Below are 57,501 nucleotides of genomic sequence, written 5' to 3'. Positions count from 1 at the left end.
CCACCGGGCGCGGATGAAGCTCACTTCGAGCTGCTCCGAGCGGGAGCCGCCCACGATGCTCAGGGCCAGCTCGGCGCGCTCGATCGCCGCGAGCGTCTCCGGCTCGATGATGCCGCCGGAGAGCCGCACCGCGGCCGAGGCCTTGTTGAAGCGGGCCCAGAGCTCGATGTCGTTGGCGGGGGAGAGGAGCTTGGCGGCCCGCTCGTGGTGCTTGACGCCCTCCGCGTAGTCGGCGCGCATGAACGCCACGTTGCCGATCACCCACTCGATCTCGCCGGCGAGCTGGCCCATCGACTCCTCGTCGATGAGGGTCTCGAGGATGCGGCACTGCTCCCAGGCCTCATCCAGCTTCCCGCTCTCCGCGAGCGCGCCGATGAGCGCGCGCAGGGCGCCGATGTAGATCGTGGATCCGGCGGGAAGCTGCGAGGCGAGCCGGACGGCCTCGCGCGCGTGCTCCACCGCGGTGCTGAGCTGGCCGAGCCCGTGGCACACCGCCGCCAGCATCTGGCGCGCGCGCACCGCGAGGCCGGCGGACTCGGCGACGATGGGGTGCTCGAGGAGGTGCTGGACGATCCGCTGGCACTCGGCGAGCTCGCCCTGCTTCATGAGGCACTCGGCCTGCATGTAGGTCATGTTCCACCACGCGCTGTTGTTCTTGCCGTCGAGGGCGAACTGCGCCGCTGTCGCGGCGTGCGTGGCCGCCTGCGCATAGTCGCGGAGGTCCCAGGCCTGCCGCGCGTAGAGCCCGGCGAGCACGTACTCGGCGTCGTTGGCGCTCACGGGCTGGCTCCAGGCCTCGAGGGCCTTCGGGGCGAGCTGGAGCCTGCGCGCGAGCTCCTGGATCACTTCCGCGGTGGGTTCTCGTCGCCCGGTCTCGAGCAGCGAGATGTAGCTGGGCGAGTAGAGGTCCTTGCCGAGTTCGGCCTGAGTGAGTCCGCGCTCCAGTCGCTCGGCACGCAGCTTCTCGCCGAATCCACTCCCCACGATGACCTCCTGGCCCGGCCCGGAACCTCGTGAACCGGAGCACGCTTGTCTTTAATATCCATCATGGGCCGTCAAGAGGGTGACGGTATTCCTTGACAGGCAATGTGGGAGATATTTTACTGGGAATGTCAATCATGACAAAGCACGCTCTGCCCCGTTAGACGCACCCTGTCCCGCCGACCCACGGGACTGAATACAAAGGACAAGCCCATGCTGAAGAAACTGATTGCGGCCCTCGCACTTGGCGGCGCGCTCGCGGTGTCCGGCGTTGCCGGGGCCCCAACCGCGATCGGCAACTGGCCCGATCCCATGAAGTCCACGGCCATCGGCAACTGGCCGGACCCGATGAAGTCCACGGCGATCGGCAACTGGCCCGATCCGATGAAGGCGCCGGTTGCCATCGGCAACTGGCCGGATCCGATGTCCGCCAAGGGCAGCAGCCTCTGACCCGACGCGGCGCAGCCGCCTCACGCTGACCCGGCCCGTCAGCCCAGTACATCTGTGGGGGAGTGCTGACGCCAGCAGGGAAGTGCCCCGGACCCCGGTCCGGGGCACTTCTGCGTCTGCGGGCCAGTTGCGCGGGCCCTCCTTCCCTTCCGCGGCGGCGGCCCGGTTCGGAAGAATGGCTCCGTGAGCGTCACCCCGCGCCTTCCCGCCGGGCCGCGGCGTCCGGGTGCGCCGGGCCCCGCCGCCCCCTCGGGGCTCACGGACGCAGAGGCCGCGGGACTGCGGGCCCGCTACGGCCCCAACAGCCTGCCGCGGGAGAGGGTGCGCCCCTGGTGGGTCCGGCTCGGCGCCGAGCTCGCGCACTTCTTCGCCCTCATGCTGTGGGCTGCCGCGGTGCTCGCCTTCATCGCGGGAATGCCGCAGCTCGGCTCGGCGATCGCCGCGGTGGTGGTCATCAACGGCGTCTTCGCCTTCGTCCAGGAAGCCCGCGCGGAGCGTGCCTCGGCGAAGCTGCGCGAGCTGCTGCCGAGCAACGTCCAGGTCCGGCGCGCCGGCAGGACTACGGTCGTCGGCGCCGTCGACCTCGTCCCCGGGGACATCGTCCTGCTCGCCGCCGGGGACCGGGTTCCCGCGGACCTCGAGATCCTGCACGCGTCCGCACTGTCCCTCGACGAGTCCATGCTCACGGGCGAGAGCATGCCGGTGGTCAGGGACCCGGGCACCGCCGCGACCGGGGGCACCTTCGTCGCGACGGGAGAAGCCGTCGGACGGGTCACCGCGACCGGGGTGTCCACGCGGCTGGCCGAGATCGCGCGCCTGACCACGCGGGCCGAGTCGCCGCCCAGCCCGCTCGACCTCGAGCTCAAGCGCGTCGTGAAGGTCATCGCGATCGTCTCCGTGACCGTCGGCGCGGTGTTCTTCGTGATCTCATTCCTCATCGGCAACCCCCTCGCAAGCGCCTTCCTGTTCGCCATCGGGGTCACCGTGGCCCTGGTCCCCGAGGGACTGCTGCCTACGGTCACGCTCTCCCTCGCCATGGGCGCCCAGCGCATGAGCCGGCGCCACGCGCTCGTGCGCAACCTCCAGGCTGTCGAGACGCTGGGCTCCACGACGTTCATCTGCACCGACAAGACCGGCACCATCACCCAGAACCGCATGAGCGCCGTCGAGGTGTGGACCCCGCTCGGCTCCGTCCGGCTCGAGGGACGCGGGTACGCGCCCGAGGCGGCGGTCACGGGTACCCCGCTCGCCGTCACGGCGGCCGCGCGCCTCGCCGCCGGCGCCCGGGCAGCCTCCCAGGGGGACATCGAGGAGCACGACGGCGAGTGGCGGGCCGTCGGCGATCCGATGGAGGGCGCGCTCGCGGCCCTCGACCGCAGGCTCGGCGGTGCGGCGGAAGGCCCGGAGGCGCTCGCTGGCTTCGCGTTCGACGAGGAGCGCAAGCGGCAGAGCGCGGTGCTCCCCGCCGGCGCCGGCGCGGGGGCGCGGGCGGAGCTGTGGGTCAAGGGGGCGCCCGAGACGCTCCTCGGCCTGTGCGTGGGCGACGGCTCCTCTGGGCCGGGGGCGGGCGGCGGCGAGGGGGCCGCATGGCTGGACGGGGCGCGCCGGATGCTGGGGGAGCTCGCGTCGCGCGGCCTGAGGGTGCTGGCGGTGGCGTCGCGCGAGCTGACCGCCGCCGAGGCCTCCGCCGCGGCGCAAGGGGAGGCGGACGCCGTCGTCCTCGAGCGGGAGCTCGTGCTGCGGGGCCTCGTCGGCCTGCACGACCCGCCCCGGCCCGCCGTTGCGGACGCGATCCGGCAGGCGCGCGAGGCCGGGATCCGGGTTGCGATGGTCACGGGGGACCACCCGGTGACGGCGGCGGCGATCGCCCGCGAGATAGGGCTGATCGGCCGCGGCACGGGGACCGAGGCCGTGCTCGAAGGGGCCGCGCTGCCGGAGGACCTCCAGGTTCTCGGCGCGCTGCTGGACCGGGACGGGGTGGTGATCTCGCGGGTCACCCCCGAGCAGAAGCTCCGCGTCGCGCACGCCCTGCAGGGGCGGGGCCACTGCGTCGCCATGACCGGCGACGGCGTCAACGACGGCCCCGCCCTCGAGGCCGCCGACATCGGGGTGGCCATGGGCCGCAGCGGCACCGATGTGGCGAGGAACGCGGCCGACCTCGTCCTGCTCGACGACGATTTCGCGACCATCATCGTGGCGGTGGAGCAGGGCCGGGCGACCTACGCGAACATCCGGCGGTTCCTGACCTACCACCTGACCGACAACGTGGCCGAGCTGACCCCGTTCGTGGTGTGGGCCCTGGCCGCCAGCCACTTCCCCCTGGCCCTCGGGGTGCTGCAGATCCTCTGCCTCGACATCGGCACCGACCTCCTGCCAGCGCTGGCGCTCGGCGGCGAGAACCCGAGCTCCGGGGTCCTCAAGCGGCCGCCGGAGCGGCGTCACCTCATGGACGCGAGCCTGCTGTTCCGGGTGTTCGCGGTGCTGGGCCCGGCCGAGGTCGTCTTCGAGATGGCTGCCTTCGCCGCCGTGCTCTGGGCTGCGGGCTGGCGGCCAGGCGGCCCGCTCCCCGACCCCGCGACGATCGCCGCGGCTTCCGGCGCGGCCTTCACCGCGGTGGTGCTCGGCCAGCTCGCCAATGCGTACGCGTGCCGCAGCGCGAGCCAGCCAGCCTGGAGGCTCGCGTGGGGGAAGAACCGCATGCTGCTCGGCGCGATCGCCGCCGAACTCGTGCTGCTCGCCGTCTTCCTCTTCGTGGGCCCGGTGGCCGCGCTGCTGGGCCAGGCGCCCCCGCCTCTCGAGGGCCTGGCCATCGCCGCACTTGCGATTCCGGGCGTGGTGGCGGGCGATGCGCTCCATAAGAGGCTCCGGCACCGGTGGGGCGCGGGCAGGACGTACCCGGTGCTGCCGCATCACTGATGTGCGCGCCGCTGCGCCTCGCCGCCCGGGGACGGCGAAGGCCCCACGGCGCATGCCGTGGGGCCTTCCTATGGTCGGGATGACAGGATTTGAACCTGCGACCTCTTCGTCCCGAACGAAGCGCGCTACCAAGCTGCGCTACATCCCGATCCGCTGCCCGGGTCTCCCCGGAGCAACTCATCCAGAGTACCCGATCAGGGGGCGAAGATGAAATCGGGGACGCCCTTCCTTCCCCTGCAGTGCAGCCTAGACGAGGGAGTCCCGCCATGCTCCGTGGAGGGCCGCGAACCGGCCTCCGCCGGCGAGGAGCTCGGCCGGGGAACCGTCCTCGACGATGCGCCCGCCGTCCACCACGAGCACCCGGTCCGCATTCTCCACCGTCGAGAGCCGGTGGGCAATGATCACGGCGGTCCGTCCCCCAGTCTGGCCGGGGCCCGAGCCGAGTAGCTTGGCGAGACCTGACTGCACGAGGCGCTCGGACGGGATGTCGAGAGAGCTCGTCGCCTCGTCCAGGATGAGCACGGAAGGATTCGCCAGCACCGCCCGCGCGAACGAGATGAGCTGGCGCTGCCCGGCGGAGACCCGGCCGCCGCGCTTGGTGACGTCTGTGTCGTAGCCGTCCGGCAGCGCCGCGATGAACTCGTGCGCGCCCACCGCGCGGGCCGCCGCCTCGATCTCCTCCCGGGAGGCGTCCGGGCGCCCGAGCGCGATGTTGTCCGCGACCGAGCCCGAGAACAGGTACGCCTCCTGCGTCACCATGACGACCGCCCGCCGCAGGTCCCGGGTCGAGAGCCGCCGGAGGTCCACGCCGTCGAGCGTCACCGCCCCGGAAGTCGGATCGTAGAACCGGGCCACCAGCTTGGCGATCGTGGACTTCCCCGCGCCGGTCGCGCCGACGAGAGCCACCGTCTGCCCCGCCGGGATCCGCAGGGTGAACTCTGGAAGGATCTCGGGCCCCGAGCCGTAGGAGAAGGAGACCGACTCGAACGCGACCGCCCCGCTGGCCTGCGGCAGCGGCACGGGCTCCCGCGGCGGGCGCACCGTGGGGACCTCCTCGAGCAGGCCGGAGACCTTCTCGAGGGCCGCCTGGGCGCTCTGGAACGAGTTGTAGAACATGGCCATCTGCTCGAGCGGGGAGAAGAACCGCTTGGTCGAGAGCACCACGGCGAGCAGGACGCCCACGGCCAGCCCGCCGTCGAGCACGCGGAACGCGGCCACGAGCAGGATCACGGCCACGGTGACGTTGCCGATGAGCACGAGGCCCGGCTGGAAGACACCGTTGAGCATCACCGAACGCTGGGTGGCGGCGGCGTAGTCGTCCGCGAGCCGGCCGTACTCGGCGCTGTTGGCGCGCTCCTTCCGGAACGCCTTGACCGCGCGGATGCCCGTCATGGTCTCGACGAAGTGCACGATCAGCCGCGCCGAGACCACGCGGGAGGCACGGTAGGCCCGCTGCGAGCGGACCTGGTACCAGCGGGCGAGGAACAGCATGGGGACCGCGGCGGCGAGCATGATGAGCCCCGAGGGCCAGTCGAGCGCGAAGACCGTGATCGCGGTGAAGGCCATGAACAGCAGGCCGGAGGCGAGCGAGCTGATGCCCGAGTCGAGCAGCTCGCGCAGCGCCTCGAGGTCCGAGGTCTGCCGCGAGATGATGCGCCCGGACGTGTAGGTCTCGTGGAAGTCCAGGCTCAGCCGCTGGGTGTGCCGGAAGACCCACACGCGCAGGTCCAGGAGCATGGCCTGGCTCAGCTTCGCGGTCGAGGTGACGTAGCCGGCGGTGAGCATGCCGGTGACGAGGGCCGCCGCGACGTACCCCGCCCCGGCGAGCCACATCTGCCCGGGGTCGCCGGAGACGAGGGCGGGCAGCGCGCGGTCGATCCCGAACGCGATGATCGCCGGGCCCGCCGCGCGGGACGCCTGGGAGACGACGACCATCGCGAGGGTCGCCCACAGCCGCCCGCGGACGGGCCGCACGAGGTCCCGCAGGAGCCTGAGCGAACGACGGCGGACGGCGCGGCTCGCCTCGCGCGTGAGGTCCACCGCGTCCTCGCCGCGGGTGCCCTGCCCGCCCTGCGGCAGCGGGCCGGTGTGGGTGCGGCTCATCGGGCCTCGGCCTCCTCGGAGAGGACGGTGTCCAGGTCGGGTTCCTCGTCCCTGTCCAGATCCCTCGGCCCCTCGGGCAGGCTCGCGATCACCCAGCGGTAGTGGTCGCTGCGGGCGAGGAGCTCGGCGTGGGTGCCCACGTCCTCGACCACACCGTGGCGCAGGAGCGCCACCCGGTCCGCGAGGGCCACGGTCGAGGGGCGGTGGGCCACAATGAGCGTGGTCGTGTGGGCGAGCGCCTCGCGCAGGCCCTCCGACACACGCTCCTCCGTGGCGACATCCAGGGCCGAGAGCGGATCGTCGAGGACCAGCACGGACGGCTGCGCCGCGATGGCGCGGGCCAGGGCGATCCGCTGGCGCTGGCCCCCCGAGAGGCTCAGGCCCTCCTCGCCGATCCGGGTGTCGAGGCCCTCGGGGAGCGAGTACGCGAACTGGGCCTGGGCGACCTCGAGGGCCTCGGCCACCACGGCGTCCGCTTCCGGGCCCGCCTGGGCAGGCGCGCCGAGCAGCACGTTCTCCCGCACCGAGGAGGAGAACAGGATCGTGTCCTCGAACGCGACGGCGACGCGCCGGCGCAGCTCGGCCAGCGGGAGGTCCCGGACGTCCACGCCGTCGACCTCCACCGCGCCGCCGCCCACGTCGTAGAGCCGCGGCACGAGCTGGAGCAGCGTGCTCTTGCCCGAGCCCGTCGCCCCGACGAGGGCCATGGTCTCCCCGGGCCGCACCCGCAGGTCCACTCCGCTGAGGACCTCCGACGGCTGGCCGGCGGCGCGCGGCGGGCGGCCGGCGTCGTGCGCGTCGGGAGCGCCGTAGGAGAAGCGGACGCCGCGGAAGGCCAGCTCCCCGCGCGGGGTGCCGATGTGGCGCGGGTGCTCCGGGTCGGCCACCGTGTTCGTGGCGTCCATGACCTCGAAGTGCCGGTCCACGGCGGTCTTCGCGGTGAGCGCCATGCCCACGAGCATCCCGCTGGCCTCGACCGGCTGCGCGACCGCGGCGGCGGTCGCGAAGAAGGCAGCGAGCGAGCCGATGCTCAGGTGCCCCGTGGCGGCGAGCCAGATGCCGGTGACGAGGCCGGTGCCGAGCGCGAGTTCGGGCAGCAGGGTCACGACGAGGCTGAACAGCGCCTGGTGCCGAGCCTTCGCGACCTCCGTCTCGCGCAGGTGCCGGGCCTGCTCGGCGAAGCCCTCGAGGGCCTCATGGGCGCGGCCGAAGGCCTTGAGGACACGGATACCGTGCACCGATTCCTCGACCGCGGTCGCGAGGTCCCCGGCCTGGTCCTGGCTGCGCCGGGTGGCGAGCGAGAAGCGGCGGCGGAAGATCGCCCCGTACACCATGATCGGCACGGCCGCCGCGAGGAAGATCAGCGCAAGCTGCCACGAGAGCGTGAACAGCAGGACCACGCCCAGGGCGACGGTGCTGATCGAGACCACGAGGAAGATCGCGCCGAAGGCGAGCCACCGCCGCAGGAACCCCAGGTCCGCGACGGAGCGCGAGAGCAGCTGCCCGGAGCCCCACCGGTCGTGGAACGAGACCGGCAGGTCCTGGAGGTGGTCGTACATCGAGGTGCGCATCTGCCGCTCGAGCGTGATGCTCGGCTCGATCACCAGGACGCGCCGGAGGTAGATCATCGTCGCCTCGAGCACGCCGAGGAGGAGCACGACGCCGGCCGCTCCCCACACAGCCGGAGGCTGGGTCCCGCTGCGGAGCAGCTCGTCGATGACGAGCCGCAGCACCTGCGGGACGGCCAGGGCGAGCGCGGACGCGGCCAGGGCCACGACCATGCCCATCACGAGGCGCGGCACGATGGGGCGGACGATCGGTCCGAGGCGCGCGATGGAGGCCCAGTACGGGCTCTGCTGCGGGGTCGGTGCCGGGGGGTCAACTGAGGCGCGCTGTGGCATGCCGGGGCTCACACACCTGGGTAGGAAGTAGTTAGCTGTGGCAACTACCCTACGCCGGGCGGGCGGTGAGCGTGAGCAGGACCGCCTCGGGACGGCACGCGATCCGTACCGGGGCGAAACGCGAGGTGCCGATCCCGCCCGAGACGTTCAGGGGGACCGAACGGCCGTCCTGCTCCCAGAGGGTGAGGCCCTTGGCGCGCCAGGTCGGCAGGTCGCAGTTGGAGACGAGGGCGCCGTAGCCGGGGAGGCAGATCTGGCCGCCGTGCGTGTGGCCGGCCAGGATGAGCTCGGCCCCAGCATCGGTGAAGTGGTCCAGCACCCGCTGGTAGGGGGCGTGGATGACGGCCACCCTGAGCGAGGGGCCTTCCGAAGGACCGGGCACAGGCACTGGCCACCCCGCGTAGCGCTCGCGCCGCAGGTGCGGATCGTCCACGCCGGAGAAGTCGAGCCGGACGCCGGCCACGCTCATGGACTGCGCCCGGTTCGTCAGGTCGAGCCAGCCTGCGGCCCCGAACGCCGTGAAGAGGCTGCGCCAGTCCAGCTCGATGCGGCGGGGGAGCGGCTTCCGGTTCGACGGCCCGAGAAGGTAGGCCGCCGGGTTCTTCGCGACCGGCGCGTAGTAGTCGTTGGACCCGGGCACGAACACCCCGGGGAACCGCAGGAGCGGCTTGAGCGCCGTGACGAGCGGCAGGACCGCGTCGGGGTGGCTCAGGTTGTCACCGGTGTTCACCACGAGGTCGGGCTCGAGGTCGGCCAGCCCCGCGAGCCAGCGGACCTTCGCCGTCTGGCCCGGCACGAAGTGGATGTCGCTCAGGTGGAGGACCCGGAGCGGCCCCGAACCGGGCGGAAGGGCGGCCACGGTCTCCTCACGGAGCGTGAACTGGTCCTTCTCCCACCACCCGTATGCCGCGGCGGCGGCGCCCGCGCTCAGGCCGAGCCCGGCGAGGAGGGCAGCCCGCCGCGCGGCAAGGGCCACGGCGGCGCCCACCCGGCCCCGGGCGTGCGCCGCGGCGGTGTCTGCTGCTGGACCCACGGCTCAGCCGTTCCCGCCCTTGCCCTTGCCGGACGTGGGCTGCGGGGCTGGGGTGGGGGCGGGCTTCTGTGCCGGCGGCTGGACCGGCTGCGGCTTCGGAGCGGGAGCCGGGGCAACGGGCGGGGCCGGCTGCGGATTCTGCTGCTGCTGGAAGCCCTGCTGCTGCGACGTCGACGGGCTCGAGTCCGTGTTCGCGCCGGTGATGAGGTTCTGCGGCGGTGCCTCGAAGGCGCCGTTGTCGTACAGCGGCGCCGCCTTCTGCATGAAGTACGCCCACTGCGGGCCGGCGATGAAGGCGCCGTCCACGGACTTGTAGAAGCGCCCGTTGATCGTGATGTCGCGCCCGATGGTGGACGATGCCGGATCCTTCAGCGCCTCTCCGAAGAAGGAGGCGGTGGCGAGGCCCTTCGTGTACCCGACCACCCAGGTCTGGTTGTTGAAGTTGTTCGTACCGGTCTTGGCCGCGTCGGGGTAGGGCAGCTTGATGGTCTTCCCGCCGGCGTCCTTGATGTTGTAGCCGGAGCCCTTCGTGAGGACGTCCTGGAGCACGTTCGTGGCCGCCCTCGCCACCTCGGGCTTGATCGCGTTCTGCTGGCACGTCGGCGCTTGGCCGCCGATCCGCTTGCCCTGCGCGTCGGTGACGTCGGTGATCGAGATCGGGGTGCAGTACGTGCCGTCGGCCGAGAAGGTGGCGAACGCGCTCGCCATCGTCAGCGGGGCCACGTTCATGCCGCCGAGGAGGTTGCCGAGGTAGTGGAGGTCGAGCTTCTTGCTGTTGCCCTCGCCGTCGTGCATCCCGAGCGCGTCAGCGGCCCGCTGGATGTCGCAGAAGTCGTTCAGGCCGGCGGCGGAGGCGAAGGTCGCGGTGTTGATCGACTGGTAGATTCCCTCGCGCACCGTCATGGGCCGGTACCAGCCCTCTTCGTCGTTCTGGAGGTCGGTGGAGCCCTCCACCGTGTCGTCGTACCAGCCCACCACCGGGTCGCAGGTCGTCTTCCACGGGTAGCCCTTGGGGTAGCGGCGCTGGGACGCGTTGACGACCGCGTTCGTCGACTTGCCCTCGGTCAGCCAGGCCGCCAGGGTCACGGGCTTCATCGTCGAGCCGGGCTGCATGCCTCCGGCGCCGCCGAGCGGGTTGCCGGAGGGATCGCTGCGTTCGACGTTGACGTTGTACGAGGTCACGAAGTTCGACCCCTGGCCGTCCAGCATCCGCGAGTTCTGGGCCATCGAGACGATCTTGCCCGTGCCGGGCTGGACGGTCACGAGGGAGGCCGCCCACTTGAGCGAGTTGGCCCCGGCGGTCGAGTCCACCTGCTGCTGGGCGGGGCCCTGGAGGCGCGGGTCCAGGGTGGTCTTGATAGTCAGGCCGCCGCGCATGATCCGGGCCGTGCGCTCCTTCTCATCGGCGCCGAAAGCCGGGTCGTTGAGGATCTGGTGGAGCACGTAGTCGCAGAAGTACTGCGCCGTCTGGGCGTACGGACAGCCCTGCTTGGGCGGGTTGACCTTGGTCTTCACGGGCGTCGCGACGGCGTCGTCGTGCTGCTTCTGGTTGATCTTGCCGTGCTGCAGCATGGCGTCGAGCACGAGGTCGCGGCGCTTCTTCGACGCCTCGGGGTGCACGGTCGGGTCATACATCGAGGGGCTGTTGACGAGGCCCGCGAGGAGCGCAGCCTGGGGCAGCGTGAGGTTCTTGGCGTCCGTGGAGAAGAAGTACTGGCTCGCGGCCTCGATGCCGTAGGCGTTGGCGTTGAAGAACACGATGTTGAGGTAGCCCTCGAGGATCTGGTCCTTGCTGAACTTCTTCTCGAGCGCGATCGCGAGCTTCATCTCGCGCAGCTTGTCACCGACGCCCTTGTTCAGGCCGTTGAGGAGCACCTCGTCCGCCTTGCCCTGCGCGACGAGGTTCTCGTTGATCACGTTGTTGACGTACTGCTGCGTCAGGGTCGAGGCGCCCTGCCGGCCGCCGCGGAAGTTGGCCGCGAGCGCGCGCAGGATGCCGGTCGTGTCCACGCCGCCGTGCTCGTAGAAGCGGTAGTCCTCGATGGCGACGATCCCGTCCTTGATGTACGGGGACATCTGGTCGAGCGAGACCTTGGTGCGGTTCTCCGAGAACAGCGTGGCGATCTGGGAGCCGTCCGAGGCCAGGATCTTCGTGACCTGCCCCGGCGGCTCGACCGTGAGCTCGCTGGGCAGGCTGTCGAAGAACTGGACCGAGCCGTTGGCCGCGCTGCCGGTGACGGCCGCGGCGGGCACCATGAGCCCCGCCACCAGCACGCCACAGATCGCACTCACACCGAGGAATGCGAGGATCTTTCCCAGAGTGGTGGCCGTGTCAAAGACAGGGTTCTTGCCAGACGCCATGTGGGCCAGTCTAACGGGAGGGGCTAATCTGGCCTCATGACCGCCTGGGAATACGCGACCGTGCCGCTCATCGTCCACGCGACGAAGCAGATCCTCGACCAGTGGGGTGAGGACGGCTGGGAGCTCGTGCAGGTGGTCCCCGGCCCCGGCGGCAACGGACTCGTCGCGTACATGAAGAGGGAGAAGCAGGCATGAGCCAGGACCAGGCCGCGACAGCGGAAGGACACGTCGAGGCCGAGGTGAGCAGCGCCGTCGAGCGCCGCCTCGCAGACTTGGGCCTGACCCTGCCCGAGGTTGCCGCGCCAGTGGCCGCCTACGTCCCGGCAGTCGTGAGCGGCTCGACCGTCTACACGTCCGGCCAGCTGCCGTTCGTCTCCGGCAAGCTCCCGGCCACCGGCAAGGTCGGCGCCGAGGTCAGCGCCGAGGACGCCAAGAAGCACGCCGAGGTGTGCGTCATCAACGCGCTCGCCGCGGTCAAGGCCCAGATTGGGGACCTTGACCGCGTCACGCGCATCGTCAAGGTCGTGGGCTTCGTCGCCTCCGACCCGCAGTTCACGGGGCAGCCCGGAGTCGTCAACGGCGCCTCCGAACTGCTCGGCAAGATCTTCGGCGAGGCCGGCACGCATGCCCGCTCCGCCGTCGGCGTCGCGGTCCTGCCGCTCGACGCCCCAGTGGAGGTTGAGCTGATTGCCGACTTCGCCTAGGCGCCGTTTCACCCTGCCCAAGCGCCTGCAGGGCGCGGCCCGCAGCTGGCTCGATGAAGCCGACCGGGCCCCGCGCAAACCCCGCCTCGCCTCGTCCGTCGCGCTCGTGCGGGACGCCCCCGACGGCACCGAGACCTGGCTGACCTACCGCACGGGCGACTCGCCCCTCGGGGTCGTCGCGTTCCCCGGGGGCTCGGTGGAGAACGCAGACCAGGACTCCTTCGACTGGTTCGGCCCCTCGGTGGGCCAGTGGGCCGAGGTCCTCGGGACCGAGGACTACGCGCTCGCCAGGGTCCACGTTGTCGCCGCCATCCGAGAGCTGTTCGAGGAGACCGGTGTGCTCCTGGCCGGCTCAGACGAGTCCGTGGTGGTGGAGGGCACGAGCACCGCGGACTGGGTCCGTGCGCGCGAGGCCCTCGCCGGCCAGGAGATCGGCTTCGCCGAGCTGCTCGCCAAGCGCGGGCTGGGCCTGCGGACCGACCTGCTGCGCTCGCTCGTGCACTGGGTGACGCCGGACTTCGCGCACCGGCGCTTCGACACCCGCTACTTCGCCGCCACGCTTCCCGTCGGCCAGACCCCTACGCTCCTGCCGAGCAAGGGCGTGTGGGGCCAGTGGGTGAGCGCCGCCACCCTCATGGCGGAGAAGGAGACGAGCGCCCTGGGCGACGAGGTGGGCGAGCCGGACACCCGCGGTCTCGCGCTGCCGGAGCTGCTCGTCCCGGCCACCGAGATCATCCTCGCCAAGATGGCCAAGGCCAGGGGCTGCATCGCCTACCTCAACATCAAGCGGAGCAACCACGTCTACCAGGCCGAGCTCGTCGAGGACGCCGGCCAGCTCTACCTCGAGGTGAGCGCCCCGGGAGCCGTCGTCGCCCCGCCGACCGAGGCGCTGCGCGCCGTCGGCCGCCCGGCCGAGCAGGCGTAGCGCGGGCCGCCCACACTCCGGCACAGCGCGAGACAGAGAAGGAGCCGGACCCGCGACGGGTCCGGCTCCTTCCGCGTTCCGGTGCGGATCAGCGGGAGCGCTGGCGCAGCCGCTGCATGTCCAGGATCACCACGGCGCGGGCCTCGAGGCGGATCCAGCCGCGCTGGACGAACTCGGCCAGGGCCTTGTTGACCGTCTCGCGGGACGCGCCCACGAGCTGGGCCAGCTCCTCCTGAGTGAGCTCGTGGGCCACGAGCACGCCGTCGGTCGCCGGGCGGCCGAAGCGGTCGGCGAGGTCCAGGAGGGCCTTCGCGACACGGCCGGGGACGTCCGAGAACACGAGGTCCGAGAGCGAGTCGTTGGTGCGGCGCAGGCGGCGGGCCAGCGCCTGCAGCAGCTGCGCGGAGACCTCCGGGCGGGACCGGAGGAGCGCCACGAGGGCCTCGTTCTTCAGGCCGGCGAGGCGCGTCTCGGAGACGGCGGTGGCCGTGGCGTTGCGGGGCGCCGGGTCGAAAAGGGCCATCTCGCCGAAGAGCTCGCCGGGGCCGAGGATGGCCACGAGGGACTCGCGGCCATCGGGGGAGGTGCGGCCCAGCTTCACCTTGCCGGAGACGATGAAGTAGAGCTGGTCGCCCTGGTCGCCTTCGCGGAACACCGACGCGCCCCGGGACAGGTCCACCTCGGTGAGCTCATCCGTCAGCAGGCGGAACCCTTCGTCGTCGAGCGTGGCGAAGAGCGGTGCGCGGCGCAGTACCTCGAGGTCCAATTCAGTCTCCTAGTGTCAGTTGCATTCGCTTGCTTGCGCTGGGCTCATTGTTTCAGATACCGCGGACCTTTTGTGACGAACTTGGCAGGCGACACAGCGCAGGGCCCGCGCGAGGACGCGGGGGAGCGGCGTGCGGGCCTCCCAGTCTGGGGTCAGAACCCGTCGGTAGACTGCCGAGGGTGAATCTCCTCGACGTCCTCCTCGTGCTCGTTCTCGTGGGCTACCTCCTCAACGGGATCCGCGCGGGGTTCGTCGTGAGCCTGAGCGGCATCCTCGGCTTCGTGGCCGGCGGCGTGGCCGCCTTCTTCGCCGTGCCGCTTGTGAGCAGCTGGCTCGCGCCGGGCGGGTGGCGCGCGGTCGGGATCATCATCACGGCCGTCCTCCTCATGGCCGCCGGCAACGCGGTCGGCTCCGCACTCGGCCAGCGCATCCGCCGCAGGATCCGCTGGAAGGGGGCCACCGCCGTCGACCGCGGCCTCGGCGGGGTGGTCAGCGTGGTCGTGGCGGCCCTCGTCATCTCGATGACCGCCTTCACCGTCTCGAGCATGGGCGTGCCCCTGCTCACACAGCAGATCGCCGGCTCCACGGTGGTCCGGACGCTCGACGACGCGACGCCGGATCCTGTGAAGGAGCAGGCGGCCGCCCTGCGCGCCTTCGTGATCGGCGACGGCCTGCCCAAGCTGATCGAGGGCATCGCCCCTGCCCAGCCGGTCAAGGTCCCGGACTCCGTGGACACGGCCGCGCTGCGCAGCGCGGCGCCGTCCATCCTCAGGATCACCGGAACCGCGTACCAGTGCGGCCAGAACCAGACCGGCTCCGGCTTCGTGGTGTCCCCCGGGAGGATCGTCACCAACGCGCACGTCGTGGCCGGGGTGAGCGAGCCCGTCGTCGAGCTTCCGGGCGGCGGGGCCCGCAGCGGCCGAGTGGTGTACTTCGACGCGGTGCACGACCTCGCCGTCGTCGCGGTGGACGGCCTCGACGTCGCACCGCTGCAGCTGACCGGCACGAGCCCCGCCGGCACCTCGGCCGCGTTCGGCGGCTACCCCCTCGGCGGCCCCTACCAGCTGCGCCCGGCGGTGGTGCAGGGCACGACGACGGTGCTCGCCCCGGATATCTACGGCAGCAACGAGGTGCCCAAGAGCGTCTACCAGATCTCCGGGAACGTCCAGCAGGGCAACTCGGGGGGTCCGCTCATGACGCTCGACGGGCGCGTGACGGGCGTGGTCTTCGCCAAGAGCGACTCCACGGCGAACGTCGGCTACGCGATCACCATGGAGGAGCTCGCCCCCGTGGCATCGAAGGCCCCCGGTCTCAGCCAGCAGGTCCAGCCCGGCGTCTGCACCAGGAAGTAGCCCGCGGCCGGGAGGGGCCGTCTAGGCCTGGACCGGCCGGCGGGTGGCGGTGAGGTCCGCGAGGTACTCGATCGCGAACCGGTAGCCGAGCACCCCGGCCCCTGCGATCACGGCCCTGGCGATGTCGCTCAGGTAGGAGTGGTGCCGGAACGGCTCCCGGGCGTGGACGTTGGTGATGTGCACCTCGACGAGCGGGAGCTGGACGGCCGCGACCGCGTCCCGGACGGCCACCGAGGTGTGGGTGTAGGCGCCGGCGTTGAGCACGATCCCGAGCGCCGTGCCCCGGGCGGCGTGGATCGCGTCGACGAGCGCGCCCTCGTGGTTCGACTGGAAGCACTCGGCCTCGAGCCCCTGGGCCCGCGCCGCCTCGGCGCACAGCCGCTCGATGTCTGCGAGGGTGTGCGTGCCGTACTTCTCCGGCTCGCGCGTGCCCAGCAGGTTCAGGTTGGGGCCGTTGAGGACGAGGACGGTGCCGCGGGTCTGTGCCATGGACTCACTCTATGGCGTCCCCGCGCCGCGCCGGATTCCCCTTCCTCGGCCGGACGCCGGGGTCTATCCTGTGGTGTGTCCTCGAGGGGGCCACAGGACAGCACCCTGAATCGGCGCGGTCTCGGCGCCGAAGCGGCGGCACCCCCGCTGGAGGCGCACGACGCCGCGTGGCCGGCCCGCACTTTCCGCTCGCCGGCGCTGCCGAGCCGGAGTCCCGCTGGGAGGGCCCGGGCCCGCTGCTTCATTACGGGAGCAGTCCAATGTCACCGTCATCCCGCGCCCGGCTCCGGGCGCCCGCCGTGGTTGCCACGGCCCTGCTCACCCTGCTGATCGGCCTCCTCGGCACCGCCCCGGCGCAGGCCGGGACGGGTTCCGCTGCCGCACGGACCTGGAACGTCCTCGTGGGCGAACAGTCGAAGGACATGGCCATCCAGGGCATGCGATTCCTGCCGGGAGAGATCTGGATCCACCAGGCAGACTCGATCCGATTCGTCTCCAACAGCGCCGAACTCCACACCGTCAGCTACGGGAAGCCGCCGCTTCCCCCGACCTCGATCGCAAACCTCGAGGCCGACGCGTTCAAGCCGGTCGGCGGCCCCCTCTTCGACCCGAAGGCCCGGTGGACCAACTCGGGCGTGATCGCCCCGCCCACGCCGGGGGTCCCGACGGTTCGGACCTATCAGCTCAAGTTCGCCGAATCCGGCACCTTCACGTTCTACTGCATCCTGCACGGCCAGATGATGAACATCGTGGTCCACGTCCGGCACCAGGGGGCTCCGCTCCCGCACAGCCAGGCCTACTACGACCGGCGGGCCCACGCTGAGAGCCGGCACATCATCCGCGACGGGTACGCCCTGATGCACGAGACGATGGAGAGGGCGAGCGCCACACACGTCTTCGTCGGAGCCATGGACGACACAGCCATGGTCATGCGGTTCATGCCGTCGCTGGACCACATCAGGGCAGGGACCACGGTGACGTTCGACATGAGCGCCAACCAGGGCGTCGTCCCGCACACGGTGACGTTCGCCAAGCTCACCGGGCCCGGCGGGAAGCATGTTGACTCCGGCACGCTGCTCCCCAAGGCCGGCGGGGGCCCGGACCACTTCACCTGGACGTTCGGCAAGGCTGGCACCTGGCACTACATCTGCGAGTTCCACGACGACATGGGCATGGTCGGCGACATTGCCGTGAGGTCCTAGCGGGCGCCTTCCCGGCCCTGCCGGCCATGGCGGCAGCGGCGCCCCGCCCGCTCGGGCGAGGCGCCGCCGTCGTGCGCGGGGGAGCGCCGGTCAGCTCTCCGGATGGCCCGCGACCCGCACCGAGGGGATCCGGTCCCGAAGGTGCGAGACCGCGGCGCGCGGCAGGCCGCTGTCGGTGACGAGGCAGTCCGCCTCCTCGAGCCCGCAGATGCTCCCGATGCCCTGGACGCCCCACTTGCTGTGGTCTGCGACGACGACGACGCGCCGGGCCGCTGCGGCGAACGCCTGGTTGGCCTCCGCCTCGAGGAGGTTCGGTGTGGTGAAGCCCGCGTTCTCGTCCATCCCGTGGACGCCCAGGAAGAGGAGGTCGAGGTGGAGGCAGCGGATCGACGCGGTCGCGAGCGGCCCGACGAGGGCGTCCGACGGCGTGCGCTGGCCCCCGGTGAGCAGCACCGTCGAGCCGGACGTCGAGGAGCTGAAGGCCTCCATGACGCGCACGGAGTTCGTCAGGACGGTGATGCGGGGCCCGGCGGCGAGCGCCTTGGCGAGCACCCAGGTGGTGGAGCCCGCGGTCACCCCCACGGCCATGTCCTCGGTGACGAGGGCCGCGGCCTCGAGGGCGATCGCCTCCTTCGCCTCGAGGTTCTGGGTCGACTTGAGGGCGAAGCCGGGCTCGTGCGTTCCGCCTTCCCCGGGGACCATGACGCCGCCGTGGACGCGGGTCAGCAGTCCCGCGTCGCTGAGGGCATCGATGTCCCGGCGGATCGTGACCGCGGAGACCCCGAGGCGCTGGGCGAGGTCGGCGACCTTCACGACGCCCTCGCGCTGGACGGCGTCGAGGATTGCGGTGTGGCGCGCTGCTGCAAGCATCGTCAGCCCTTGCTCGAGCCGAGCGTCAGGCCCGCCACGAACTGGCGCTGCAGCACGAGGTAGATGACGAGGGTCGGGATGACGGTGATGGTGGCGCCGGCCGCGAGCAGGTTGTAGTTGCTGAGGAAGACGCCCTGGAGGTTGTTGATGGCGGTGGTCACCGGGAGGCGGTCGCCGTTCTGGATGAACAGCAGGGGCCAGAAGAAGTCGTTGTAGATGAAGATGACCTCGAGCGTGCCAAGGGCCGCGAACGCCGGCCGGCACAGCGGCATGATGATGGACCAGTACTGGGTCCAGATCCCGGCGCCGTCCACGAGGGCGGCCTCGGTGAGGTCGTGCGAGAGCGCCTTCATGTAGTTCGACAGGACGAACGTGCAGAAGCCGATCTGGAACGCCGTGTCCACGACGATGACCGAGATGTAGGTGTTGAGCAGGGAGCCCGAGTCGCTGAACCAGTACGGCAGCTCGAGGTGCTTGAACATCTGGAACAGCGGTGCCGCGAGGACCTGGGGCGGGAGCAGGTTGCCGGCCGTGAACAGGATGAGCAGGGCGATGTTGAACTTCCAGCTCACGCGGCTGACCGCGAACGCCATGAGCGAGGCGAAGAACAGGGTCAGCACCACGGTGGGCACGGTGATGAGCGCCGAGTTCCAGAAGTACTTCGAGAACCCGCCCTGGTTCCACGCCGTGACGAAGTTGTCGAAGTTGTACGGGCCGGCGATGCTGAAGTAGCCGTGGGCGTTGGTCGACTCGATGGGCCGCAGGGCGGTGTAGAGGGACCAGCCCAGGGGCAGGAGCCACATGACGGCCAGGACGATGAGCACGATGTGGGTCGAGTAGTGGCGCCTGGGCCTCGAGCCCGCGGGCTCGGCGGCGGTGCGGGCCAGACGGGGAGTCGTGAGCGTGGTCATGATTCCTTGGCCTCCTTCCCGAAGGTGCGCGAGAGGTAGAACGTGATCGGCACGAGGGAGATGACGAGCAGGATCGTCGCGAGGGCGGAGCCGACGCCGATCACCTGGCCTTCGCCGACGAGGTTCTGGATGACGAGGGCCGAGATGAGCTCGAGGCCGTTGGTGCCGCGGTTGATCACGTAGACGATGTCGAACGCGCGCAGCGACTCGATGATCGTGATCACCACGATGACGATGTTGATGGGCCGCATGGCCGGGAAGATGACGCGGAAGAAGGTCTGGGCCGCATTCGCTCCGTCGAGGGCGGCAGCCTCCTTCAGGGCCGGATCCACGCCCTTGAGCCCGGCCAGATACAGGAGCATGACGTAGCCGGAATGGCGCCAGGTCGCGGCGATGAGGGCGGCCCAGATGTTGACGCTGCTGTCGCCGAACCAGTCGACGGCCGACGGCGTCCCCGCAGTTCCGAGGAGGAAGTTCAGCAGCCCGTTGTCGCGCTGGTAGAACAGCTGCCAGATGACGCCGACGAGCGCGAGGGAGAGCATGACCGGTGCGAAGAAGATGCTCTGGTAGATCCGGCTTCCGCGGATCTTCTGGTCCAGGAGCACCGCGAGCAGGAGGCCCAGCGGCGTGGCGATGAGCGCGAGGAAGACGAGCCACAGGACGTTGTGCTGGACCGCGGGCCAGAACGGCGGGTAGTCCTTGAACACGAAGGCGTAGTTGTCGGTCCCTGTGGCGTGGATGTCGTTGACGTCGAGGCCGTTCCAGCGGGTGAAGGAGAGGCCGATCGAGAAGAGCGTGGGCAGCCAGACGAAGGCGAGCTCGATGAGCGTCGGGACCGCGACCATGAGGGTCAGGACGATCCTGTCCCGGGTCGAGAGCCGGCGGACTTTGCGGCGGGTGGTGGGCATGGTGATTTTCCTGCGGTGGGAGGGCCCGGCGCGGGCGGAGCGGCATCCGCCCGTGCCGAAAGGTCGCTGCGTTGTGGGCGTTGCCTACTGCGCGGCGTAGAGCGCGGCGGCCTGGGACTCAAGGTTCTTGATGTCCACGCTGCCGTCCTTGATGAACGACTGCAGCGCCGGGATCATCACGTTGTTCGCCATCGCGGGCAGCGCGTCCCGGTCGAAGAACTGGCTGATGTTCTTGGCACCGGCGATCGCGTCAGCGCACTTCTTGTTCAGGGCCGAGAACTTGGACGTGTCCGCGCCCTTGGCGGTGGCGATGTTCGAGGAGTCGACCGAGTAGTACGCGTTCTGCGCCTCCGGCGTGCCCATGAAGGCGAGGAAGTCCTTCGCGACCTGGTTCTGTCCGCCCTTCTTGGACAGGAGGAGGCCGTCGATCGGGGCCTCGATCGAGTCCTGGCCCTCGACCGCGATCTCCGGGAAGGGGAAGAAGTCGATGTCGGCGAGGACCGCCGGATCGGTGAACTGCTGCGTGACGAAGGAGCCGAGCAGGTACATGCCGGTCTTCTTGTCGCCGAGCAGCTTCGCGGCGTCCTGCCAGGTCTGGCCGAGGGCGCCCGGGTCCTGGAACGGCAGGAGCGCCTTCCACGTGTCGAACACGGACTGCACCTTGGGCTGGTTCCACGACTCCTTGTGCGCGCACAGGTCCACGTGGAACTGGTACCCGTTCAGGCGCATGTTGATGTAGTCGAACGTGCCCATGGCCGGCCAGCCGTCCTTGTCGGCAAAGCCGATCGGGATGATGCCGTCGCCCTTCATCTTGGCCGCGAGGGTCTTGAGCTCGTCGAACGTCTTCGGGACGGTGTAGCCCTTCTGCGCCCAGAAGCTCTTCCGGTAGAAGAAGCCCCACGGGTAGTTGTAGTTGGGGACGAAGTACATCTTGCCGTCGGGGCCGGTGGACGCCTTCTTGAGCGCATCGGAGTAGTTCGCGCCGATCTTCTCCCATACGTCGTCGATCGGGGCGAGGAGCCCCTTGCCCGCGTAGTACTGCATGCGGTAGCCGGCGAACCACGTGAAGGCGTCGTCGGGGCTGCCCTGGAGGTAGGAGTTGATCTTGTTCTGGAAGTCGTTGTGGGGGACGGTGTTCGTCGTGACCGTGTCGCCCGACTTCTTCTGGAAGGCGTCGACGACCGCCTGGTAGGCGCGCTTGGGCACATCGTCCGAGGCGGAGGAACCGAAGGTCATGGTCTTGCTGCTGCCGCCGCTGGGGGCCGAGCCGCCGGTGCAGGCGGAGAGGAGCGGGACGCCCGCGAGGCCGACAGCGCCGATCCCGAGGGTCTTCAACAGGGCCCTCCGATCGAAGGTGAGCGAGGAGGAACCGCTGCGCTGGGTGTTCATGTGCTTCTCCTGGGGTGAAGGACGAGGTCTTCTATGACCTGCGTCACACTGGAAATAGTAGGTGTTCGAAAACGTTCAGAAAAGATCAGGAACGAAAGCTTGATCGTCCCGTGACCTTTCCGGGTCCGGCTCCGCTGTCGTCCGCCAGGCGCACGACGGCGACCGCGCCGCCGGGCACAGTCAGCTCGCCGCTGACGGAGGTGCCCGAGAGCAGTTCTGTGCCGCTGGCGGGCACCCGGGCATCGTGGGCGCCGTGGTTGATGGCGAAGAGCCAGGACGCATCCTCCGAGACCCGCAGGACGACCTCGAGATCGTGGCCCGCTGCCGTGGGGGCCGCCGGGCCCAGTGCGGCGTCCTCGAGCACGCGGGGGAGGAACGCGGCGAGCGCTTCGGCATCGGGGGACGTGGCGACGTAGTAGGCGTGCCCGGCGCCGGCGGCGTTGCGCGTCACGGCGGGGGACCCCGCCGTCGGCCCCTCCTCGAAGCGGGCCAGGACCTCTGCCCCGGTGGCGCGGCCGAGCTCGCTCCAGCGGCGGCCGCGCCCGGTCCCCAGCCGCACTGTCTCCGCGGCGCGAAGGGGGAAGAACTCCTCGATCTCGACGCCGAGCAGGTCCCGGAACGCGCCCGGGTAGCCGCGCCCCGCGACGGGATCCATGATGATGTGGTCGTGCTCGTCGACGATGCCCGAGAAGTACGTCAGCACGAGCGTGCCACCGCCCTCGACGTACCGGTGCAGGTTCGCGGCGCCCTCCGCTGTGACGAGGTAGAGCATCGGGGCGACGACGAGGCGGTAGGCGGAGAGGTCGTCGGTGCTCTGCCGGACGTCCGCCGTGACGCCGCGGCGGTAGAGCGCGTCGTGCCAATCGCGCAGTTCGCGGACGGGCTGGGCCTCGATGCTCGGATGGGAGTCGAGCTCGGCGCCCCAGCGGGCATCGGTGTCGAAGAGGAGCGCCGCCTCCGCCGCCACCCGCGACCCCGCGACCTCGGAGGCCGAGCGCAGAGCCTTCCCGAGTTCGACGACCTCCCGCCAGACCTTGGTGTCCGTACCGGCGTGGGGGACCATGCCCGAGTGGTACTTCTCGGCGCCGGCCCGGGAGGCGCGCCACTGGAAGAACATGATCCCGTCCGCGCCCCTGGCCAGGTGCTGGAAGGAGTTGCGGAGCATCTCGCCCGGCGCCTTGGCGATGTTGCGCGGCTGCCAGTTCACGGCCGAGGTCGAGTGCTCCATGAGCAGCCACGGGCGCCCGCCCGCCCAGCCCCGCGTCAGGTCGGCCGTGAGGGCGAGGTCCTGGTAGTTCCGCACGTCCTCCGCGATGAGGTAGTGGTCGTTGGAGACGATGTCCATGCTCGCGGACCAGCGCCAGTAGTCGATCGGTGCGGCCAGTCCCATGTTGGTGCCCATGAAGTTGGTGGTGACGGGCTTGTCCGAATGTGCCCGGATGATCGCGGCCTCGGCCTCGAAGCACTCGAGGAGCGAGTCGGAGGAGAAGCGCGCGAAGTCCAGCTGGTGCGTGGGGTTGACCCAGGTGCCCGAGCGCCGCGGCGGCATGATCTCCGCCCAGGCGTAGTAGTGCTGGGACCAGAACGCCGTTCCCCAGGCATCGTTGAGAGCCTCCAGCGTGCCGTACCGGCGCTCGAGCCAGGCCCGGAAGCCGCGCGCGGCGTGCGGTCCGTAGTCGGGCTGGTTGTGGCAGCCGTACTCGTTGTGCACGTGCCACATCGCCAGCGCCGGGTGGCCTGAGTAGCGCTCGGCGATCGCGGTGGTCAGCGCCGCGGCGGCGCGCCGGTAGTCCGGCGAGCAGGCAGCGAAGGCCTGGCGGGAACCATGGGTCTGGCGGACGCCATCCGCGCTGACGGGAGCGGAGTCCGGGTACCTCACGGTGAACCACGGTGGCGGGGAGGCGCTCGCGTTGGCGAGGTCCACCGCGATGCCGTGGGTGTGCAGGAGATCCATCACCCGGTCGAGCCAGCCGAACTCGTACCGGCCTTCCTCGGGCTCGAGGAGGGCCCACGAGAAGATGCCGAGGCTGACGAGGTTGACGCCTGCCTCCCGCATGAGCTCGACGTCCCGTTCCCACACCTCCTCGGGCCACTGCTCCGGGTTGTAGTCCGCGCCGAAGGCGATGCGGGGTGCCCCGTCGCCGAGGCGGCGGGTGAGATCGGTCATGTCCATCAGGAGGCCTGTCTCTTGCTCGGAAGGGCTTGGTGGGCGGTCACGCTCGATGGGTACTGAGTGTGACCGCCGTCACCTAGGGTAGGCGATCCGAACAGAAACGTACAGAACTAATCAGAAACGGACTGTTCTGTGACCTTGGCCTCGATCAGGAGCGCGTGCTCCGGGCGGAGGATCGGCAGGGGCAGACCGACCTCGGCGAGGAATCGGCCGGACGCCGTGGCCCCCGCGGCGATCCATCGCGGGGGCGCGGTCTGGGTGAAGCTGTCGGCCCAGTCGGCGTCCTCGGGTGTCGGGAGCGCCGCGCGCACCCGGTAGGTCCGCTCGGGGTCGAGCCCGGGCACAGCGACCCGTCCGGGAGCCTCCGCCATGAGGGTGCCCAGGGAGACGGCTGCGAAGAGTCCCTCGGTGCCGCTCTGGGAGACGACGCCGTGCAGCCGGAGGTTGGGTTCGCCGAGGTCTGCGTTGATCCGGACGCCCGAGTGGATCAGGCCGCGGTGGCGCTTGTAGAGCGCGATGGCGCGCCGGAGCGTCTCGCGTTCGGCCGGGGTGGCCTGGCGGATGTCCCACTCCAGGCCGAAGTGGCCGAACAGGGCGGTGATGGCCCGGAACGAGATGTCGTGGACGCGGCCGGTCGTGTGCGAATGCGTGGGCCCGACGTGGGCGCCCACGAGCTCGGGCGGCAGGACGGCCTGGGTCCAGCGCTGGATGGTCTGGCGTTCGAGGGCGTCGTTGCAGTCCGAGGCCCACACTCGGTCCGTGCGGGCGAGGATGCCGAGGTCCACCCGGGCCCCGCCGGAGGAGCAGGACTCGATCTCGACGTGCGGGTGGGCGGCCCGGAGCGCGTCGAAGAGTCGGTAGGCGGCGAGGGTCTGCTCGTGCACCGAGGGCCGGCCGGCGTGGCCGTGCTCGGTCAGGTCGCGGTTCTGGTCCCACTTCAGGTACGCGATGTCGTTCTCGCCCAGGAGGGCATCGAGGCGGTCGTAGGTGTACTGCCAGGCGTCCGGGTTCGCCAGGTCGAGGATGTGCTGGTGCCGCCACTCGAGGGGGAGCCTGCCGCCGTCGGCGGCCGCCGCAGCGGTCGGGCGCACGATCCAGTCGGGATGGGCCCGGGCCACGTCGGAGTCGAGGTTGACCATCTCGGGCTCGACCCACAGCCCGAACTCCATGCCCAGGCCGGTGACCCTCTCGATCAGCGGCGTCAGTCCCTCGGGCCACACGGTCTCGTCGACGTACCAGTCCCCGAGGCCCGCGTGGTCGTCGCGGCGCCCCCGGAACCAGCCGTCGTCGAGGACGAAGCGCTCCACGCCGAGCTCGGCAGCGGACTCGGCGAGCTCGAGCAGCGGCTCGAGCCGGTGGTCGAAGTACACGGCCTCCCAGGTGTTGAGCACGACAGGGCGGACGCGGCCGGCGGTGGTGCCGACGTGGCTGGGCCGTGCCCGGAACCACGCGTAGAAGGCCTCGGTGATCCCGTCGAGGCCGCGGTCGGAGAAGGCCGCGTACAGGGTGGGGGTGCGGTAGGCCTCCCCGGGGGCGAGGACCACCTCGCCCGGGCCCAGCAGCTCCGCCGCACCGAGTGTCCGGCGCCCGTCGGCGAGCGAGTCGAGGTACTGCTCGTGGTTGCCGGACCAGGCGAAGTGCACGGCCCAGACCCGGCCCGCGCGGTTGGAGAAGCCGGCGGAGCCGGCAGCAAGGAGGAGCGAGGAGTCATGGCCCGTGCGCCCGTGGCGGCCCGAGCGGACCCACGTGCCCTGGCCGACGCGGTGCCGCTGCGGATGGTTCTCGCGGCACCAGCGCCCCGTGAGGTCCAGGAGCTCGACGGCCTCCCCCGGCACCGGGAGCACGGTGCCGAGCTCGTCGAGGCAGTAGGGGGTGGTCCCGGTGTTCGCCAGCTCGTGGGAGAGCTCGAGGAGCCCCCCGCTGTGCAGCGTGAGCTCCGAGATCACCTGCACGCCTGCGTCGGGGTCGGCCTGGACGATCCGCGCCCCGCGCCCGCCCGGTGTCGCCTCGGCCGAGACCACGCGGAGGGCGGGCGAGAACGCGAAGCCGGGCACCGCGCCGTCGTGCGCGCCCCCACCTGCAGTGCCCGAGAGGGCCAGCCGTGACCCGCGCAGCCCTGGGCGGCCCGGCCAGCCCGACGATGACTGCGGAAGGAGCCCCGCGATCACCGGCACGTCCAGCGCCGAATGCGGGATCGGCGGAGTCAGGAGGTCGAGGTCGGGGAGGGAGTCGCCGAGGTCGGCGCCCCAGTGGACGATCTCGACCTCCCCGGAGTGGAAGGCGACGAGGACGCTGGTGCCGGCGGCGCGCAGGTGCAGGGGGTCCATGGGGACCTGCTTTCGTGGGACGTGGTGGACGGGATCCGACGCGGGACTGCCCGCAATCTACACGAGTAACCCCGGCAGTCCAAGGGGGTCCCTTCCTCGCGGGCCTGGCCCTTCGCGCGGCTAGCATGGTCGCCATGCGCCATCCCGCAGCGAAGCCGCCCCCCACCCGCACGGACGTGGCCCGGCTCGCCGGCGTGAGCACTGCGGTGGTCAGCTACGTGGTGAACGGCGGCCCCAAGAAGGTGGCCCCCGGGACCGAGGCCCGGGTGCGGGAGGCCATCGCTGCTCTGGGGTACCGGCCCAACGCCGCGGCGCGCGCCCTCAAGCTCGGCTCGAGCGAGATGCTCGGCATGATCGTGCCGGACACCACCAACCCGTTCTTCGTCATGCTCGCGCACGCTGTCGAGCTTGCCGCCGCCGAGCGCGGCTACGCGCTGCTCATCGCCAACTCGGATGCCTCCGTCGAGGCCGAGCGCCGCCACGTCGAGAGCCTCGCGAGCCGGAGGGTGGACGGCGTGTTCCTCTCGAGCGTGCTGTTCGAGCCGGACCTGCGCGGACTCGAGTCCGCCGACATCCCGGTGGTCCTGCTCAACCACAGCCTCGACAGCCCGGGGTTCGCGTCCGTCGGAGTGGACCTGCGCGGCGGCGGGCGGGCCGCAGCCGAGCACCTCGCGGCGCACGGCCACCGCGACATCGCGCTCGTCATGGGCACCACCACCGGCGGCGGCCTGGACGGGCGCGAGGCCGGCTGGCTCGACGGAATCCGCGCCGCGGGCCTCGCCCCGGGCACGGTGATCAGGGCCCCCTTCCGCCGCGGGGCCGGCTACCGGCTCGGCCTCGAGCTCGCGGCGTCCTCCGACCGGCCGACGGCGCTGTTCGCGAGCTCGGACCTCCTCGCGGTCGGGATCCTGAGGGCCTTCCACGAGTCGGGAGTGCGGGTCCCCGAGGACGTCGCGATTGTCTCGTTCGACGGCTCTGAGGAAGCGGAGTACAGCTGGCCGGCGCTGACCACGCTCGTCCAGCCGATCGCCGAGATGGCCGCCGCAGCCGTCGAATCCCTCCTGGGCGGCGGCCCCGCGACCAGCCGCATCTTCCCCCCGGAGCTCGTGCGCCGCGCCTCGTGCGGCTGCTAGCGGCGCGGACGACGGCGCGGCCTCGCCGATGTGGGCGACGCCACCACACGCGACGGCGCCCCACCGCGAGCGGTGGGGCGCCGTCGTCGTCCGCGGGTTGCCTTCCGCGGCCGGATCTACTTGCGCAGGTCCTGGGCGATCTTGTGCATGACCGTCGGGTCCGCGAGGGTCGTGGCGTCGCCGGGGTCGCGGCCCTCGGCCACGTCCTTGAGCAGGCGGCGCATGATCTTGCCCGAGCGGGTCTTGGGCAGCTCCGGGACCACGAGGATGTGCCGCGGCTTCGCGATCGGGCCGATCTCGTGCCCCACGTGGGCGCGCAGAACGGCCGCGGGGTCCTCGCCCTCGGGGATGCTCGCCTCCCCGCGCAGGATCACGAAGGCCACCACGGCCTGGCCGGTGGTCTCGTCGGCGGCGCCCACCACCGCCGCCTCGGCGACCCAAGGGTGGGAGACGAGCGCGGACTCGATCTCGGTCGTGGAGAGGCGGTGGCCCGAGACGTTCATGACGTCGTCGACGCGGCCCAGGAGCCAGATGTCGCCGTCGTCGTCCTTCTTCGCCCCGTCCCCGGCGAAGTACATGCCCTCGAAACGGGACCAGTAGGTGTCCTTGAACCGCTCCGGGTCGCCCCAGATGGTGCGCAGCATCGCCGGCCAGGGCTTGCGGATCACGAGGAAGCCGCCGTGGCCGTCGGGCACGGGCTGGCCAGCCTCGTCCACGACGTCCACCGCAATGCCCGGGAGCGGAACCTGCGCCGAGCCCGGCTTCGTGGCGGTGATGCCGGGCAGCGGCGCGATCATGATCGCGCCGGTCTCGGTCTGCCACCAGGTGTCCACGATCGGCGCGCGCTCCTCCCTGCGGCCGCCGTTGCCGCCGATCACCTCGCGGTACCACATCCACGCCTCGGGGTTGATGGGCTCGCCCACGGAGCCGAGGACCCGGATCGAGGAGAGGTCGTACTTGGCCGGGATGTCCGAGCCCCACTTCATCATGGTGCGGATCGCCGTGGGGGCGGTGTAGAGGACCGAGACCTTGTACTTCTGAACGATCTCCCACCACCGGCCCTGGTGCGGCGAGTCCGGCGTGCCCTCGTACATGACCTGGGTGGCGCCGTTCACGAGGGGGGCGTAGGCGACGTACGAGTGGCCGGTCACCCAGCCGATGTCCGCGGTGCACCAGTAGACGTCCGTCTCCGGCTTGAGGTCGAACACGGCCGAGTGCGTGAACGCGGTCTGGGTCAGGTAGCCGCCCGTGGTGTGCAGGATGCCCTTCGGCTTCCCCGTGGTGCCGGACGTGTAGAGGATGAACAGCGGGTGCTCGGCGTCGTGGCCCACGGCGGTGTGCTCGGCGGAGGCTGCCCCCATGACCTCGGACCAGTCCAGGTCGCGGCCCTCGGTCCAGGCCACGTCCTGGCCGTTGCGCCGCACGACGACGACGTGCTGCACCGTGTGCCCGTCCTCGGCGAGGGCCTCGTCCACCGCAGGCTTGAGCGGGCTGGGCTTGCCGCGGCGGTAGGTCCCGTCCGCGGTGACCACGAGCTTGGCCTCCGCGTCGTCGATGCGGGAGCGGAGCGCCTCGGAGGAGAAGCCCCCGAACACGACCGAGTGGATCGCGCCGATGCGCGCGCACGCGAGCATCGTCACGACGGCCTCGGGGATCATCGGCAGGTACACGGCGACGCGGTCGCCCTTGGCGACCCCGAGCGACTCGAACGCGTTCGCCGCGCGCTTGACGCGCTCGGTCAGATCGGCGTACGTGATCGTCTCGGTGTCGCCCGGCTCGCCCTCGAAGTGGATCGCGACCCGGTCGCCGAGGCCGTTCTCGACATGCCGGTCGAGCGCGTTGTAGGCGGCGTTGACCTCCCCGCCGACGAACCACTTCGCGAAGGGCGGGTCGGACCAGTCCAGCGTCTGGGAGAAGTCCTTCGACCAGGTGAGGCGCTCGCGGGCCTGCGCGGCCCAGAAGGCCTCGGGATCAGCGTTCGCCTCGGCATAGATGCCTTCGTGGACGTTCGCCGCCGCCGCGAACTCGGGGGAGGGCGCGAACTGGCGCTTCTCCCGGAGCAGGTTCTCGAAGGCGTCGCCCGTGACGGTTTCGTGGGCCATGGTGTCCTTTCGGCTCGTTCCTCGCATGATCCAGCCGATCCTGCCGCCCCGGCCGCGGGGCAGGACGCCACCGTCGGATGTGAGGCCGCACACACCGGCTGCCTGATGTCAACAGTAGCCCCAAAGGGGTCGCAGCGACGTTGCGAGCGTCACACTCCCGCGCCGGGCGGCCGCAGACCTGCGGCAGGCGGTAGGCGCCCGACGCCGAGTGGCCGCCGCCCGCCGTCGTCCTCCACCCCTCGCCGGCCACCCCGCTGCCGCCGGCGGCCGCCTAGGTGCCCCCATGGCGGTATGGCTAGGCTGAACTCAAGACCGAAGGAGTGACTCATGTCTGACCCCAGCCAGAGCCCGTCCGAGGGGCGCCGCAGCGAGTCCGTGCTCGGACCGTTCACCACGCGTGACCTGACCCTGTTCGGAGGCGTGCTCATCACGTTCGTGGCCTCCCTCCTGCCGCTGTTCGGCGTCGGGAACCTCTGGAACGCGGCGGGCCTGTACTTCCTCGGGATCGGCATCCTCGTCCCCGTGGCGACCGCAGCCCTGTTCGCCTGGCGGCGGCTCGAGCCCGCGCGCAGGCTGCGTGTCGGCTCCCTCTCGGTGGACCAGTTCGCCTCTGTCGCCTCCGTCCTGAGCGCCGCCTTCTACTTCCTCGGCACCGTCACCACCCTCTCGCCCGGTGCCGTGGTGGGCCTGCTGGGCGGCCTGGCCATGCTGGCCGCCACGACCCTCGCGCGGCTCATCCCCGCGTTCGCGGTCGACTTCGCGGGCAGGCCGGAGGTCCCCGCCCACGTCGTGGCGCGCGACGCCGTGCCCCCCGCGCCCCGCCCGGCCGGCCCCGGCAAGACGAAGCGCGGACTCGTTGGCGCTGGGAAGCCCGGGCCGGGGCCCGCCGGCGCTGGGCCCGGCTCCGGCGCTGCGGGGAACGAATGGGGGAGCCCGGCTGGGAACGAGTGGGGCGGCCCCTTCGCGCAGCCGTCCGGGCGGCCCGGCGAGGCCGCCGCCGTCCCCGGCGCCGGCCCGAGCAGCGGTGGCCCCATCCCGCCGTTCGGCGGCGCGCCGGCGGAGGCGGCTGGGCCGGCGGCGGCGGGAACCGGGCCTGGCGCACCTGTGTCCGAAGACGACCGGGCGCCCGAGCACGCCGTCGGCACCCCCGGAGCAGCCGACGGCGAGGCCTATGGTGCTCCCGTCGCGCAGTCTGAGCCTGCGGCGTCCGCACCTGCGGTGCCCGCGGCCGAGGCGCCCGTCGCGGCGGCCCAGGCGCCCGTCGCGGCGGCAGAGCCTGCGGCGTCTGCAGCCCCCGAGGAACCGGCCGCGGCAGAGCCGGCAGAGCCCGTCGGTTCCGCCTCCACTGGGGCCGCCGGTCCTGCCTCCACTGGGGCCGCCGGTCCTGCCTCCACTGAGCCTGCCGGTCCTGCCTCCACTGAGCCTGCAACCGCTGGGACCGCAGCGCCGACCGAGATCGTCGGGGCGGCCGGTGCAGGCCCGGCCACGGCCGTGTTCCCGACGGCGGCCCGCGGGGGAGCCGAGGACGACGGTGCCGCGGACGGCGGTGCCGCGGACGGGCAGGGCAGCGTCGCCGACGACATCGGGGCGACCCGGCCGTACGACGACGACGGCGCGCGCTACGAGGCCTTCTGGTTCGCCGTCAGCCAGCCCCGCACGGCGGTGGACGCCTCCACTGGCCAGCCGGTGTTCAACCTCGAGCCCGGGCAGTGGATCCTCGCACTCCAGGATCGTGGACAGGAGTTCGTTGTCCAGAGCCCCGACGGCCGCGTCGGGGTCCTGCGCGATCTCTCGGGGATCGAACGCGCGTGAGCGACGCGGCGGTCGCCGGGCCCCGCCGACGGCGGATGAGCCACGACGAGACCCCCCTCGGGCTCAAGCGACGGGCACGGAAGATCAACCGCGTCCTTGCCGAGGCGTACCCGTATGCGCATGCCGAGCTGGACTTCCGGAACCCGTTCGAGCTCCTGGTCGCCACCGTGCTGAGTGCACAGACGACCGACGTCCGGGTGAACCAGGTGACGGCCGTCCTGTTCGCCCGGTACCCCGACGCCCGGGCCCTCTCGGAGGGCGAGCTCGCCGACATCGAGGAGATCATCCGGCCCACCGGGTTCTTCAGGGCCAAGGCGCGCAGCATCCACACTCTGGCGCGCAAGGTCGTCGATGAGTTCGACGGCGAGGTGCCCGGGACGCTGGCAGAACTGGTGACGCTGCCCGGCGTCGGCCGCAAGACGGCCAATGTGGTGCTCGGCAATGCCTTCGGCGTCCCCGGGATCACCGTCGACACCCACTTCGCCCGGCTCGCCAAGCGGTTCGGGTGGACGGCGTCCGACGACCCCGTGGTGATCGAGCGGGACGTGATGGAACTGTTCGAGCCCCGGGACTGGACGATGCTCTCCCACCGCGTCGTGTTCCACGGCCGGCGCGTGTGCCTCGCACGCAAGCCGGCCTGCGGCGCCTGCCCGGTGGCCTCCCTGTGCCCCTCGTTCGGCGAGGGCGAGACCGACCCGGTCAAGGCGCGCCGGCTGCTGCGGTTCGAGATGGCGCCGGGCCGGGAGGACCTCCACGCCGAGATGGTCGCCAACTTCTCCGACGCCGCCGCGATCCGCCGGAGGACGGAGACGCTGGCCGCGTCGCCGGCGGAACCGGTGGCCGGCCCGGACGCCACACCGGGGCCGCGCCAGTGAGCGCGCGGGCGGAACTCGAGGAGCTCGTCCGCGCCATCCGCGCGGGCCACACCGACCCCTTCGACCGCCGTTGGCACCCGGCGACCCTGCCCGGGCCCTCGCGGAAGGCCGCTGTCCTCGTCCTCTTCGGGGTCCTCGATGACGTCCCAGCGGTCTCGCGCCGCCCGCTCGCTCCCGCGGACCTCGACGTCCTGCTCCTCGAGCGGGCCGCGACCCTGGGCTCGCACCCCGGCCAAGTCGCCTTTCCGGGCGGCAGCCAGGACCCTGAGGACGCCACCTTGGCGGACTGCGCCCTCCGCGAGGCCCGAGAGGAGACCGGCCTCGACCCTTCCGGGGTCGAGGTGCTGGGCGAGCTGCCCCCGCTGGGCATGGCTGTGAGCCACTTCCTCGTCACCCCCGTGGTCGGATGGTGGGCCTCCCCGTCCCCGGTGGACGTGGTGGACTACGGGGAGTCCGCGCAGGTGTTCCGCACCCCCGTCCGGGACCTGCTGGACCCGGACAACCGGGTCATGGCCGTGCTCCACCGCCGGGGTGCGCGCTTCGCGAGCCCCGGGTTCCAGGTCAACGGCGTCCTCGTATGGGGCTTCACCGCCATGGTCCTCGATTCCCTGTTCACCGCCCTGGGCTGGTCGGTTCCCTGGGACCGGACCCGGGAGCACCGGGTCGACCCCTAGCCCAAGAAGCCCCAGGTGCGCCTACTTCGCGCGGTCGTAGGACTCGACCACGGCGACGCTGAGCGGGAACTCGACGGGAGCGTCGTGGAAGAGCAGCCGCCCAGCGGTCCTGGCCGCGTCCTGGACGGCCGCGGCGCACTCCTCGGCGGCCGCCTCCTCAGCGTGGATGACCACCTCGTCGTGGAGGAAGTACACGAGTTCTGCGCGGTGCCCGCCCGATCTGATGCGCCGCAGCCTTCCCCGAAGGTCGGCCATCCAGCACTCGGCCCACTCGGCGGCCGTTCCCTGCACCACGAAGTTTCGCGTGAAGCGGCCCCTGTCGCGGGCCATCGCATCGGCGCGGTGCTGCTCCTGCGCGCTCGTGGTGCGCTGCGACGCCAGCCAGCGGGGTGACGGAGGAGGAGTGCTGCGCCCCAGGTGGGTCGTCACCGCAAGCCCCCGCTCGCCGGCCCTGGCCGCCTGCTCGACGAGCGCGACGGCCCGCGGATACAGGCGGGCGAGCTGCGGCATGAGCCGGCCCGACTCACCCGTCGTCGCGCCGTAGATGGCGCCGAGGAGGGCGACCTTCGCCTGGGCCCGGTCGCCGCCGAAGCCCGCGGCCGCGATCCCCGCGTAGAGGTCTCGCCCACGCGCCGCGTCGGCCATCGCGTCGTCGCCGGCAAGCGCCGCGAGGACCCGCGGCTCCAGCTGCGAGGCGTCCGCAACGATGAGGCGGTGGCCGGGGAGCGCGCGGGCGGCGGAGCGGATCTCGGCCGGGATCTGCATCGCGCCCCCGCCCCGCGAGGCCCACCGCCCGGTCACCACCCCGCCGACCACATACTCGGGGCGGAAGCGGCCGTCCGAGACCCAGGTGTCCAGCCACGCCCAGCCGTTGGCAGCGAGCAGGCGCGCCATCTTCTTGTACTCGAGCAGCGGGGCGACAGCCGGGTGCGTGAACGTCCGCAGCTCCCACGCACGGGTGGTGTTCGCCTCGATGCCGGCCCGGTGGAGCGCACGGATGAGCTCCTGCGGCGAATCCGGGTTGAGGCGCGGCGAACCGAGGAGCGCACGGAGCTCGGCGGCCTTCGCCTCGAGGAGGGCGGGCCGCGCCGTCCCCGGGGGCCGCGGACCGAGCCGCTCGGCGAGGAGGGCATCGTGGACGGCCGCGTCCCACGGGACCCCCGCATGCTGCATCTCGGCAGCGGCGAGCGCCCCCGCCGACTCGGCGGCGAGCAGCAGAGCGAGTCTCTGGCGTCGTGCTGATCCTGCGACCGTCGCAAGCTGGGCTGAGAGCTCGGCGATGGCCGCCTCGGCCCCTACGCCGGTGGGTCTCGCGTCGAACAGCGCGTACTGGTGCTGGACAGGCCACGCGCCCCGACCAGCCTCCGGCTCATCGAGGGGCCCGCCGACGGGGATCGCGGACGTATAGCCGCTGCCGGCCGCGTAGGCCGAGTGGGCGAGGATCGCGGCACTGAGGGTGAGGTCGTGGCACCGCTGGACCTCGACGCCTGCGGCGAGGAGCCGCGGGTACCAGTCTGAGGTGCGCTGCCACACCCACCGCGGGTGTTCCTCCGCCTCGACCCGGCGGGCAAGCTCGGCGAAGCCGCTGGCGGGAACCACCCGGGCGGGGCGCGCCGGCGCGCCCGTCCGGTCGAGGCGCTGCAGCAGCACTCCGCCGTCCGATGCGGGGGCGACGAGCTGGAACACGCCCCCCATTCTTCCCTGTCCGCGCGCATGCACTCGCCCTCCACAGGGCGACCCAAGGCGTGTTGTCCACATGGGCGGTCGGGCAGGTTCCGGTGGATCCGCGGACTGGGAAGTCTGGACGGCATGGCGAGGAACGAGCAGGAACAGTCGGCTGGCGCCGGGGGGTGGCTCCCCGAGGCAGGGGCAGTCGTGTGCTGCATCACCGGTGACGCTGCGCTCCGGGACGAGTGCGCGAGAGCGGCTGCGGTGGCCGGCGTCGCCTTCGAGGGTGTGGGCTCCGCAAGCGAGGACCCGCGCCTCTGGACGGGGGCAGACCTCGTGCTGCTCGGGGCGGATGTCAGCGAAGTTCCCCCGCAGCGGCGCGGCTCGACCATCCTCGTCGGTGGTGCCGGCCAACGCCATCAGCTCTGGGACAGGGCTGCGGCGCTCGGCATCGACCACGTGGCCGAGCTGCCGGAGGCTGCTGGCTGGCTCGTGGAGTTCATGGGCAGGCGGGGCGCACAGGGGCGATCCGGGCTGGTGGTCGGCATCGTCGGCGGCCGCGGCGGCGCTGGCGCCAGCACGACAGCGGTGCTGCTCGCAGGCGCCGCGGCGCATGGCGGCGCGCGGGTTCTGCTCGTGGACGGCGACCGGCTCGCGGGAGGGCTCGAGGCTGCCCTCGGCGAGCAGCCCATGGAGGGGCTGCGGTGGCCGGACCTCGGCTCTGCCAGCGGGGCCATCAACCCGGACCAGCTGGCCGCGTCACTGCCGCGGGTGGGCGGGGCCGCGGTCCTCTCCTGGCCTGCGGGGCCGGGGCACGCTGTGCGGATGCCAGGGTCCGCGGTCTCGGCGGTGATGGAGGCGGGACGGGGAGCGTTCGACCTCGTCGTGGTCGATGTAGGACGCGGACGGGAAGGGCTCGAGGACTTCGGATGGGCCAGCGACCGGATCCTCGTCGTGGTGCCTGGCAGTCTGGGCGGCGCGCTGTCCGCCGCCCAGCTCGTCCACGAACTTCCCCCGGTGCCGCTGGGCATGGTGCTCCGGGGCGGCACCGCCGAAGGGGTCGACGCAGAGCAGCTGGCCGGCCTCATCGGCTGCCCCCTCGTGGCCCGGATCCCACATCTCCGACGGGCCGCGGCCGCCGCGGAGGCGGGGCGCCTCATGGAGCTGGCGCGCTCGAGGCCACTGCGGCGGCTCGCCGCCGCGGTGCTCTCGTCGCTGCCCGAGCCGGCCTCGGGCGCTGTCGCGGACGACGGCGGGGCCCTCGCCCTGGGCTCCAGCCTCGCCGGGCGCGGGCGGAGGGTCGCGCGGTGAGGGGTCAGGGCACAGTCGACGCGGAGCTGCTGGACGCCGTGCGCAGATCGGTGCTCTCGACGCCGGGGCCGGTGACGGCCGCGCGGGTCGCAGCTGCCCTGCAGGGCAGTGGCCGCGTGCTGGGCACGGCGGGTGCGCTCGCGGCCGTGGAGACCATCATGGCCGAGCTGCGTGGCCTCGGCCCCCTGCAGGCGCTCGCCAACGACCCCGCGGTGACGGACCTGTTCGTCAACGCGCCCGACAGCGTCTGGCTCGACAGGGGGCAGGGACTCGAGCGGAGCGCGGTGTCCTTCCCCTCGGAGGAGGCCCTGCGCTCCCTCGCTGTCCGGCTCGTGGCCGCGGCGGGACGCCGGCTCGACGACTCGTCGCCGTGCGTCGACGTGCGGCTTCCCGGAGGGTACCGCGTCCACGCCGTGCTGCCGCCCGTCTCCACCGGCGGAACCCTGCTCTCCATCCGCATGCGGCGTGCGCGGCCGATGACCCTGGACGAGTTCGAGGCTGCCGGCTCGGTCCTGCCCGACCAGAGAACCGTGCTCGAGGCCTTGGTCGCGCAGCGGCGCAGCTTCCTCGTGAGCGGTTCCACAGGGTCGGGGAAGACGACACTGCTGAGCACCCTCCTCGGCTTGGTTCCATCCGCCGACCGGATCGTGCTGGTCGAAGACGCCGCCGAGCTGGCTCCGGACCACGGGCACGCCGTCTGCCTGGAAGCGCGCCACGGCAACGTCGAGGGTGCCGGCGGGATCGATCTCGCCCGCCTTGTGCGGGAGGCACTGCGGATGCGGCCGGACTGGCTCGTTGTGGGCGAGTGCCGCGGCGCCGAGGTCAGGGACCTCCTCTCGGCGCTCAACACGGGGCACAGCGGGGCCGGGACAGTCCACGCCAATACGGCGGGCTCCGTCGTGGCACGGCTTTCGGCCCTGGGGGCGCTCGCGGGGCTCACCCGGGAGGCCACCTTCCTCCAAGCCTCGAGTGCCCTGGACGCGGTCGTGCACATGGAGAGGGCCCCGGCAGGCCGCCGGGTCGCGAGCATCGCCGTGGTCACCGAGGGGCCGCACGGGCTCGCAGTCACCGATGCACTGCGCCGCGGCGCCGGGACGGCCCGCACATCGGAACGGGGCCCCGGCTGGGACCGCCTCGCCTCGGAGCTGGCCCTTCCCTGCGCTCTGAGGTCTGCGGCGTGAGCGCCGCGTCCGTCGTGGCTGCCACGATCGCTGCGCTGCTGTTCGCGGGTTGGCGCCTCGCGGCCGGGGCCGGAGCAGCGGGCGCCTACCGGCCCCGGCCCGGAGCGGCCCTCGTCCTCCCGGCGCCATGGCGGCTGCGCCGGCGCTGGGGAGGACACCGGGCGGCGAGGGAACGGGCCAGGGCCGCGGAGGAGTTCCAGCACGCGGCCATCCTGGTGGGGCAGCTCGCCGCTCTGCTGCGCGCGGGCCGCACCCCCGAGCAGATGTGGCGGCAGGCCTCCGAGGCGTACCGGGTCGGCCAACGGGGGAGCGAAGACCTCACGCCACGCGTGCTGCGGGCGGCCGCCATGTCCGCGGATCTCGGCCGACCTGTCGCAGCCTCCATCCGGACGGCCGCGCGCGACGGGGAACACTCCGCTCCCCCAGCCGCTCGAGCGGCTGCCGGGATCTGGCTCAGCGTGGCGGCCTGCATCGAGGCCGCAGAGGCCTCGGGAAGCGCCCTCGCGGGTGTCCTCGAGAGGCTCGCGGCCCAGCTCGAGGCCGACGCTGACGCGGTCGCGGCGCGTTCCGTGGCCCTCGCCGGGCCTCGCGCCACTGCGAAGGTACTGAGCATCCTCCCCGTGGCGGGGCTCGGACTCGGGATGCTGATGGGCGCGGACCCGTTCGGGATCCTGCTCTCCACGCCTCTGGGAGCGATGTGCCTCGGCCTCGGGGCAGCACTGACCGTCGCCGGACGATGGTGGTCCGACCGGCTTGTTCGCTCGGCATCGGAGGCACGATGAGCGCCGTCCTCGCCGTCGGCCTCGTCGCCGCGTCCGCAGGCATCGCCCTCGCCCTCGCCGGCGGTCGCCGCCGCATCGACCGCCTTCTGGGGCAGCCAGCCGGCACCAGCGTCACGGCGCCCACCGGCGGGGGCGGCCCGCCGCTGCCCCTCCGAGCCGGAGGCCAGGGACGCCGAGGGCCGGCGCGGCCCGACGAGGTGCCCCTCCTGCTCGAGCTGCTCGGGGCCATGCTCGAGGCGGGCCTGGCGCTGCCGCGGGCGCTCGAGGTCGCGGCCGGTGTCGCCGACGGGCCGGGACCGGCGCTGGCACGGGCGTCCGGTGCCTTGCGGCTCGGGACCGCCTGGGACCATGCGTGGCCGGACGCGGCGCCCGGGTCGGCCGTCGACGAACTCCGAACGGCCCTGCGCTTCGCGGCATCAACCGGAGCACCCTCTGCCGAGCTGCTGTACTCGCGGGCGCGGCAGCTGCGGCGCAGCAGGCACCGGGAACTCGAGAAGCGCGCCGCGGCGCTGGGGGTCAAGCTCGTCATTCCCTTGGGAGTCTGCTCCCTCCCAGCTTTCCTGTGCCTCGGCGTCGTGCCCGTGCTCCTGGCGATGCTGCCCGGCGGGTGATCCCGCCGCCACGACCCCTGCCCACCGGGCAGGCGGCGTCTTTGGGCGCCATGGGCCCGCCGCGAAGCGGGACCACCCCGGCGAGCCGGCAAGCCCACCCACCGGGCCTGCACCGCGGCTACGCCCGACCACCAAGGAGGAACCATGTCCGCAATGCACCATCCCAGCGACGTCGGGGCGCACCCCGACCAGTCCCGCGAATCCACGAGGCTCAATCTGGCCCCGGGTGCGGGGCCCCGGCCCGATGCCCTCGAAGTACCCGGAGAGGCATGCCAGGTCATCGAGCTCTTCCCCGCGGCGGGAGTGCGAGGCGATCGACAGCAAGGCCGGGGGAGCGGCGGCGCCGGGTCGGGCGCCCCCGCCCTCGGGAGCTGCTCGGACGCCTCCCTCCCAGGACAGGATCGAAGGGTGTCCCGGCAGATCCGTAGGCGGGCGCGCGTCCGGGCCGCCCGCATGCGGCGCAGGGCGGCCATCCGCCTGCAGCTCCTGCGGCTCTGGCTCGGGACCCGGGCTGCGGGGCAGCACGGGATGGCGACGGCAGAGTACGCGATCGCCACACTGGGCGCCGTGGCCTTCGCAGGCCTTCTCGTGGTCATCATGCGCAGCGACGAGGTGCGGGGCTTCCTCCTCGCGATCATCCGCCAAGCCCTCGCCCTCCCGTGAGTGCCGTCCGTGGGGTCGCCGGTGCCCCCGAGGGCCCGGCGTCCCCGCGGGGTTCGGTCACCGCCGAGTTCGCGGTGGCCGTCCCCGCGGTGATCCTCCTGCTCGGTTTCCTCCTCGGTGCGGTCTCTGCGGCCGTGTGCCAGGTCAGGGTCGAGGAGGCCGCGAGGGCTGGGGCGCGCGCGGTCGCTAAAGGCGAGGACCCCGGCGCGGTGGCCCGCGAGATCGCGCGGGTCGCCGGATCGGGCGCAGAGCATTCCGTCGACGCCTCCGCCGGGGTTGTGACCGTCCGGGTCAGCGCCGCCGTGCCGGGGCCCGTAGCGGCCGCGGCAGGGCTGCGAGCCCGCGCGACCGCGAGCCTGAGCAGGGAGGGACCGCCGTGACCTGGATGTGCGGCCAGTGCGGCTCGTTCGGCACGTGCACCAGGCGCAGCAGGTGCGGCCTGCGCGGCCCGGTCGACCGCCGTGCTCGCGGTTCCGGATGCAGGTGCGCCGAGGGCGGGTCGGGAACGGTTCTGGCCCTCGGGCTCGGGATGGTCCTGATCCTGGCGTGTGCGGCGCTCGTGATCCTCGGCCAGGCGCTGGCCGCGTCCTCGCGGGCCGGTGCGGCGGCGGACCTCGCCGCGCTCGCCGGGGCCGACGCCGAGCGCGGCCTACGCTCCGGGGCCGCCTGCACCACTGCGCAGGGCGTGGCCGAGCTCAACGGCGCCGCGCTGACTGACTGCACGGTGGAGAAGCCCGGCAGCACCGTTCGGGTCACGGTGGAGCTGGACACCGGCGCACCGTGGGGTCCGGCCGTGGGGCGTGCACGGGCAGGGCCGCCGCCCGCGGTAGGCAGTGGGTGATGCCCGGGACGGTCGGGCCGGCCCCGCGCCAGGCCTGGCCCGCGTCATGGCCAGCCGCGAGTCAGGGTCAGGTCCCGTCAGACCAGTTCGGCCGCGAGGTCGGACTGGAGGAGGACGGCGCGCAGGAGGGCGACCGCCCCGGCCTTGTCCAAGGGGTTGTTCTTATTGCCGCACTTGGGGCTCTGGACGCACGAGGGGCACCCGGCATCGCACTCGCAGGCCTCGATCGCGTCCAGGGTCGCCCGGAGCCACACCCGGATGCGTTCGAATCCGCGCTCCGCGAACCCCGCTCCGCCTGGATGCCCGTCGTAGACGAAGATGGTCGGCTGCTCGGTGTCGGCGTGCAGTGCTGTGGAGACTCCGCCCACGTCCCACCGGTCGCTCGAGGCGACGAGCGGGAGGAGGCCGATCGATGCGTGCTCGGCGGCGTGGAGGGCGCCGGGGAACTGGGCTGTGATCAGTCCCGCGGCCGCGAGCGTCGGCTCCGGCAGGGTGAGCCAGACGGCCTTGGTGAAAAGGTCCCGCGCGCCGAGCTCGAGGGGCTCCTCGCCGAGGACCTCGTTGGAGATGAGCGCCTTGCGCTGGAAGGAGACCACCTGGGTCGTCACCCTGACCTCGCCGAAGTGGACCCCCACTGGGCCCCACTGCTCGCAGCGCTCCTCGCCGAGGACCTCGACCGTGGTGATGTCCCGCGCGGTCGTGTAGTAGTCCGGGTTCACCCGTCGAACCACCACGCAGTGCTCCGCCTCGTTGAGCTCTTCGACGAGGTAGCTCGCGCCCTGGTGGACGTAGATGGCGCCCTGGTGGGCCTGGTAGTGCGTCTGGGGTGAGTCCATGGAGCCCAGCAGCTGCCCGGTGTCGGCATCGATGATGCTCACCGGGCCGCCACCGTCGGCCCGGAGGCTCACCATGCCCGCGGCGCTCTCAGGATGGGTCCAGAACCACCCGCCAGGGCGCCGGCGGAGGTACCCCTGCGCCACGAGCTGGTCGAGGAGGCGCTCGGTGGTGGGGCCGAACAGGGCGAGGTCGGCGCCGGTGAGGGGCTTCTCTGCAGCCGCGGCACACAGGTGGGGGCCGAGGACATAGGGGTTCGATGGGTCGAGGACGGTGGCTTCGACCGAGGTGTCGAAGATCGCCTCCGGGTGGTTCACCAGATAGGTGTCGAGGGGGTCATCGCTCGCGACGAACGCCGCGAGCGCGTCCTGGCCCGAGCGCCCGGCACGGCCGATCTCCTGGAAGAGCGAGGCCCTCGTGCCGGGCCATCCGGCGACAAGGACCGCATCCAGCCCCGAGATGTCGATGCCCAGCTCGAGCGCCGAGGTGCTCGCGACCCCCAGCAGCTCCCCGGAGCGCAGCCGCCGCTCGAGTTCGCGCCGCTCCTCGGGCAGGTACCCCGACCGGTACGCGGCGATGCGCCCGGGAAGGCTCGGATCCACCTCGTCCACGAGGCGCTGCGCGATCGAGGAGATCGTCTCGGCCCCGCGGCGGGACTTGATGAAGGCGATCGTCCGCACGTGCGCCGACACGAGATTGGCCAGAAGGTCCGCACTCTCGGCGATCGCGGTGCGCCGCTGCGGCGCGCCGTTCTCCCCGCGGGAGTCTGTCAGCGCGGGCTCCCAGAAGGCCACCTCAGTGGCCCCATGGGGCGAGCCGTCCTCAGTGACCGCAGTGACCGCGTCGCCGATCAGCCGCCCCACCGAGCCCTCCGGATCCCCAGAGGTGGCGGAGGCGGCGATGAACACGGGGGCGGAGCCGTAGTGGGCGCACACGCGCCGGAGCCGCCGCAGGAGGTTGGCCACGTGGGACCCGAAGACGCCCCGGTACGAGTGCGCCTCGTCGATGATGACGAACTTCAGGCGCCGGAAGAACGCGGCCCACCAGGGGTGGTTCGGCAGGATGCCGAAGTGGAGCATGTCCGGGTTGGCGAGGATGACGTTCGCGTGGTCCCGGATCCAGCGCCTCGCCGACTGTTCGGTGTCGCCGTCGTAGGTCTCGGCGCGGACCGTGCGGAGCCCGAGGGAGCGGATGGCCGTGAGCTGGTCGGCGGCGAGCGCCTTGGTGGGGGACAGGTAGAGGACGGCCGCGCCGTCGTCGTGGATCCGCCCGGGCTGCTCGGCCACGCGCAGCTCCGAGCGGTGGACAGCGTCCAGCGCTGGGAGCTGGTAGGCGAGCGACTTGCCCGACGCGGTCCCGGTGGCGAGCACGACGTGCTGGCCCGCGTGCGCCAGGTCCGCCGCCTCGACCTGATGGATGTAGGGCGTTTCGATGCCGAGCCGCCGATACGCAGCGACCAGATCCGGGTGGGCCCACGCAGGCCAGGGCGCGTGCCGCGCCGAGCGCGCGGGGATCGTGCGCAGATGCCGCAGCTCCTCCGGGGCAGAGGACCTGCCCAGAAGCGAGAGGAGGGAGTCGTGCGCGGCCACACCAGCATTCTTCCAGCACCGGCCGGAGGACTCGGACCCGCAGGCCGCCAGGTGGGGTCAGTCCGAGGAGAGCGAACCGCCCTGGGTGTTGCCGGGGTTGGTGAGGACCAGCACCTGGGACACGTCGCTCCACCCGAGGTGGTGGTAGAGGTGCTGGCCATCCGTGGAGGCGATGAGCAGGCCCTGGTCGAGGTTGTGCTCGCTCATCGCGGCCGTGAGGGCCCGCATGATGAAGCTGCCCAGGCCCCGGCGCCGGAAGGCGGGCTCGGTGATGATCCGGTCGAACACCGCATACCCGTGGGCCACAGCCACGTGGCCGCGGGCGGCCAGTGTGCCGTCGGTGGTCGCCACGGTCACGGTGGCGCTGTGGTCCTCGTAGTCGGTGGTCAGCTTGAGCTCATCGTCGTTGAGCCAGGGCGCCTCGACGTCCTTGCCCTCGAAGTCCATGATCATGAGCTCCTGGTCCGCAGCGAGCTCGACGAGGCCGTGCTTCTCGCCGAGGGCGCGGTAGGCAGGCAGGTTCTCGGTGAGCACGGTCATCAGCCGGGGCGACGACTCCGTGACGAACGCGGCCAGGTCGGCGAACTCCTGCTCGCTCGGGTCGGCGGCGAACGCCTCCCAGTCCCCGGACTTGTCGGTGAGCTGCACCGCCTTGAACGCCCCGACGTCCTGGACCGGATAGTGGCGCGTGGAGGCCCAGCCTTCGACCCAGATGCCCAGAAGCTCGCTCAGCGATGGCTCTCCCATAGCCACGACGATAACCGGAACCGGAGAACCTGATAAGGGCCGTGACAGAACTGTCACCGGGGCCCGCACCGGGGCGCCGGTACCCTTGATGGGTGGCCCAGCACCGTATCATCCTGTTCTACTGCTTCACCCCGCTGGCGGACCCGGAGGCAGTCCGGCTCTGGCAGCGCACCCTGTGCGAGGGGCTCGGACTCAGGGGCCGCATCATCGTCTCGCCGGACGGCATCAATGCGACCGTCGGCGGCGAACTGGACGCCGTCAAGCGGTACCTGCGGGCCACCAAGGAGTACCCCGGCTTCCGGAGCCTCGACGTGAAGTGGTCTGAGGGCAGTGCCCAGGATTTCCCCCGCCTGTCCGTGAAGGCCCGCCCCGAGCTGGTGTCCTTCGGCGCCCCCGGCGAACTCGCGATCGGCGCCGAGGGCGTGGTCGGCGGCGGCGAACGGCTCACTCCGGAGCAGCTCCACGACCTCGTCGCCTCGGGCCGCGACGCCGACGACGCTCGGCGCGAAGTCGTGTTCTTCGACGGGCGCAATGCATTCGAAGCGCAGATCGGACGCTTCAAGGGCGCTGTCGTCCCCGACACCTCCACGACGCACGACTTCCTCGCCGAGCTCGACTCCGGCAAGTACGACGACCTCAAGGACCGCCCGGTGGTCACCTACTGCACGGGCGGGATCCGCTGCGAGATCCTCACCGCGCACATGCGCCGCCGCGGCTTCCAGGAGGTGTACCAGCTCGACGGCGGGATCTTGCGGTACGGCGAGGCCTATGGGGACGCCGGCCTGTGGGAAGGCTCGCTCTACGTCTTCGACCGGCGCATGCACCTCGAGTTCAGCGAGGACGCGGCAACGATCGGCCGGTGCGCCCGCTGCGCTGCCCCGACGTCCGACTTCCACAACTGCTCCGACCCTCAGTGCCGCCGGCTGACCCTCTACTGCCCGCAGTGTGCGTCGTCCCCCGAGACCCTCCGCTGCCCGGACGGCTGCCGCCCGGCGGAGGAGGCGGAAGGAGCCGAGGAGGGCACGGCCGAGCCCGCCGGGCGCGTCACGGCCGGGTGAGCCGGTAGGCCACGTTCGCCGCCGCGTCGCCCGCGGCACTGAACTGCACGTCGAGGCGTCCCGCCGCGGGGACCTCGACCGGCCGCGCCCACGCCCGGTTGCACGCGAACGTGAAGTCGAGCAGCTGGACGTCGCCCGCCGTCACCCGGACGTCGGCGAGGCCCTCGCCCCGGCAGGCGACTCTCAGGGTCGCCGGTCCGGGCTCCGTCGCGATGCCCATGCGCCGTGCCGGCCGTCCCGGCCACGCCGTGCTCGCGTCCCTGGCCAGCGACACCCCGGAGGCGTCCGGCAGCACCGTGTTCGCCCACGCCTGCAGGGGCTCGCCGGCCAGCGGCTGGTCGAGGGGCGCGGCCGTCGCGGCGCCGCGCGCCACGCGCGACCTCCGGTCGTGCTCGGCAGCCGCAGCCGAGGCGGCCGCCGACGCGCTGGCCGACGCCGACGCTGCCGCCGCCGCGTCGCGCTGGCCCAGGGGCGGGAGCCCGTCGTCGTACTGGTACGCGCAGCCGGACACGCCAGCCACGAGGAGCGCGGCCGCGAGGCACGCCCGCAGGGGCCCCGCGCTCGGGGGTCGCGCGGCGGCGGAGCGGCTCATGCGACCATTCTGCCCCCGCGCCGCCCGAGCGGATCAGCCTAGACTTCCGTGGTGAGTTCAAGCACCCAGGACGACGCCCCCGCCTCCGACCGGCCCGAGCTGCTGCGCGCGCTGGCCCACGACCTCGCCGCCGCGGACTACACGGTCGACGCGGTCGCCGAGCTACTCGGACCCGAGGCGCACGCCGCCCTCTCCCGCGACCAGATCGTGCCCGCGCTCGCGGCGACCCGCGCCGCCGGCGAGGATCCGGCGCGGAACCCGCTGGGCGCCGTCGTGCGCTTCTTCCTCCTCGCCCGGCCCCTGCCCGCGGCGGGGCTCGACGCCGTGTTTCCCGCGCTCGGCGCGGACGGCCTCCGCGCGCTCGGGCTGGCCGAGCCGGCGGACGACGGCGGGCGGCTCGCCGCGGCGGTCGACCTCCGCCCGTACGCGTGGGACGCGGAGGAGGGCCAGAAGGAGATCTGGGTCGCCTCCGATCTGGCCGCCCACCAGCGGCCCGGGGTCCTCCGGCCCGACCATGTGCTCGGGATCGGGCACGCCTCGGCGACCCTCGTCCAGACCACGGCCAGGCGCCCGGTCGAGCGGGCGCTGGACCTCGGCACCGGCTGCGGGATCCAGGCCTTCCACCTCCTCGGCCACGCACGCCACGTGGTCGCGACGGACATCTCCGAGCGCGCGCTCGCGTTCACCCGCTTCAACCTCCTGCTCAACGCCGGCGCACTCGGCCTCGACCCGGACCGCCTCGAGGACCGCGTCGAGCTGCGCCGCGGCAGCCTGTTGGAGCCGGTCGCGGGGGAACTGTTCGACCTCGTGGTCTCCAACCCGCCGTTCGTCATCACCCCGCGGGCCGCGGGGGAGCGCGCCGAGGACCAGTTCACCTACCGTGACGGCGGCCTGGCCGGGGACGAGCTCGTGGCCCGGCTCGTGGCGGGGCTGCCCGCCGTGCTGGCCGAGGGCGGCACCGCCCAGCTGCTGGGCAACTGGGAGATCCCGGCCGGCGCCCCCTGGCACGAGCGCGTCCGCTCGTGGATCCCCGCGGACGTCGACGCGTGGGTCCTCCAGCGCGAGGAGATCGGCCCCGGGCAGTACGCGGAGACGTGGCTCGCGGACGCCTCGCAGCAGCGCGACCCCGCAGCCTACGAGGACGCCTACGCCGCCTATCTCGCCGACTTCGCGGCCCGCGGGACCGCGGCGATCGGCTTCGGCGCGGTCTGGCTCCGGCGCCCCGCGCTCGGCCAGGCGCGCCTGGACCGCTTCGAGGAGCTCACCCACCCGCTCGAGCAGCCGATCGGGCCGCACTGGGCCGCCGCCGTCGAGCGCGCCGACTGGCTCGCCGCCCACCCAGACCTGGCAGCCGAGCGGCTCGTCGTCGCCGACGATGTGACCGAGGAGCGCCACCAGCGACCCGGGGCCGAGCACCCGGGGGTGATCCTCCTGCGCCAGGGCGCGGGGTTCCGCCGCACGAGCCTCCTGAGCACCGAGCTGGCCGGCTTCGTCTCGGCCTGCGACGGCGAGCTCACGGCCGGGCAGATCGCATCCGCGCTCGCTGCGCTCCTCGGCCGCGACGACGAGGGCTTCCGCCCCGGCGTCGTCGCCGAGGCCGCGAACCTGGTCGCCGACGGCTTCCTCGTCCCATCGGGAATGCCGGCGGGATTCCCGGCCGGAACCGCTGGCGGACACGCCGATGACGCGACGGCCGGGAACCGTGAAGAAACAGCTTGACATCGCCCCCAGTGTGGCGTTTATTACACTCCAATACCGGCACAACGAAAAAGCAGCATGACGGACAAGAAGCGCAGTTCCCGCACCGAGAACCCGGTCCGGATCACCGACCCCAAGGCCATCCGCGCGCTCGCGCACGCGGCCCGCCTCGAGGCCATCAACGAGCTCTACTCGAGCCAGGAGAGCCGCACCGCCACGGAGCTGGCGGCGTTCACAGGGCTCACCCCGAGTGCGATGAGCTATCACCTCCGGGCCTTGAAGAAATGGGGCATCGTCGTGGACGCGCCGAGCGACGGCGACGGCCGCGAGCGGCGCTGGAAGGCCGCCGGCACGGACCTGAACCTGGACACCGCCACGACCGGCCAGACGCCGGGGCTCGCGATCATCGACATGGAGATCGATTCGCTGCGCACGCGGATCGCGAGCCACGCCAAGCACCGCGACGCGGCCAGGCGCCGGGGCGAGCCGGACGAGTCGCCGGTCATGATGATCTCGGGCAATGTCCTCAAGCTCACCCTCGAGCAGCGGGCCCGCTTCAAGCAGCGGATGCTCGAGCTCATGGACGAGTTCGAGCTCGAGGAGCATCCCGGGGACGAGGACACCGAGCGCATGTACTTCGTGTGGTCGATGCTGCCCGAGGTGCGCGAGGCCGTGAAGTCCGCGCCGAAGGACGCAGGCGAGGGACGCCGGCCGGCCGCGCGCCGGGCCGCGGCCCGGAAGCCGGGCGCCGAGGCGCCGGGCCGGCCCTCCTCGGGCGGCGCGGCGCACCCCGCCGCGGTCGCCGGCTCCTGACCCCGGCTGTCCACAGCTGCACGCCCGGCTTGCGCGTGGGCGGCCGTCGTATGGTGAACTAGGGACTTGCGCGGCGCTCGCCGCGCCCCCTCGTGCCCCGACGCCGGCCTGTCCCGGCGCAGGAGGGCACGGGAGATCTGCAGCAGTTTGGCGAGGAGTACCGTGGCCACGAAGGCTAGAACCGGCAAGAAGCTCGTGATCGTGGAGTCGCCGGCCAAGAGCAAGACGATCGCCCAGTACTTGGGCGACGGCTTCGAGGTCGACGCGTCGATGGGCCACATCCGGGACCTCCCCCAGCCCTCGGACCTGCCCGCCGAGCTCAAGAAGTCCTCGGTGGGCAAGTTCGCCGTGGACATCGAGCACGGCTTCGAGCCCTACTACGTGGTCTCCCCGGACAAGAAGAAGAAGGTCGCGGAGCTCAAGGCCAAGCTCAAGGACGCCGACGAGCTCTACCTCGCCACCGATGGCGATCGCGAGGGCGAGGCCATCGCGTGGCACCTGCTCGAGGTGCTCAAGCCCAAGGTGCCCGTGCACCGCCTGACCTTCCCGGAGATCACCAAGGAAGCGATCCAGCGCGCCATGGCGGAGCTGCGCGACGTGGACGAGTCGCTCGTCGACGCCCAGGAGACCCGGCGCGTCCTGGACCGCCTGTACGGCTACGAGATCTCCCCGGTGCTCTGGCGCAAGGTCGCCGGCGGCCTCTCCGCCGGCCGCGTGCAGTCGGTGGCCACCCGGCTCGTGGTGGAGCGCGAGCGCGAGCGCATGGCGTTCCGCGCCGCGAGCTACTGGGACCTCCTCGCCACCCTCGCCCCGGCCGGGAAGGGCACGGACGACGCCGCCGCCCGCCAGAGCTTCCAGGCGCGCCTCGCGCAGGTGGACTGGAAGAAGGTCGCCACCGGGCGCGACTTCGACGACCGCGGCCAGCTCAAGGCCAAGAATGCCGAGCTCCTCACGGAGGCCACCGCCACGGCCCTCGCCGAGGGCCTGCGGGACGCCGCGTTCGCGGTGCGCTCGGTCGAGGAGAAGCCGTACACCCGGCGCCCGGCGGCCCCGTTCACCACCTCCACCCTCCAGCAGGAGGCGGCGCGCAAGCTGCGCTTCTCCGCGCGGGTGACGATGCAGGTGGCCCAGCGCCTGTACGAGAACGGCTACATCACCTATATGCGTACCGACTCGACGGCGCTGTCCGACCAGGCCGTGACGGCCGCGCGGCGGCAGGCCTCCGAGCTCTACGGCGCGGAGTACATCCCCTCGCGGCCCCGGGTGTACGCGTCCAAGTCGAAGAACGCCCAGGAGGCCCACGAGGCCATCCGCCCGTCCGGCGACTCCTTCCGCACACCTGCCCAGGTGGCCAAGCAGCTCTCGGGGGACGAGTTCCGCCTCTACGAGCTCATCTGGAAGCGCACGGTCGCCTCGCAGATGGAGGACGCCAAGGGCTCGACCGCGACCGTCCGCCTCGGCGCGACGGCCGTGACCGGCGAGGCCGGCGGGCGGGACGCCGAGTTCGCCGCGTCCGGCACCGTCATCACGTTCCGCGGCTTCCTCGCCGCGTACGAGGAGGGCCGCGACGAGGTCCGCGAGGACACCGAGAGCGCTGGGAACGGCGCGGCCGGCTCCGCCGAGGGCGGCCGGCTCCCGATCCTCTCCCAGGGCCAGCCGCTCGACGCGCTCGAGATCGCCTCTAACGGCCACCAGACCTCCCCGCCCCCGCGGTACACCGAGGCCTCGCTCGTCAAGACGCTCGAGGAGCGCGGGATCGGCCGCCCGTCCACGTACGCGGCGACGATCTCCACGATCATGGACCGCGGCTACGTGCGCGCCCGCGGCACCGCGCTCGTGCCGAGCTGGATCGCGTTCTCGGTGGTCCGGCTGCTCGAGGAGCACTTCCACGACTACGTCGACTACGACTTCACCGCCGAGATGGAGGAGGACCTCGACAAGATCGCGGCGGGCCAGCAGGCCGGCGCCGACTGGCTCAGCCACTTCTACTTCGGCGACGGGACCAACCCCGGCCTGACCACGATCGTCAACGGGCTCGGCGAGATCGACGCCCGCGAGGTCAACTCGGTCGAGATCGCCCCCGGCATCGTGCTGCGCGTGGGCAAGTACGGGCCGTACCTCGAGAAGCCCCTCCCGGCGGACGCCCCCGAGGGCACCGCCCCCGAGCGCGCCAACGTGCCGGAGGACCTCGCCCCGGACGAGCTCACCGCCGAGAAGGCGCTCGAGCTCATGGAGAGCGCCGGGCCGGAGGAGCGCGTCCTCGGCCAGGACCCGCACACGGGGCACACCGTCGTGGCCAAGAACGGCCGGTACGGGGCGTACGTCACCGAGGTCATCCCCGAGATGACGCCCGAGCAGATCGCGGCCCAGCCCGTGGAGTACTACAAGAACGGCAAGCCGAAGCCGCCCAAGAAGCCGGTCAAGGTCAAGCCCCGCACGGCCAGCCTGTTCAAGTCGATGACCCTGGACACGGTGACCCTCGAGCAGGCGCTGCAGCTCCTCACGCTTCCGCGCCGCCTCGGCGAGGACGCGGAGGGCACCACGATCACGGTGCAGAACGGCCGGTTCGGGCCGTACCTGAAGAAGGGCACGGACTCGCGCTCGATCGGCTCCGAGGAGGAGATCTTCACGATCACCCTCGAGCAGGCGCTCGAGATCTACTCCCAGCCCAAGACGCGCGGCGGGCGCACGGCCGCAGCCCCGCTCGCGGAGTTCGGCGACGACCCGGCCTCGGGCAAGCCCATCGTGGTCAAGGAGGGCCGCTTCGGCCCCTACATCACGGACGGAGAGACGAACATCACCGTCCCGCGGTCCACCGCGATCGAGGAGCTGACGCGGGAGCGCGCCATCGAGCTCCTCGCCGAGAAGCGGGCCAAGGGCCCGGCCAAGAAGCCCGCCCGGCGCTCGTCGGGCGGCCGAGCGAAGGCGGGTGCCAAGTGAGCACGCACGACGGCGAGCCGGTCACCGGCGGCGAGCACGCGGCGTCGTCCGCGGATGCAGGAGCGGTGCCCGCGCACCTCGACCCGGTCCCGCTGACCGAGCTCGAGGCCGCCCTCGCCTCGGCGACCGCGTCCGGCGCCGACGAGGACGCGCAGCAGTCGATCCTGGCCTTCCTCAACAGCCTCGTGTGCCTCCTCGTGCCGGAGCCGGCGGGCGGGGAGTCCGGCGGGGACACCGTCGAGCCGCTCATCCTCTCCAACGGCGAGGGGAAGCCCGTGGTCGCGGCCTTCACCCACCGTGCGAGGATCCGCCCGGACTTCCTCGAGCACGCCCCCACCGTGGTGCAGACCCAGGGCGCTGTGCTGCTGCAGAACCTCGGCAGCGAGCTCGGGCTCGTGCTGAACCCGGGGAGCGCCTACGGCTTCGAGCTGAGCACCGAGCACGTCGCCGCGGTGCTGCGCGACTTCCGCCCCGCCGAGCCGGACGAGCTGGGCCCGGACAGCCCCGCAGGGTCGACCGGGGAATAATGGGCACATGCGGCTAGGCGTCCTCGACATCGGTTCGAACACCGTGCACCTGCTCCTGGTGGACGCCCACCCGGGTGCGCAGCCGGTGGCCTATGCCTCCCACAAGCGGCCGCTCTCCCTCGTGCGGTACCTCGAGGCCGACGGCAGCATCAGCGAGCGCGGCCAGAAGGAGCTCATCGACTTCGTCCAGGAGGCTTGGGCGTTCGCAGGGCGGCATCACGCCGAGGACCTCCTCGCGTTCTGCACCTCCGCGATCCGCGAGGCGCCCAACGGCGATGCCGTCCTCGACAGGGTGCAGCAGGAGGCCGGCGTGACGCTGCAGGAGCTCACCGGTCCCGAGGAGGCGGCGATGACGTTCTTCGCTGTCCGGCGCTGGTACGGCTGGGGCGCCGGGACCATCCTCGACCTCGACATCGGCGGCGGCTCGTTCGAGATGGCGATGGGGCACGACTCCCTGCCCGCCGTCGCGACCTCGGTCCCGCTCGGCGCCCAGCGCCTCACGCGTGACTGGCTGTCCGAGGACCCGCCGACCGCCAAGAGCATCAAGGAGCTGCGCAAGTACCTGCGGGACACGCTCCGGCCGGTCGTCAAGGGATTCGAGAAGGCCGGCCGGCCCAACCTCGTCACCGGGACGTCCAAGACCTTCCGGTCCCTGGCCCGCATCGCCGGGGCCGCGCCCTCGGGAGCCGGGCCGTACGTGCGGCGCGTCCTGCAGCGGACCGACCTCGGCCTGTGGGCCCAGCGCATCTCGGCGATGGCCGCCTCCGACCGGGTCCACCTCCCCGGGGTCTCGGAGGCTCGCGCGCCCCAACTCCTCGCCGGCGCCCTCGCCGCCGAGGCGGCCATGGAGCAGTTCGAGGTCGACGAGCTCGAGATCTGCCCCTGGGCCCTGCGCGAGGGCCTCATCCTCCGCCGGCTCGACCAGCTCGTCCACGACGGCCCCCTCGAGCCCCCGGCCCACATCGGGCCCATCCAGAGCGAGCGTCGGCGGTCAGAGCGCATGCACCCCTCGAGGGCGCGCGTATGAATTCATCCAGCGGCACCGGAGCGGAAGCGGGAACCCACGTGGAGAGAGCACCCCAGACGGCCTCAGAGGCGGACCAGCGCCCGGACGGAGGGGGGATCCCGGTGGCCCTCTCGAGCGCCTCGGTCTACCCGCTGAGCGTCCACGACGCGTTCGCGGTGGCCGCCGACCTCGGCTTCGACGGCGTCGAGGTCATGGTCACGAACAACTCCACGAGCCAGAAGGCCGACGAGCTGATCCAGCTCGCCCAGCACTACGACCAGCCGATCGTGTCGATCCACGCTCCCACCCTCCTGCTGACGCAGCAGGTGTGGGGGTCGCCGTGGAACAAGATCAGCCAGTCCTGCCGGATGGCGGTCGACGTCGGGTGCGAGACCGTGGTGGTGCACCCGCCGTTCCGCTGGCAGGGCAACTATGCGGAGACGTTCGCCCACGGGGTCCGGGACCTGTCCGACGCGTACGGGGTGCGGATCGCGGTGGAGAACATGTATCCGTGGCGCGTGCGCGGACGCGAGACGCTCGCCTACCTCCCGCACTGGGATCCGATCGGGCAGGGCTACCAGGATGTCACGTGGGACTTCTCGCACGCCGCGACCGCGCGTGAGGACAGCCTCGCCGCGATCAAGGCGCTCGGCAGCACGCTGCGGCACGTCCACCTGACCGACGGGTCCGGGCGGTCATTCCGGGACGAGCACCTCCTCCCCGGCCAGGGGACGCAGCGGGTCGCCGAGTGCCTCGCGCACCTGGGCGGAAACGGGTTCGACGGCGCCGTGGTCGCCGAGATCAGCACGCGCAAGGCCAAGGTGGCGGGGGAACGCGAGCGGATGCTGGCCGAGACCCTCGAGTTCGCCCGGACGCACTTGGGGCAGCGCGCCAGTATGGACGCGGGCAGCGGGATCTAGGCGGGGCCTTCGGCGGCCGGCTCTCTTCGGGGGGGCCGGCCGCGTTTCCGTGTCGCCGGAGGACCCGTTAGTCGCCGGAGGACCCGTTAAACGAGTTCGGCACTGGCAGTTCGGGGAAGGTTAGGGGACCATGCATCCGAACTGCCAGTGCCTGGCGGTCAGTCTTGGGGGGAGACTGACCGCCCCATCACTCGCACCCTGTGAGGTATTCACTACTGTAAAGACGGAGTATGGGAGAACACCGGGGCGAGGGTGGGAAAAGGCTGGGAAAGGCGCCGCCGGCCAGCATGCGGCGGCCGCGCCCGGCTGGCAGGATGGGGGCATGAGCAACCAGATCGCATTCCTCGGCACGGGCTCCATGAACGGGGCCATCATGGGCGGCCTCCTCGCTGCCGGCTTCCCCAAGACGGACATCGTCGCCACCGTGCGGCGCAGGGAGAGCGCCTCGGAGCTGGCGGAGCGCTACGGCGTGACGGTCATGGCCTGGGACGAGGAGAGCGACTCCAACGCGCAGGCCGCCCGGGGGGCCTCGATCGTGGTCATCGGCGTCAAGCCGGTCGGTGTCGCGGCCGTCGCACGCGAGATCGCGCCGGTGCTCAGCCCGGGCGCCGTCGTCGTGAGCGTCGCCGCCGCAGTGTCGATCGAACAGCTCGAACGCGACCTGCCCGAGGGCCAGCCGGTGATCCGCACCATGCCGAACACCCCGTCCCGGCTCGGCAAGGGCGTCGTGGCCGTGGCGCGCGGGACGCACGCCACCACCGAGCAGGTCGAGCACGTCAAGAAGCTGTTCGGCGGCCTCGGGCTCGTGGTGGAGGTCTCAGAGGACCAGATCGCGGCCGTGAGCGCGGTGAGCGGCTCCGGCCCCGCGTACGCCTTCTACCTTGCGGAAGCCATGGCCAAGGCGGGCGAGTCCCTCGGCCTGGAACCCAAGCTCGCGCTCCAGCTCGCGCGCGAGACGGTCGTCGGCGCCGGCTACATGCTCGACGAGCCCGGCGCGGACCCCGCCGCGCTCCGGCGCGCCGTGACGAGCCCCAAGGGCACCACCGAGCAGGCCATCCGCGTCTTCGACGAGCGGGGTCTGCCCGCCATCATCGCGGAGGGCGCCCGGGCCGCCGTCGAGCGCTCGGACGAGATCACCCGCGAGCTCGGCCGGGCCCCGCAGGGCTGATCCCGCCCGGGGCCCGTCGCCTGCTGCGTCCGGGCAGGTGAAGGCGGATCCTTGGAGCATGGACACCGCAAGCGTGCATCGCGTGCTCCTCCTCCCCGGCAGCGTGCTCCCGGCGGGCCCGGCGTACGGCGCGCTCATCGCGGCCCTGCACGCCAGGTTCGGCGATGCGGTCCAGCCCGTCACCAAGGATCTCGAGGTCTATGCCGGACCCACGCCGCCCGCCGACTACTCGCTCGAGACGGAAGTGGCCGGCGTCGTGCGCGCGGCCCGCGAGCTGCGCTGGGACGCCTTCCATCTGGTCGGGTACTCCGGCGGGGGAGCGGCCGCCGTCGCTGTCGCGGCGAGGCATCCCGAGCTGCTTCAGTCGCTCGCGCTGCTCGAGCCGGCGTGGGCCGGGAACTGGGGATGGAGCTCGGCCCACCGGGCCCTCTGGAAGCAGTACGCCGAACTGGACCGCCTCCCGCCGGACGACTTCATGGCAGGCTTCGTCCGACTCGCCGTGCGTCCCGGCGTGACGGCGGGCCTGCCGGTGCCGGGCGGAGAGCAGCCGCCGTGGATGGCGCTGCGGCCCGCGGGCATCCGGGCGCTCCTGGAGACCTTCTCGGCCTACGACCTCGACCGGAGCGCTCTGACGCGCTTCGACCGCCCGGTCTACTTCGCCCTCGGCGGCCTCTCCAATCCCGATGACTACGGCGAGATCGCCGACCGCCTCTCGGGCGTCTTCCCCAGATTCCGGCTCGAGGTGTTCCCGGGCAGGCACCACTTCGATCCTCCGCACCGCGTCGAGCCGGACCGCGTCGCCGCATCCCTCGCAGCGCTCTGGGACGAGGGCTGACCCCGCCGCGCTAGCGTGAGGGGATGAGCCTCGAGCCGCATCCCGTCACTGCTGTGCCGTTCCCCTCGCCCGTCCCGCCGGGCACGGGATGGCCCGGGGACCCGGCCTCAGCGCGCACACCGGTCGCCCGCAGCGTGGCGGACGTCTCGCGCCTCGCGGCCGCGGCGGCCACCGTCCAGGAGGTGGACGCCCTCAGCTCGGTGTGCCGGGCGTGCCCCCGCCTCGTCGAGTGGCGCGAGGCTGTGGCCGTCTCGGGGCGCCGCGCGGCGTTCGCGGACCAGCCCTACTGGGGTCGCCCCGGCCCCTCGTTCGGCGACCTCTCGGCGTCGAAGCTCGTGCTGGGCCTCGCCCCCGCCGCGAACGGGACGAACCGGACCGGCCGCATGTTCACGGGCGACCGCTCCGGCGACTGGCTCTACGCCGCCCTCCACCGCACCGGCTACGCGAACCGGGCCGCCTCCGTCGCCGCCGGCGACGGGCTGGTGCTCACCGGCATCCGGATCGTCGCCTCGGTGCGGTGCGCACCTCCGGCGAATCGTCCGACGCCGGCCGAGCTCGCCACGTGCGGGCACTGGCTCGACCGCGACCTCGCCCTCACGGCCGCCTCGGCCGGGGGACTGGACGCCGTCCTGGCGCTGGGCGGCGTGGCGTGGAACGCGGCTCTCGCCGCGGCGCGCAGGCTCGGCTGGGCCGTGCCGCGGCCCAAGCCCGTGTTCGGGCACGGGGCCGAGACGGTCCTGGGCCTTCCGGGCGGAGGCGGCGTCCGGCTGCTGGGCAGCTACCACGTGAGCCCCCACAACACGTCCACGAAGCGACTGACCGGGGAGATGCTCGACGCCGCCCTCCGCCGCCTGTGAGGGCCGCGGGGGGCGGCGCGGGGGCCGCGAGGCCCGGCCGCTAGGCGCTGGCCGCCGGGAAGCGCTCCCAGACGCGGTGTGCCGCGAGCAGCGTGGTCAGCTCCTCCACGACCGCGGGGACGTCCCCGAGGACGACGCCGGGCGCCTCCGTGGGGATCCCGGCCGCGGTGAGCACGGCCTCGGACCCGTCGAGGCCCGCGATGGCCTTGGCGTGCCGGAACGCCTCGGTGAGGAGCAGCCCCACCCGGGGATCGACCGAGTGGTCCGCTGCCCCCGCGGCCTTGGCGTCCAGCCCCTGCCGCGCATCGGGTGCAGGCTCGGCGGTGCCGGCCAGCAGGAGCGCGTCGAACTCGATGGAGCGGGCAGTGAGGTAGGTCCGCTGGACCGGCACCTCCCCGCCGTCGAGGAAGCCGCCGGCGGGCGCCACGACGAGCGGGACCATGCCGGCCGCGGCGGCGGCCTCGCGGGCCGCGTCCACGACCGCCGGGTCGCTGGTGCCGTCCGCGACGATGCCGAGGACTCTCCCGGCCACCGGCCACGTGCCCGCCAGCTGGGACAGCGCCGGGCTCGTCCCGGAGCCCGCCGGGGCCTCGGAGGGCTGTGGGGCCGGCAGGCCGAGCCCCGCGGCCACGGCGGCGCAGAGGCGGGGGTCGATGTTGGCCAGCGCGCGCAGCTGACGCTCGCGCACGGCCGTCTCGAAGCACTTGCCCAACTCGAAGGTGTAGGCCTGGACCACGTGGTCCTGCTCCACGGGACTGAGGCTGCGGAAGAACAGCGCTGCCTGGCTGAAGTGGTCCTCGAAGGACGCCTGGGACGCGCGCTCCTTCATGGAGGCGGCGATGGGCTCCGGCACCTCGACGTAGGCCCCGGCCTCGGAACCGGCGTGGAAGGGGCAGCCGCCGTCCAGCGAATTGGGCCGGTAGGGCGCCGCCCCCGGGTGCACGGCGGTCTGGTGCATGCCGTCGCGCAGCATGTCGTTGACCGGGGCGTGGGGACGGTTGATCGGGATCTGGCTGAAGTTCGGACCGCCCAGCCGCGAGATCTGCGTGTCGAGATAGGAGAACAGCCTCGCCTGGAGCAGCGGATCGTTGGTCACGTCGATGCCGGGGACGAGGTGGCCCGGGTGGAAGGCGACCTGTTCGGTCTCGGCGAAGAAGTTCACCGGGTTCCTGTTCAGGGTCATGCGCCCGATCGGCTGCACGGGGGCCAGCTCCTCCGGCACGAACTTGGTCGGATCGAGCAGGTCGATGCCCTCGAACATCTGGTCCTCGGTGTCCGGGAACGTCTGCACACCCAGCTCCCACTCGGGATAGGCGCCCGCCTCGATGGCGTCGGCCAGGTCTCGGCGGTGGAAGTCGGGGTCCATGCCGTTGATGATCTGGGCCTCTTCCCACAGCAGCGAGTGCACGCCCTGCTTCGGCTTCCAGTGGAACTTCACCAGCGTGGTGCCGCCGTCGTCCGCGACGAAGCGGAAGGTGTGGACGCCGAAGCCCTCCATGGTCCGCAGCGACCGCGGGAGCGCCCGGTCGGACATGTTCCACATCGTGTGCGCCTGCGCCTCGGTGTGGAGCGACACGAAGTCCCAGAACGTGTCGTGCGCGCTCTGGGCCTGCGGGATCTCGCGGTCCGGATGCGGCTTGGCGGCGTGGACGACGTCGGGGAACTTGATCCCGTCCTGGATGAAGAAGACCGGGATGTTGTTGCCGACGAGGTCATACGTGCCCTCGTCCGTGTAGAACTTCGTGGCGAATCCCCGGGTGTCGCGGACGGCGTCCGCGGAGCCGCGCGAGCCGAGCACGGTGGAGAAGCGCACGAAGACCGGCGTCTCCACATCCTTCGCGAGGAACCCCGCCCTCGTGATGTTCGCGGCGGTGCCGTAGGAGCGGAAGACGCCGTGGGCGGCCGAGCCGCGGGCGTGCACCACGCGCTCCGGGATGCGCTCGTGGTCGAAGTGCGTGATCTTCTCGCGCAGGTGGTGGTCCTGCAGCAGGATCGGTCCGCGGGCGCCCGCCTTGAGCGAGTGGTCCGTGTCGGGGAGCCTGGCGCCCTGCGCCGTCGTGAGGAACGGCCCCGACTGGGACCGGGAGGTCTCGGGGGCCCCGGTCGGCGTGCCCGTCGGGGAGACCTGTTCGGGCCCACGCTGGTCGGGCTTGTGCGGGCGCGGCTCGCGGGGCGTGGTCTGTTCCTCGACCTCGGGCGGGACGGCTCCGGGGGAGCCGGGGATCTGGATGTTCTCGTTCTCGGGCATGCTTGCTCCTCAAAGGTCTGCGTGTGCCGCATGGACTCCCGAGGGCCATCATCACGACGGCTGCCTGCCTCCCCAGACGTCGATGTCCACCCAGGCCCCCGGACAGGCGGTCCCCGGAGGCTTACCCGCGCGCTGCCGACCGAAGCAAGGCCGGCCGGGCTGTCGGCGGCGCTTGAATCTTGGACGCTTTCGGCGCTTGAAAAGTGAACGGGTGCAGGCAGTTTAGCCGCTGGTTTCGTCGGTGGTGGTGCGGAT

Annotated in this window: 47 protein-coding genes and 1 tRNA gene (1 of these 48 only partly in view); 28 read left to right on the top strand and 20 right to left on the bottom strand. The window is 72.2% G+C overall.

From position 1 onward, the window contains the following. Positions 1-984, bottom strand: the 5' portion of a protein-coding gene (locus J2W21_RS19140) for a helix-turn-helix domain-containing protein (RefSeq protein WP_307116103.1). 312 nt of this gene lie to the left of the window's left edge; 984 of the gene's 1,296 nt are visible here — the first part of the coding sequence; it begins with the start codon at positions 982-984; its stop codon lies beyond the left edge, outside the window. A 210-nt stretch (positions 985-1,194) separates the two neighbouring features. Here J2W21_RS19140 and J2W21_RS19135 point away from each other — a divergent pair, with 210 nt between their 5' ends. Next, complete coding sequence (locus J2W21_RS19135) at positions 1,195-1,431, top strand: hypothetical protein (protein WP_307116102.1); 237 nt, start codon at positions 1,195-1,197, stop codon at positions 1,429-1,431. Positions 1,432-1,614: 183 nt separating this feature from the next. Then, positions 1,615-4,347 carry a cation-translocating P-type ATPase gene (locus tag J2W21_RS19130; protein ID WP_307116101.1) on the top strand — a complete coding sequence of 911 codons (2,733 nt, stop codon included), beginning with the start codon at positions 1,615-1,617 and terminating at the stop codon, positions 4,345-4,347. A gap of 71 nt (positions 4,348-4,418) precedes the next feature. On the opposite strand, the gene J2W21_RS19125 is transcribed toward J2W21_RS19130, so the two are convergent. The 5 genes from J2W21_RS19125 to J2W21_RS19105 all read right to left on the bottom strand — a co-directional run bounded on the left by J2W21_RS19125 (position 4,419) and on the right by J2W21_RS19105 (position 11,745). Beyond that, positions 4,419-4,495: transfer RNA gene (locus tag J2W21_RS19125), tRNA-Pro, on the bottom strand. A gap of 98 nt (positions 4,496-4,593) precedes the next feature. Continuing rightward, positions 4,594-6,450 carry an ABC transporter ATP-binding protein gene (locus J2W21_RS19120; protein WP_307116100.1) on the bottom strand — a complete coding sequence of 619 codons (1,857 nt, stop codon included), beginning with the start codon at positions 6,448-6,450 and terminating at the stop codon, positions 4,594-4,596. After that, the gene (locus J2W21_RS19115; protein WP_307116099.1) at positions 6,447-8,351 is read right to left on the bottom strand and encodes an ABC transporter ATP-binding protein; all 1,905 of its coding nucleotides are present in this window, start codon (positions 8,349-8,351) and stop codon (positions 6,447-6,449) included. Before J2W21_RS19115 ends, J2W21_RS19120 begins: the two co-directional genes overlap by 4 nt. Positions 8,352-8,400: 49 nt before the next feature. After that, entirely contained in the window at positions 8,401-9,339 is a 939-nt protein-coding gene (locus J2W21_RS19110; protein WP_307116115.1) for a metallophosphoesterase, read from the bottom strand. 48 nt (positions 9,340-9,387) lie between these two features. Continuing rightward, a complete protein-coding gene (locus J2W21_RS19105; RefSeq protein WP_307116098.1) occupies positions 9,388-11,745 on the bottom strand; it encodes a transglycosylase domain-containing protein in 2,358 nt (785 codons plus the stop codon). Positions 11,746-11,781: 36 nt separating this feature from the next. On the opposite strand from J2W21_RS19105, the gene J2W21_RS19100 reads away from it, so the two are divergent. From J2W21_RS19100 to J2W21_RS19090, 3 genes are read left to right on the top strand one after another with little or no spacing between them, the layout of a single operon-like run. Then, complete coding sequence (locus J2W21_RS19100; protein ID WP_084249599.1) at positions 11,782-11,940, top strand: DUF4177 domain-containing protein; 159 nt, start codon at positions 11,782-11,784, stop codon at positions 11,938-11,940. Continuing rightward, positions 11,937-12,449, top strand: a complete 513-nt coding sequence (locus tag J2W21_RS19095; protein WP_307116097.1) for a RidA family protein — start codon at positions 11,937-11,939, stop codon at positions 12,447-12,449. The genes J2W21_RS19100 and J2W21_RS19095 overlap by 4 nt, the downstream gene beginning before the upstream one ends. Next, positions 12,433-13,374 carry an NUDIX hydrolase gene (locus J2W21_RS19090; RefSeq protein ID WP_307116096.1) on the top strand — a complete coding sequence of 314 codons (942 nt, stop codon included), beginning with the start codon at positions 12,433-12,435 and terminating at the stop codon, positions 13,372-13,374. The genes J2W21_RS19095 and J2W21_RS19090 overlap by 17 nt, the downstream gene beginning before the upstream one ends. A gap of 88 nt (positions 13,375-13,462) precedes the next feature. Here J2W21_RS19090 and J2W21_RS19085 read toward each other — a convergent pair whose 3' ends face one another. Then, positions 13,463-14,140, bottom strand: a complete 678-nt coding sequence (locus J2W21_RS19085) for a Crp/Fnr family transcriptional regulator (RefSeq protein ID WP_066500145.1) — start codon at positions 14,138-14,140, stop codon at positions 13,463-13,465. Positions 14,141-14,310: 170 nt separating this feature from the next. Between J2W21_RS19085 and J2W21_RS19080 the strand changes: the two genes are divergently transcribed. Beyond that, entirely contained in the window at positions 14,311-15,492 is a 1,182-nt protein-coding gene (locus J2W21_RS19080; RefSeq protein ID WP_307116114.1) for a MarP family serine protease, read from the top strand. Between the two features lie 21 nt (positions 15,493-15,513). On the opposite strand, the gene aroQ is transcribed toward J2W21_RS19080, so the two are convergent. After that, the gene (gene aroQ / locus J2W21_RS19075) at positions 15,514-15,981 is read right to left on the bottom strand and encodes a type II 3-dehydroquinate dehydratase (protein ID WP_307116095.1); all 468 of its coding nucleotides are present in this window, start codon (positions 15,979-15,981) and stop codon (positions 15,514-15,516) included. A 260-nt stretch (positions 15,982-16,241) separates the two neighbouring features. Between aroQ and J2W21_RS19070 the strand changes: the two genes are divergently transcribed. Then, positions 16,242-17,183: a cupredoxin domain-containing protein gene (locus tag J2W21_RS19070; protein ID WP_307116094.1), complete on the top strand. Its 942-nt coding sequence runs from the start codon at positions 16,242-16,244 to the stop codon at positions 17,181-17,183. 90 nt (positions 17,184-17,273) lie between these two features. On the opposite strand, the gene J2W21_RS19065 is transcribed toward J2W21_RS19070, so the two are convergent. The 6 genes from J2W21_RS19065 to J2W21_RS19040 all read right to left on the bottom strand — a co-directional run bounded on the left by J2W21_RS19065 (position 17,274) and on the right by J2W21_RS19040 (position 25,761). Next, on the bottom strand, positions 17,274-18,053 hold the full coding sequence (locus J2W21_RS19065) for a DeoR/GlpR family DNA-binding transcription regulator (protein WP_307116093.1): 780 nt from the start codon (positions 18,051-18,053) through the stop codon (positions 17,274-17,276). A gap of 2 nt (positions 18,054-18,055) precedes the next feature. After that, the gene (locus J2W21_RS19060; protein ID WP_307116092.1) at positions 18,056-18,964 is read right to left on the bottom strand and encodes a carbohydrate ABC transporter permease; all 909 of its coding nucleotides are present in this window, start codon (positions 18,962-18,964) and stop codon (positions 18,056-18,058) included. Further along, the gene (locus tag J2W21_RS19055) at positions 18,961-19,872 is read right to left on the bottom strand and encodes a carbohydrate ABC transporter permease (RefSeq protein ID WP_307116091.1); all 912 of its coding nucleotides are present in this window, start codon (positions 19,870-19,872) and stop codon (positions 18,961-18,963) included. Before J2W21_RS19055 ends, J2W21_RS19060 begins: the two co-directional genes overlap by 4 nt. 84 nt (positions 19,873-19,956) lie before the next feature. Continuing rightward, on the bottom strand, positions 19,957-21,261 hold the full coding sequence (locus tag J2W21_RS19050; protein WP_307116090.1) for an ABC transporter substrate-binding protein: 1,305 nt from the start codon (positions 21,259-21,261) through the stop codon (positions 19,957-19,959). 85 nt (positions 21,262-21,346) lie between these two features. Next, complete coding sequence (locus J2W21_RS19045; protein ID WP_307116089.1) at positions 21,347-23,428, bottom strand: beta-galactosidase; 2,082 nt, start codon at positions 23,426-23,428, stop codon at positions 21,347-21,349. Between the two features lie 116 nt (positions 23,429-23,544). Then, positions 23,545-25,761, bottom strand: a complete 2,217-nt coding sequence (locus tag J2W21_RS19040) for an alpha-galactosidase (protein WP_307116088.1) — start codon at positions 25,759-25,761, stop codon at positions 23,545-23,547. A 125-nt stretch (positions 25,762-25,886) separates the two neighbouring features. Between J2W21_RS19040 and J2W21_RS19035 the strand changes: the two genes are divergently transcribed. Then, positions 25,887-26,894 (top strand): LacI family DNA-binding transcriptional regulator, encoded by a 1,008-nt coding sequence (locus J2W21_RS19035; RefSeq protein ID WP_307116087.1) that lies wholly within the window; start codon positions 25,887-25,889, stop codon positions 26,892-26,894. A gap of 116 nt (positions 26,895-27,010) precedes the next feature. Here J2W21_RS19035 and acs read toward each other — a convergent pair whose 3' ends face one another. After that, the gene (gene acs, locus J2W21_RS19030; RefSeq protein WP_307116086.1) at positions 27,011-28,996 is read right to left on the bottom strand and encodes an acetate--CoA ligase; all 1,986 of its coding nucleotides are present in this window, start codon (positions 28,994-28,996) and stop codon (positions 27,011-27,013) included. 327 nt (positions 28,997-29,323) lie between these two features. Between acs and J2W21_RS19025 the strand changes: the two genes are divergently transcribed. Genes J2W21_RS19025 through J2W21_RS19015 form a run of 3 tightly spaced genes read left to right on the top strand, consistent with a single transcriptional unit; the run spans position 29,324 to position 32,357 of the window. Continuing rightward, positions 29,324-30,808 carry a hypothetical protein gene (locus J2W21_RS19025; protein WP_307116085.1) on the top strand — a complete coding sequence of 495 codons (1,485 nt, stop codon included), beginning with the start codon at positions 29,324-29,326 and terminating at the stop codon, positions 30,806-30,808. Positions 30,809-30,843: 35 nt separating this feature from the next. After that, positions 30,844-31,683, top strand: a complete 840-nt coding sequence (gene nth, locus J2W21_RS19020) for an endonuclease III (RefSeq protein WP_307116113.1) — start codon at positions 30,844-30,846, stop codon at positions 31,681-31,683. Beyond that, on the top strand, positions 31,680-32,357 hold the full coding sequence (locus tag J2W21_RS19015) for an NUDIX hydrolase (RefSeq protein WP_307116084.1): 678 nt from the start codon (positions 31,680-31,682) through the stop codon (positions 32,355-32,357). The genes nth and J2W21_RS19015 overlap by 4 nt, the downstream gene beginning before the upstream one ends. 21 nt (positions 32,358-32,378) lie before the next feature. On the opposite strand, the gene J2W21_RS19010 is transcribed toward J2W21_RS19015, so the two are convergent. Next, complete coding sequence (locus tag J2W21_RS19010) at positions 32,379-34,052, bottom strand: bifunctional 3'-5' exonuclease/DNA polymerase (protein WP_307116083.1); 1,674 nt, start codon at positions 34,050-34,052, stop codon at positions 32,379-32,381. Between the two features lie 114 nt (positions 34,053-34,166). Between J2W21_RS19010 and ssd the strand changes: the two genes are divergently transcribed. The 7 genes from ssd (at position 34,167) to J2W21_RS18975 (ending at position 39,414) form a co-directional block, all read left to right on the top strand. Continuing rightward, positions 34,167-35,336 (top strand): septum site-determining protein Ssd, encoded by a 1,170-nt coding sequence (ssd, locus tag J2W21_RS19005; RefSeq protein WP_307116082.1) that lies wholly within the window; start codon positions 34,167-34,169, stop codon positions 35,334-35,336. Next, complete coding sequence (locus J2W21_RS19000; protein WP_307116081.1) at positions 35,333-36,517, top strand: TadA family conjugal transfer-associated ATPase; 1,185 nt, start codon at positions 35,333-35,335, stop codon at positions 36,515-36,517. The genes ssd and J2W21_RS19000 overlap by 4 nt, the downstream gene beginning before the upstream one ends. Then, positions 36,514-37,299, top strand: a complete 786-nt coding sequence (locus J2W21_RS18995) for a type II secretion system F family protein (protein WP_307116080.1) — start codon at positions 36,514-36,516, stop codon at positions 37,297-37,299. Before J2W21_RS19000 ends, J2W21_RS18995 begins: the two co-directional genes overlap by 4 nt. Beyond that, a complete protein-coding gene (locus J2W21_RS18990) occupies positions 37,296-37,910 on the top strand; it encodes a type II secretion system F family protein (protein WP_307116079.1) in 615 nt (204 codons plus the stop codon). Before J2W21_RS18995 ends, J2W21_RS18990 begins: the two co-directional genes overlap by 4 nt. A 408-nt stretch (positions 37,911-38,318) precedes the next feature. Beyond that, on the top strand, positions 38,319-38,573 hold the full coding sequence (locus J2W21_RS18985) for a DUF4244 domain-containing protein (RefSeq protein WP_307116078.1): 255 nt from the start codon (positions 38,319-38,321) through the stop codon (positions 38,571-38,573). Then, positions 38,570-38,953: a TadE family type IV pilus minor pilin gene (locus J2W21_RS18980; RefSeq protein WP_307116077.1), complete on the top strand. Its 384-nt coding sequence runs from the start codon at positions 38,570-38,572 to the stop codon at positions 38,951-38,953. Before J2W21_RS18985 ends, J2W21_RS18980 begins: the two co-directional genes overlap by 4 nt. Positions 38,954-38,958: 5 nt before the next feature. Then, entirely contained in the window at positions 38,959-39,414 is a 456-nt protein-coding gene (locus J2W21_RS18975; protein WP_307116112.1) for an Rv3654c family TadE-like protein, read from the top strand. Positions 39,415-39,491: 77 nt separating this feature from the next. Here the strand turns inward: J2W21_RS18975 and J2W21_RS18970 are convergent, their stop codons facing one another. Beyond that, positions 39,492-41,837 (bottom strand): DEAD/DEAH box helicase, encoded by a 2,346-nt coding sequence (locus J2W21_RS18970; RefSeq protein ID WP_307116076.1) that lies wholly within the window; start codon positions 41,835-41,837, stop codon positions 39,492-39,494. 57 nt (positions 41,838-41,894) lie between these two features. Then, complete coding sequence (locus J2W21_RS18965; protein WP_307116075.1) at positions 41,895-42,584, bottom strand: GNAT family N-acetyltransferase; 690 nt, start codon at positions 42,582-42,584, stop codon at positions 41,895-41,897. A gap of 92 nt (positions 42,585-42,676) precedes the next feature. Here J2W21_RS18965 and trhO point away from each other — a divergent pair, with 92 nt between their 5' ends. Continuing rightward, complete coding sequence (gene trhO / locus J2W21_RS18960) at positions 42,677-43,642, top strand: oxygen-dependent tRNA uridine(34) hydroxylase TrhO (RefSeq protein ID WP_444965510.1); 966 nt, start codon at positions 42,677-42,679, stop codon at positions 43,640-43,642. Here the strand turns inward: trhO and J2W21_RS18955 are convergent. After that, the gene (locus tag J2W21_RS18955; protein ID WP_307116074.1) at positions 43,629-44,234 is read right to left on the bottom strand and encodes a hypothetical protein; all 606 of its coding nucleotides are present in this window, start codon (positions 44,232-44,234) and stop codon (positions 43,629-43,631) included. The genes trhO and J2W21_RS18955 overlap by 14 nt on opposite strands. A gap of 51 nt (positions 44,235-44,285) precedes the next feature. On the opposite strand from J2W21_RS18955, the gene J2W21_RS18950 reads away from it, so the two are divergent. From J2W21_RS18950 to J2W21_RS18910, 9 genes are all read left to right on the top strand, one after another. After that, on the top strand, positions 44,286-45,953 hold the full coding sequence (locus tag J2W21_RS18950) for a DUF7059 domain-containing protein (protein WP_307116073.1): 1,668 nt from the start codon (positions 44,286-44,288) through the stop codon (positions 45,951-45,953). Between the two features lie 57 nt (positions 45,954-46,010). Beyond that, entirely contained in the window at positions 46,011-46,745 is a 735-nt protein-coding gene (locus J2W21_RS18945) for an ArsR/SmtB family transcription factor (RefSeq protein ID WP_307116072.1), read from the top strand. Between the two features lie 162 nt (positions 46,746-46,907). After that, positions 46,908-49,685, top strand: a complete 2,778-nt coding sequence (gene topA / locus J2W21_RS18940) for a type I DNA topoisomerase (RefSeq protein ID WP_307116071.1) — start codon at positions 46,908-46,910, stop codon at positions 49,683-49,685. Further along, complete coding sequence (locus J2W21_RS18935) at positions 49,682-50,212, top strand: SseB family protein (protein WP_307116070.1); 531 nt, start codon at positions 49,682-49,684, stop codon at positions 50,210-50,212. The genes topA and J2W21_RS18935 overlap by 4 nt, the downstream gene beginning before the upstream one ends. Positions 50,213-50,219: 7 nt before the next feature. Beyond that, positions 50,220-51,239, top strand: a complete 1,020-nt coding sequence (locus J2W21_RS18930) for a Ppx/GppA phosphatase family protein (RefSeq protein ID WP_307116069.1) — start codon at positions 50,220-50,222, stop codon at positions 51,237-51,239. 38 nt (positions 51,240-51,277) lie between these two features. Beyond that, positions 51,278-52,138 (top strand): sugar phosphate isomerase/epimerase family protein, encoded by an 861-nt coding sequence (locus J2W21_RS18925; RefSeq protein WP_307116068.1) that lies wholly within the window; start codon positions 51,278-51,280, stop codon positions 52,136-52,138. Positions 52,139-52,460: 322 nt separating this feature from the next. Then, on the top strand, positions 52,461-53,306 hold the full coding sequence (proC, locus tag J2W21_RS18920; protein ID WP_307116067.1) for a pyrroline-5-carboxylate reductase: 846 nt from the start codon (positions 52,461-52,463) through the stop codon (positions 53,304-53,306). Positions 53,307-53,364: 58 nt separating this feature from the next. Then, the gene (locus J2W21_RS18915) at positions 53,365-54,141 is read left to right on the top strand and encodes an alpha/beta fold hydrolase (RefSeq protein WP_307116066.1); all 777 of its coding nucleotides are present in this window, start codon (positions 53,365-53,367) and stop codon (positions 54,139-54,141) included. A gap of 23 nt (positions 54,142-54,164) precedes the next feature. Then, positions 54,165-54,998: a uracil-DNA glycosylase gene (locus J2W21_RS18910; protein ID WP_307116065.1), complete on the top strand. Its 834-nt coding sequence runs from the start codon at positions 54,165-54,167 to the stop codon at positions 54,996-54,998. A gap of 40 nt (positions 54,999-55,038) precedes the next feature. Here J2W21_RS18910 and J2W21_RS18905 read toward each other — a convergent pair whose 3' ends face one another. Then, the gene (locus J2W21_RS18905; RefSeq protein ID WP_307116064.1) at positions 55,039-57,246 is read right to left on the bottom strand and encodes a catalase; all 2,208 of its coding nucleotides are present in this window, start codon (positions 57,244-57,246) and stop codon (positions 55,039-55,041) included. Between the last annotated feature and the right edge of the window lie 255 nt (positions 57,247-57,501).

The organism is Sinomonas atrocyanea (assembly GCF_030811715.1).
GTDB classification, from domain to species: Bacteria; Actinomycetota; Actinomycetes; order Actinomycetales; family Micrococcaceae; genus Sinomonas; species Sinomonas atrocyanea_A.
The sequence above is the reverse complement of the archived record's forward strand: the minus strand, read 5'-3'. Positions and strand labels throughout refer to the sequence as shown.

Bases quoted from the DNA above. Each gene is read 5' to 3' on its own strand.
- proC (WP_307116067.1), top strand. From the start codon at position 52,461: ATGAGCAACCAGATCGCATTCCTCGGCACGGGCTCCATGAACGGGGCC.
- J2W21_RS18955 (WP_307116074.1), bottom strand. From the start codon at position 44,234: ATGAGCCGCTCCGCCGCCGCGCGACCCCCGAGCGCGGGGCCCCTGCGG.
- J2W21_RS18915 (WP_307116066.1), top strand. From the start codon at position 53,365: ATGGACACCGCAAGCGTGCATCGCGTGCTCCTCCTCCCCGGCAGCGTG.
- J2W21_RS19135 (WP_307116102.1), top strand. From the start codon at position 1,195: ATGCTGAAGAAACTGATTGCGGCCCTCGCACTTGGCGGCGCGCTCGCG.
- J2W21_RS19115 (WP_307116099.1), bottom strand. From the start codon at position 8,351: ATGCCACAGCGCGCCTCAGTTGACCCCCCGGCACCGACCCCGCAGCAG.
- J2W21_RS19065 (WP_307116093.1), bottom strand. From the start codon at position 18,053: ATGCTTGCAGCAGCGCGCCACACCGCAATCCTCGACGCCGTCCAGCGC.
- J2W21_RS18905 (WP_307116064.1), bottom strand. From the start codon at position 57,246: ATGCCCGAGAACGAGAACATCCAGATCCCCGGCTCCCCCGGAGCCGTC.
- J2W21_RS18990 (WP_307116079.1), top strand. From the start codon at position 37,296: ATGAGCGCCGTCCTCGCCGTCGGCCTCGTCGCCGCGTCCGCAGGCATC.
- J2W21_RS19055 (WP_307116091.1), bottom strand. From the start codon at position 19,872: ATGCCCACCACCCGCCGCAAAGTCCGCCGGCTCTCGACCCGGGACAGG.
- ssd (WP_307116082.1), top strand. From the start codon at position 34,167: ATGGCGAGGAACGAGCAGGAACAGTCGGCTGGCGCCGGGGGGTGGCTC.
- J2W21_RS19105 (WP_307116098.1), bottom strand. From the start codon at position 11,745: ATGGCGTCTGGCAAGAACCCTGTCTTTGACACGGCCACCACTCTGGGA.
- J2W21_RS19045 (WP_307116089.1), bottom strand. From the start codon at position 23,428: ATGACCGATCTCACCCGCCGCCTCGGCGACGGGGCACCCCGCATCGCC.
- J2W21_RS19050 (WP_307116090.1), bottom strand. From the start codon at position 21,261: ATGAACACCCAGCGCAGCGGTTCCTCCTCGCTCACCTTCGATCGGAGG.
- J2W21_RS19010 (WP_307116083.1), bottom strand. From the start codon at position 34,052: ATGGGGGGCGTGTTCCAGCTCGTCGCCCCCGCATCGGACGGCGGAGTG.
- J2W21_RS18930 (WP_307116069.1), top strand. From the start codon at position 50,220: ATGCGGCTAGGCGTCCTCGACATCGGTTCGAACACCGTGCACCTGCTC.
- J2W21_RS19040 (WP_307116088.1), bottom strand. From the start codon at position 25,761: ATGGACCCCCTGCACCTGCGCGCCGCCGGCACCAGCGTCCTCGTCGCC.
- J2W21_RS18965 (WP_307116075.1), bottom strand. From the start codon at position 42,584: ATGGGAGAGCCATCGCTGAGCGAGCTTCTGGGCATCTGGGTCGAAGGC.
- J2W21_RS19060 (WP_307116092.1), bottom strand. From the start codon at position 18,964: ATGACCACGCTCACGACTCCCCGTCTGGCCCGCACCGCCGCCGAGCCC.
- J2W21_RS19025 (WP_307116085.1), top strand. From the start codon at position 29,324: ATGTCTGACCCCAGCCAGAGCCCGTCCGAGGGGCGCCGCAGCGAGTCC.
- aroQ (WP_307116095.1), bottom strand. From the start codon at position 15,981: ATGGCACAGACCCGCGGCACCGTCCTCGTCCTCAACGGCCCCAACCTG.
- J2W21_RS19035 (WP_307116087.1), top strand. From the start codon at position 25,887: ATGGTCGCCATGCGCCATCCCGCAGCGAAGCCGCCCCCCACCCGCACG.
- J2W21_RS19070 (WP_307116094.1), top strand. From the start codon at position 16,242: ATGTCACCGTCATCCCGCGCCCGGCTCCGGGCGCCCGCCGTGGTTGCC.
- J2W21_RS19095 (WP_307116097.1), top strand. From the start codon at position 11,937: ATGAGCCAGGACCAGGCCGCGACAGCGGAAGGACACGTCGAGGCCGAG.
- J2W21_RS19100 (WP_084249599.1), top strand. From the start codon at position 11,782: ATGACCGCCTGGGAATACGCGACCGTGCCGCTCATCGTCCACGCGACG.
- J2W21_RS19120 (WP_307116100.1), bottom strand. From the start codon at position 6,450: ATGAGCCGCACCCACACCGGCCCGCTGCCGCAGGGCGGGCAGGGCACC.
- J2W21_RS18910 (WP_307116065.1), top strand. From the start codon at position 54,165: ATGAGCCTCGAGCCGCATCCCGTCACTGCTGTGCCGTTCCCCTCGCCC.
- acs (WP_307116086.1), bottom strand. From the start codon at position 28,996: ATGGCCCACGAAACCGTCACGGGCGACGCCTTCGAGAACCTGCTCCGG.
- nth (WP_307116113.1), top strand. From the start codon at position 30,844: ATGAGCCACGACGAGACCCCCCTCGGGCTCAAGCGACGGGCACGGAAG.
- J2W21_RS18945 (WP_307116072.1), top strand. From the start codon at position 46,011: ATGACGGACAAGAAGCGCAGTTCCCGCACCGAGAACCCGGTCCGGATC.
- J2W21_RS18975 (WP_307116112.1), top strand. From the start codon at position 38,959: ATGTGCGGCCAGTGCGGCTCGTTCGGCACGTGCACCAGGCGCAGCAGG.